Here is a 53419-nt window from a genome sequence, read left to right as displayed (position 1 = left end):
GGCCCAAGCCAGCACAAACAGCGCTCCGAGTCCGAGCACGAGGCCCGCCGGCGGGAAAAGGACCGCCGCCAGCAGCGGCAGATAGGACTTCCAGGTCTTTCTGGTAAAGGGTCGAAGATGGGCACTAACCTCCCCAGCCACCGCCGCGACGAGCGCACCGTGGAACACGGCGAGGGCCGCAAACAGGACAACCGCCAGCCAACCGGGTTCGACAATGTCGAAGTCAATGTTGTCTGGCCGCAACGGATCCACGGACGCTCCGAAGCCCAGAAGAAGCAGTACACCCAGTGCCGGACCCGACCATCGGCCGGCCGGTAGCCACCGGCGTATCAGCATGTATATGAATGCTGCTGCGAAGCCCGCCGGGAGGCCCGCGAATATCAACAAGGCCATCGTGCCCTCGACCGTGGGGATACCAACGATCGCCTGGGCCTCGGTAAGGCTTCCTTGCGCCGACGCCGGTGATGTGATGGCCAGGATGCGCATCGCAAGCCTTCCGCCGGGCCACGCAACCAGGAACGCCGACGCGACGGCGGCTACAGTGGCTACGTTCGCTCCCCAAAGGTAGCGACGGAACGCCGAAGCCGGAGTTTTCGATCCGGGCGCATGCCGGGCAAGAGCGGCCGGCGGTCGTACGGGACGGTCTCCAAAGGCCATGACCAGACCCGCACCGATAACCAGCAGCAACGTGCACGAAACCATGATCATCAGCGCCACGCCACCATCACCACCTACGAACCGTTGCAGTCATTGTGACCCGAAGACCAGACGTTTGCCAGGCTGGCGGGACGGCAGCTGCAGGCATGACCATCGGCGAAGGACGAGCAGCATCCCGGACCTGATGTCCCGCCACGGTGACCCCGGTGATCTGGTCTCCCGACGGACCAGATCGAGGTTGTCAGGAGAACCGTGCGCTCCCGCGCCACGATGCGGCTGGCGTGCCACCGGACCGGGGCCACGCTGAACGAAGCGGGCAGGGCGCCGGTCAAACGCGTGAGAAACCAACCGATACACCCTCAGACGGATGAATTCCACCCCGGATCCGGCTAACACCGGAGCAGGGGGCTGCCAGCGGCTGCGCCTGGATTCGCGTGGTGGCAACCCCCTAAAACGAAACACAACTTATTGGGCGCGTTCGCTGCGGGCCTAGCAACCCGGCCTATCACGGTGGGACGATGCGCTGAGGTGTACTACTGATGTGAGACACAGTTTGAAAGGATTGTGCCCATGTCTTCCCGTCCCAGTTATTCCGATGAGTTCAAGGCCGATGCCGTGAATCTCGTCATTTCCTCTGGCCGTTCGCCCGCCTCAGTTGCCCCCGAGCTGGGGATCTCCGTGACCGCCCTGAAGCGGTGGGTCCAGCTGTATCGGGAAGGAGAAGCCGGGGCCGGCGGCAAGCCTGATGATCCGGTGGATCCCGCAAAATACAAGGCGTTGGAGGCGCGGTTGCGGGAGCTGGAAAGGGAGAATGATTTCCTGAAAAAAGTTTCGGCGTTCTTCGCCAAAGAACAACGGTAGAGGACCTCTACCGGCTTGTTCAGGAGAAGAACGCCGAATTCCCTGTCACCTGGATGTGCGCCCAGCTGGGCATTCCGCGGGCCTCGTATTACCGCTGGCTGGACCACGAAGAATCACCGACGGCTGCCCGCCACCGGGAGCTGACCGGACTGGTCAAGGCGATGTTCGATTCTTCCGACGGGATCTTCGGCCATCGGATGGTCCACACCAAACTCGCCGCCACGGGTGTGGAGATTTCCGTGGGGACGGTCGCTGCCATCATGGCGGAGAACGGCTGGGCGGCCAAGCGGATGCGCGCCTTCAAACGCACGACCATCCCCTCGGACCCGGAGAAGGTTTTTGCCGATCTCATCGGTCGGGACTTCACCTCCGATGCCCCCGGCACGAATCTCGTCGGGGATATTACCTACCTGCGCACCGGCGAGGGCTGGTTGTATCTGGCCACCGTCATCGACCTGTGTACCCGCATGGTCGTGGGCTGGGCGATGGCCGACCACATGCGCGCCTCCCTCGTCACTGGCGCGCTGGCGATGGCCAGGGACCGAGGACACCTGGCCCCGGATGCCATTTTCCACAGCGACCGGGGCACCCAATACACCTCCCGGGAAATGGGCGCCTGGTGCACCGGCAACGGAGTCCGCCAGTCCATGGGGGCCACCGGGGTGTGCTGGGACAATGCCGTCGCAGAGTCGGCGTTCTCATCCCTGAAGAACGAGTTCTACCACCACCACAACTTCGCCACCCGGCAGGACGCCCGCCGGGCGACCATGCGCTACATCGAGGTGTTCTACAACCGCTGGCGGCCCCACACCAACAATGATGGGCTGCCGCCGGCAACAGCAATGGCCAACTTCAAGACCAAAAACCAGCCGCTACACGCGGCCGCCTAACCAAATAGAAACTAACCGGCTGTCTCACATCCTTGACACACCTCAGGGCGCCTCAAGGTAATCTTCGATCGCACGGAGGGCCTCGCTGTAGATACCAGCACAGCGTTCTCGTCGGGCAAGGGTTTGCTGGAAGCTGTAGCCGAGAATGGCGATCCCTGCTGCGAGGAGTGCAGCGATGAGGGTGGCCGTTCCATCCCAGGTGATTGGCTCCATCGACCACCCCGCAATTTGCTCCGGGGATGGTGTGGGCGCGGAGGGGATCATGCTCATATGTGCATATCCCTATATCCGTGGGGTGCCTCGGGCCCAAGCCACTTCCCGCGTCGCGCGCCTCCTGTGTGGCGCCAAAAGGTTTCGAAGTACAGATGGTCTGCAGCCAGGTCCAGTATGGCCAAGAGTCCAAGATTGGCAGTCCAACGCCGATCAGGGGGGTCCCCTGGATAGAAGAGGCAGAGGCTTCTGTCCGGCATGCGGTGTGGTGATTCTTCCCCCCTGTCGGCGTAGACCCGTGGGTAGTCTGCTGGCTTCAACCCGTACGTGTTGTATTTTGGCTGTGCTTCGAACCGGACGACAACGGGCACCGGACTTTCTCTCCCTCGTATCTCGAGACCATTATGCGTGTAGGTGAGAATGCCTTCTCCGAGGGTGGTCCTTATCGCGTTTCCGTACCGCCGCTTTGCTTCCCGTTGGAACGGAACCCGCCAAGACGGCGCGACCCCGTACCAACTTGGCATCAAAGTCCCCATGAGCGGACGTTAACGCGGTCGCGGTTGGCCGCCGGCCCGGTTCCTGACAGAAGTGCTGGAGCGCCGAATGCTTTGCTGTCTTTGATCTTCCGGGCAGTAATGCGCCGCGCTTCCTCCTCCATCACGAGTGTGGTGTCGGGGCGCGGAAGCATTGCTTTGTCATTGAAGAATTTTGAAAGTTCGTCCTGGGCCAGGATGGAATATCCATCCTGCTCTAGCCTGATCGCCAGCTCCAAGGTGTCCAGCGCGGTGCGCAATGTGCGGACGACTTCCATCCGTGGTTTGTTTGTGCGGATAGAGTGCGGTGCTACTCGAGCCGGGTCGGGCGTCTCTTCGAGACTGAGTTGCTCGACCGCGTGGCGCAGCCAAACTTGGATCCCGTCGAGAAGCCCGGTCCTTTCCGTAAGGCACCCTAGGGCGAGTGCCTTGATATTCCACGAGCACAGCGGCTTGTCGTGGGTGCGGTTCCAGTGCTTGAGCAGACGCACGACGCGGGCATACGTGGTGCCGGAGTTCTCGTTGGCGGCACCAACGAGGTCCGTATGAAGTTCCGGGTGGGACCGGTCCCAGCCGTCGTACCGGGGGATATGAAGGCCGGCGGCGGTGGCGTTGTCTCGGGCAATGATGACGTCCGCAGTGAAATCCGGCATGCCCGCTGAGACTGGCTCTCGAAAACGGACCAGAATCGATCGTTTGCGTCCTTGGACCTCCACGGCAAGGTCGCCATATTCGTCCTTTAGCCCGGCCCGAATGGCCTTTGCCGCTCGGGCCTTGAGTTCCTTGGATCCTTTGAGTCCGGGGCCATAGATGCCGTCCGGATCCGGGACGACCGCGCCCAGATCGACGTCGGTTAGGGGAGTGAGCGCGTCCCCGTGTGCGATGCTTCCATTTACGTAAATACGGCAGCCAGGGAACTCCGTGCGAAGTACGGCTGCGATGGCGGTGCGGCGTTTCCTGGCCTCGGCGAGTTCGTCGTCTGAGACCTGAATAGACAGTCGGGCGTTGTTCAGGGTGGTTTCAAGCGTCTGCGTCGCTTCGAGTGTTGGCATGGGGGTGGGTCCGTTCTCACCGTAAGGGCTCTGGGGGAGTTCCCTACGGTGACGGGAGGTTCCCGAGCGACGATTGTTCGTGCTCTACCTGAGACAGACGACGTAATGGAGAGATGAACCTTCTGACTTAGGCGCAGTCTCGGCATTCCGCTGATTCCGGGTCGAATAAGTGGGCAGCTTTGACCATAAAGCAGTTGCTGCATGTCTTCTCCTTGAGCCGGGTGCCGCACTTGCACCGGCCGCAATCAGGGCATTTTTGGACTCGGCACCCTTCGCACGGTTTTTCGAAAGAACGGAACTCACGACCGCAGTCGCTGTGTTCGCAGATGCGATAGACACCTTTCGGTCCTGCATTCCATTTTGGGAGTGAGAGCTTTAGCCACGAGGCGCCTTCGGTGACGGCGACGACGACGAGCATTCCGCCCATGTCGGCGGCCTGCGCATGCAGCTCCTCTCCGCGAATGCCGTCTCTATAGAAGAATGCTGTCGGTCCTTCAGTAACTCGCCGATTGTTTTGCAGTGCCGTACGGATGATTGTCGATTGAGACTGGTCGCTACCGCGACGGAGCGGGGGAAGTTCCCGCGACGCGGAGAAGGACACGAGCCCGTTACCGTCGAGAAGGGCAACATGGCCCGGTGTTTTCAGCATCCGTGCGGCACGAACGCAAGCTGCTGCGCGCGACGCATTTGAAGCGCTCCAGAGGGAAGCGACAGAAGTGCCCGACGGGCCACGCTCGGGGATATGTTCTTCAACGAGTGCCTTGGGCAAGAGTATCGCCGCTGCGAAAGCATCACATGCGGCGTCTTCAAGGGCGATACCGCCATCGGGCTGGGACATCGGAATGTCCATGAGCTCGAAGACACTCTGCTGGAGATGGTGGCCTAGTTCGTGGAGTGCTGTAAATGCCTGGCGACCCAGGCTCGCAGATTCAGCTACCGCCAGCACCGGCGGTTCGCTCTCTGCCAGGTAGGCGCCCGAAACACTGCAAACAGAAGAGCCGAGCTGATAGTCAGGGACTGAGCGAAGCTCAATCTGGGGCCACATTGCAAGAGCCCCCAAGGAATCGGTTCGCAACTCCTCCTCGAATTCTTCTCGGATTGTTTGCAGGTGAGAGAGCATCGCCGTCACTTGAGCTGTTACTAGGTGACGGGGGACCAGCCTATTCATCACGTATCGCCGCCGAGAAGTACATGTCCAGGCGTCCGTCCCAAGCGATTTCCGTTTGGCCCCCGGTTTGTCGCGCGGCTAGTGCCCATGCCTCGTAAGCCGCCGTTTGGTGGGCGACGGTGTCGCTAATCTGACGTTGCGCTGCAAGCCTGCGCAGATTCTTGCGCCAAATGGGCCGCTCAATGCAGGCGATGAGAGCAGCCGGAGGATTGGGGTTCTTTGAAACCAACTCTTGTGGCGTCAAGCCGATCGCTGGGGAAAGCCTCTCGGCCTCAGAGAATGTTAGTGCTGCAAGTCCTCGCCAAAGCCGCAGCGCTCGTTGGGGCGTCGTCTGGAGATTTTGTGCAATCCAATCGACCAGAAGAGGACGCAGCACCTCTGATAGCGAGCCCGTTCCTGTCGGGAGCCACTGCACGCCGGCAAGAGTATTGATCGTGTCTTCAAGCAATCCGCGGTAGACGTGTATTGGATCCGTGGCCGAAATTGGCTCAAATGTTTTCTTACGTGATGACCCATCCAGGGGTGGGGTCAGCGCAATACGTGCCCGCGCGGCCACATCTCCCGCGTACCGGTCAAGAACTGATGGAGGGACCGAAGTGCGCAGGCCCAACCACACAGTTATAGGCACCCCGAAAGGGCTGTCGGATTCGTTTATTGGCAGGGATTCAGGGTCGGCGTACCCGATATCGAACGAAACTGGCGCGACCATAAGCCTTTCGGACGTCGAAAGTATGACGATGAGCTGGGCAGTTCCCTCCCACTCGGCGCGCCATACCTGTCCTTCCGCCGGCTCTGGGACGACTCCATCCCAGGCACGACGCAGAGTCTGCGGCACGACTACGGAACCGGCGGCCTGTTCCAGAGTCGGATCATTCCTAGCCACGTCGTTTGTCATTGGAACCCTCTTTCAATCGATGCGGCGCGTCGTGGAAGGCAGACGACGTAACTCACCGAGCGCCTCCGGACATATCGGCGAGGCGCATAACAACCTCTGCACGTTGCTCATCGCTTTCGGTGGCCAGCCGGATCCGCTCCCTAAGTGATTCGACCATCGCCGTTGTAGCCCGCGGCCCGAGACCCGTAATGCGTCGCTGTTCGGCAATAGGTGCCCCGACATAAGGAAGCAACATCCGATCCGCTTCGGTGAGCGTCGCCCAGATCCGGTCAGCGTGCGCGCTGTTGAGAACCTGACTCTCCGGGTCAGCGGCGTCTCGGAAAATAGTGTCGGTTCCGTCTGGAAGTTCGATAAATACCGGCGGAGCAATCAGCACGAATCGTCTTTCCGCTACCCGCGCCAAGTCTTCGTCCCGCACCGATCCTTGGGCCGTGTCGATGACACAGTACGACACCGTAACCAAAGCATGAATGGTTCCGGCCGGCGTCTTTCCTGCGGTGTTCCACTGCGTGATGGTCAGGCCTCGTACTGATGCTGCAGCGTTCTGAAGCTGACCGATGTCGCCTTGCCACATTTCCACGGGCCCACCGTCCAGAGCCCACGCATCCACCGTCTTGAGAAGAATTGTGGGACGAACAAACCGGGAATCGGCGTCCAGCAGATGCGCCAGGCGCCGCCTCAGTTTTCCGCGTTCGGTCTTCTTGGCTTCATCCTTTAGGTGATTTCGAATGCTGGCCAGTATGAGTCGTTCAAGGGAAGCCTGGTCGGTGGCTACGGTATAGCACGCCAGCACGAATATCTGCCCCCTGCCCGTATCACGGGAGAACATGTCGGCCAACAGGTCATCGACCGCGTCATCGGACCAGTGACTGTGCCCTTCAGGCGGCGGGAATGAGGACGATCGTGAGACTTGAGCCCCGAGGCGGCGCAAAAGTTCCAACGTCTCCGGACCGGCCACGTCTCCGCGCAGACCAATTTCTTCAAACGCCCCCAAAGCAAACTCCTGGCCGATGGATGATAGCTTCCGTTATGTTCTCACGGTCAAGGCGCATGTACGCGTTGTGGGTCCGAAGCGTGCAGGCAGAACCAGCTCCACTGAGCCAGGGAAGGCTAAAATAATTTGAGGACAAATTTGTCCGCACATACTAACAACCTTACATAAGATCCGATATCGGCGCTCCGAGATCAGTCGAGAAGGGGTTGATCTGGGCCCTCGTGCGCCCGGCGTCTGCACGTAGGTTAAGCTCTGAGTTGCCAGGGGTTCAACCATGGCTTGACCTTTGTGAATCGCCCAGTTGCTCGGCAAGTCGGCTCTGTTAGTTCCAGACTCTGTAGCTTTGTCCGAGCGGCACCTCCGTAGCGCACAGCACGGCAAGCTCCGATCGGGCGGCTTCCTTCACGCGAAAGTAGCTGTGGTGGCGTGGTGAGGATTCCGGGGCTGACGATGAACTGGCCAAGCGAATTCCTTGCCGTGGCCTTCGTTGTCGGCGCCTCGGTGCACCTGCGGCCACCCCATACCGCGAGGCTGGACCCTACTCGTGGTGGCCTTGGTCTCGGCTCATCTGATCCTCGGCCGGTGGCGTCTCTCCCGGTGGTACTCCGCCGCCGGGCTCAAGCCCGGTGATCTTCCCGCTGAGCGGATCGGGGTTGGCCGAGGCTGCCGCGTCGGCCCGGTCGTCTGCCCTGTTGCCACGCACGTCCAGATGCTTCGCAGGGTCCGCCCGGAGGGGAGGGTCCGGGTTGGCCGGGTCTTTTTCGGGGTGATAGGTGCTCATGATTGGTGCCTTCCGTCACTCGGTGATGCAGGTTATTTCTAAACAGCCTGGAACCATGGACCCAGCTGCTACTTCCCAGGGAGATTCTGCTGGTTTCCAGCCGACGGGTCCGGGTCGTCCGTCATCGGGCACGCCCGGACGACGCTCACGGGCCGGGATTGCCGTTGCTAAGGCTTCAGGACCACTTTGATGCAGCCGTCTTCTTTTTTCTGGAAGATCTCGTAGGCGGCTGCGGCGCCGTCCAGGGAGACCTCGTGGGTTTTGAGGTCCATGACGCCGAGCGGGTCCGCGGGATCTTCCACGAGCGGGAGCAGTTCCTCCGTCCACCGTCGGACGTTGCACTGGCCCATCCGGAGTTGGATCTGCTTGTCAAACATTGTGAGCAGCGGCATGGGACTCGCCGTGCCCCCGTACACTCCGCTCAGAGAGACGGTCCCTCCCCGACGCACAGAATCTATTGCTGCATGGAGGACCGTCATCCGGTCGACGCCGGCAGTCTCCATGGCCTTCTTGGCCAGCGCATCGGGTAAGAGCCCCACCGCATGCTGTGCAAAGGCGCCGACGGGCGAATGATGCGCTTCCATACCAACAGCGTCGACCACCGCGTCAGGGCCCCTTCCGCCGGTCATCTCGCGCAGTTGGTCGCCGACGTCCTGAGTGAAGTCGATCGTTTCCACTCCGTGCCGCTCAGCCATGCGGCGTCGTTCCGGAACGGGTTCGACGGCGATGACCCGCTGTGCGAGGTGACGGCCGATGCGGCTGGCGAACTGCCCTACCGGTCCCAGCCCGAAGATGGCCAGTGTCCCGCCCTCGGGGACGGCCGCGTATTTCACTCCCTGCCAGGCAGTGGGGAGAATATCTGAGAGGTAGAGGTACCGTTCGTCGGGCAGTTCATGCCCGACCTTGATCGGTCCATAGTCTGCGTGGGGTACGCGCAGGAATTCTGCCTGGCCGCCGGGGACGGAACCGTAGAGCTCGGAGAATCCGAACAGGCTCGCTCCGCTGTTGTGAGCGTGGACCTGCGTGGTCTCGCACTGGGACTGCAGCCCCTGTTTGCACATCCAGCAATGGCCACAGGAAATGTTGAACGGAATGACCACGCGGTCCCCCGGCTCGAGGTGGGACACTGCGGAGCCGACCTCCTGAACAACTCCCATCGGTTCGTGCCCCAGGATGTCGCCGGCCTTCATATAGGGCCCGAGCACCTCGTACAAGTGCAGGTCCGAACCACAGATCGCCGATGAGGTGATCCTAACTATCGCGTCCGTGGGCTCCTGGATCACCGGGTCCGGAACTACCTCCACGCTGACCGACCGTTTTCCTTGCCAGGTAAGTGCCCTCATATTCGTTTCTTCCCTTCCAACCAAAAATGATAAGCATACTGATTAATTGATTATTGCTCGTCTGGACCTCAATGTGAAGGCGTCCCAAATGGCAGTTTGCGCGGCGTCAATGAGTTGAAGTCTTGACGCCGGGCAGCAAGAGCCTGGATGTGACGGCCCCTCAGCGTTTTAGCGCCCGGTGGGTTGCCTCCAGAGGTCTGGGCTATTCCCGGTCTTGCGTCAGGGTTGCCGGGGTTCTGGCTGCCGGGGCTTTCGGTGCGGAAGTTGATCATTTTATGCGTGCCGTCGCAGTGCGACTTGATTGCTGAGGCCCGGCACCTGCTGAGGGCCAAAGTCTTGCGTTGCCGTGCAACGGTTTCCCCGTCGGGCGTCACAATGTCGAAGTCGCCAGGGACCAGGATGGGCCGTCGGGGCAGAGGAAAAGGGAAGCGCTGCTGGCGTTTTGGGATGTGTCGTTCATAGGTGTTTCCAATCAGGGCTGGCGGAGGAGGTCCCGGCGTCAGGAGAAGAGGCTGCTCCCCGTCGGTCATGCCTTTGCGGGCACAGGTGGCAGCAGAGAGGAAATGTCGTTGTCCCAGGCGTCCATGAGGTGTGCGGCGAAACGGGTATCAATGCAGGAAGACCGCGCCCGCTTCGACGTGCTCGGCGAAATATTCGGCGGCCTCGGTCTCGAAACCCAGGCGCCGGAATCCGATACCGTACAGCTGGTTCGGTCGCGAAGACGTCATCTCGTACATTGCCAGTTGCCCGGCGATGGCTCCGCCGGAGGCGCCGGTTCCCATGCGTTTTTGTCTTGTCCGCGCCTCCCAAGGCTCATTCCACGTGGGTCCACGGATGAGTTGATGCAACGGCCGGAGTAAGGCAATAGGAAAGCCCGTGTCAGTGACACGGGCTTTCCTTTCAGCGGCCGGCGTTTAAACGCGGGACCTGCCTTGGACGAAGTGAATGATCAGGACGATCACGGCGACGACTAGAAGGATATGGATGAGACCGCCGCCGATGTTGGCAAGCAGGCCGAGCAGCCAGAGAACGGCGATAATGATGGCTATCCAAAGCAACATATGTATCTCCTTGGTTCGACGGCGGATGGAATACTGCGCCCCGTCCGCTCTTCATATGGTTTGCCCAGCCTACGTCCCCCGTCCTGGGAAGAGGCGTCCACGATGAAATTTGGCCACAGTGGGGCAGCCCACGGAGCGCAGGACCCAGCCCCCATTCCCCCGGAGCCTTGCCATGACTTTTTCCCTCCGCCCCGGCAACGCTGCTCAAAAGCCTTGAACGGGCGGCCACGCCACGCAAATGGACTTGACCAGGCGATGCCAAATAGCGAACACATCCCTCCCACCTGCGGCGGGTGAATCCGGATTTCCCGGAAGCCACAACCTGCCCTGTTGCTGAGCTGACCGGAACGGTATGTTGCTCGAATGGACGATACGTATCAGGTCATCGTGGTTGGCGGAGGATTTGCGGGCATGACCGCGGCCAAGGAGCTCGGCCGTAAGGGCATCCGGGTGCTGCTGATCGATGCGAATAACTATCATCAGTTCCAGCCCCTCCTCTACCAGGTGGCGGCGTCGCAGATTGGCGTGTCGGCGGTCGCCCTGCCTCTGCGCGCGGTGTTCCGCGGCATCAAGGGCGTGCGCGTCCTCACGGCAGAGGTTACTGCGATCGATTCAGACACCCGCACCGTCACCACGGCCGACGGGTCCCGTTACGAGGGGCGGGTCCTCGTCATTGCCGCCGGCGCCGTCCCCAACTTCTTCGACACCCCAGGCGCTGAAGAGCATACCTATCCGCTTTATTCGGTGGCTGATGCAACCCGGCTGGGCGCTTCCCTCACCCAAATTTTGGACGAGGAGGACCGTGAGAATGCGGGTGGCGTGGACGTCGTTGTCGTTGGTGGTGGCCCCACTGGAGTGGAAACCGCTGGTGCCCTGGCGGAGAACGTCAAGTACGTAGTGCCGAAGTATTTTTCACCCGCCCTTGCCGACCGCTGCCGGGTGCACCTGGTTGATATGGTGCCGAACGTTCTGATGCCGTTCTCCGCCAAGTCACAGAATTATGCCCGGGCCCGGCTGGAGAAACTCGGGGTGCAGCTGCACATGGGCCAGGCGGTGACCGGCGTCCGTCCCGACAGCGTCACGCTCGCAGACGGCACCGTCATTCCAGCCCGGATCGTTGTGTGGGCGGCGGGCCTTAAGGCCGGAAGAATTATCGCCGAGTCCGCCCTGCCACAGGGCAAAGGGGGACGCGTTGACGTGCTCACGGATCTGACCGCCCCCGGTGCCGAGGGCGTGTACGTGCTGGGCGATGCAGCCAACATCACCGATGCCAGGGGCGACAGACTCCCCCAGCTCGGCTCGGTTGCCCAACAGTCCGGAAAATGGGCCGCACGAAACATCTACGCGGACCTCACCGGCGGCACACGCCAGCCATTCGCCTACCGGGACAAGGGTTACATGGCGATGATCGGCCGCGGAGCGGCAGTCGCCGAACTCGGCCGTAAACGTGTCCAGCTACAGGGCCCCCTGGCGTTCATCTCCTGGCTGGGCGTTCACCTCGCCCTGCTGCCCGGGACCCAGCAAAAAGCCCTCGCCCTCTCTTCCTGGGCCACCGGCTACGTCACACACAGCCCGACCCAGGTGATTGTCGGCAGAGCCGACTAGCGCAGCAGCCGGGTAGGGGGAGTCTCAGCCCGGAGTTATGGTGCGGGCCTGGTTGATGGGTCTCGTTCGCCGCCGACTGGCGCCTTAAGGGGACCCCGGGGCGGTCCCTTCCTGCAGCTTGACCCGGGCGTCTGGGAGCCCTATCAGCGTCGCAGGGTCCCCGTCTTCGGCTTCCAGATCCACGTGGATCATCCGGCGCCGGCGCTGTGTGGCCATGACGGCGTAGCGGGTACCTGCCAATTTCAGAATTTGCCCTTCGTGGACTTCCCGGAGTTTATAGTCGACGAAAGTTCGCCGGTGGGTAGATCTTTTGTTCAGGGTCCCTCCTCAGACTTTCTTTTGCCCGGCAGGCCGTGCCCGCCTAAATGGCAGGTACCAGACCGGCCCACGCTTGGGCGTGGGCTTTATCAGTGTTGTCCGAGGCTTCCCCCGGCCGGAGGGAGAGTGCCTTCCCGATCGTCTACGCCTCTCTCGCGGTCGGCTGCGCTCAAGGTGTCGCTCGCGGCTGTGCCGTCAGAATCACCGTCGATATCCACCAGGCCGTTGGTCTGGTCGAAAGGCTTCTCCGGGGAACGGCCACGAGTCGTCTCGTCGACCGGGCGGCTTTGGTCCTGGCCGATCCCCTCACCTGGAAAGACGCTGCCCGCGGTCCCGGTCGGTGGCACGGTCATGGGTGGCGTAGTTGTCGAGGCCTGAGGCGCCGGTTCGCCGGCGTCGTCATTGTGCGCAGCTGCCGCGGCGACACCGGCGGCTGCCGCGGCGGCGAGTCCGACCCCCGCAACGACTTTCCCCGAGACCCCGGCCTTGCCGTCGTCCCCGCGCGACCCCGCAGCCGCGTCGATGCCCGGCGTATCCGCCGAGACGTTTCCGCTGACAGTTCCGCGCCAGGCCCCGCTCGCATAGCCCTCGTCTTCGATGAAGGTCTTGAACCGGTTGAGGTCATTCTCGGCCTGCTTCGCCACGATATTCACCCTGTCCCCGACCTTTTCCACGATGCCTTCGGCCTCATATTCGAGAAAAAGATTGACGGACGTCTGCCCGCCGCCGAGGTCTTCAAACGTTACTGCTCCGGCGTTGGTCGCTCCCTCGGTTGCGGCCCACGCCACTTTCCGGTCCGGTACCTGTTCGAGGATTCTGGCCTGCCACTGCCTGCGGATCCCGGCGATTTCCGCAACCCACTCCAGCCGGTCGTCGCTGAGCTGTTTGACGCTCTTCACCCCACCCATGAAGCGGGGAAAGTCTTCGAACTGCGTCCACTGGTTATAGGCCACGCTCACCGGAACGTTGACCAGAATCCGCTTTTCCACCCGGGTGCTCATGATGTCTCCTTTGACGTATCGGCAACTGACGAACTAATCATCAGTGTGCTTACTATATCTGTGGAGCTGTTCGGTCGTCGAGTATCAGGGCGTATGCCTCGACGCGCCGGTCCGGGAGGGTAGTGGGCGATTCAAGGTGAACGGCCCCTGAGGGAAGGATCCCGGCGCCGCCGAATTTTTCCATGACCTTCCATTGCGCGAGGACGTCCTCCCCTGAATGGCCAGGCGCCAGCTGCGGCCAGAACCTGAATCCTCCGGCTTCATTGAGAGCAGCCCGCCCGAACATCGTGCAGCCTCCCAGCCAGGCCACCCGATAGGGCTTCCATTGGCCCGGCTTGAGCTGGAGGTCTGTGCTGAGGTGGGCCAGGTTCGCAGCGCTGTGCAGCGGCCACCGGTCGAAGGCAGCTGTACCGGGCCGGATCTTCTCGGGCTGCACCGGACCGTCCCAGGGCTGGAAACCCGCCGTCTGCCCGGGCCGCCTGTCCGAGAGGTACGACAATCCCTGGGGTGCCATGCCAACGAATCCGCATTTCAGCTGGTCCAGGGCTTCGCGCAAGGTGTCCAGGGCTCCGGGTTCCAGCCAGACGTCGTCGTCCAGGAAGAGACACATGTCTGCTGTGGCGTGATCGAGGAGAAATTGGCGATGTTCCGCCATTCCGCGCCGGGGCAGATGACGCAGGAGGGTCACTTGCCGGCCTTGAGCCTGAAGAACCCGCACCATCGCTGCCGCAGCAGGCTGCTGCCAGCCGGCCTCGCTCAGGGACTGGTCGCTGACAAAAATCCGAAAGACGGGATTCTCCTGGGCTGCCAGGCCTGCCAGCGTCACGGCCAGCTCGGCCGGGCGGTCGCAGGTGGGAATCAGTACATCAACAGCTGCGGGGCCCGGATCCTCTGGGGGCCGTCCCCATCTCACGGATGTTCTGCTGGTCATGACCGCCCTCCCGTATGCCCGGACCCCGGAGCCTTGACGCTGCTGGTCCCGGCTTTCTCTGCTGCCGGCTGTGTGCAGTGTATGTGGGAACGCCGGCCGGTTCCGGTGTTGGAGGTACCGAGTAAGGGTTGCGGGTCGGCTCCCGGTTTATCGAACAGGGTAACCCGCCCTCGACTTCACGGACCAGAGAGACCGGCCACAGCACCTCATACGACGACGAATCGTTCCCAGCCTGCGGGGCGGCTGCCGGTTCTCTGCCAGAAGGGAGTGTGGCCGGTCATTCCTGTCACGGGGGGTTGTTCAGGGCGGGGCTGTAGGCGATAAATCCTTCCCGGAGCCGGATCGAATTGGCCCCGATGATGTGGATATCTGCCCACAGCACCAGGAACGAGCCGCGGTGCCGCCATCTGAGCAGCTGCGCGACGGGCCAGGGCCGGGCGAGGCCGGTTCGTTCGTAGCCAAGGAACGAGGAGGCGCTGTGCGGGCTGACGATCAGGCCCAGGAGTCTGGCATCGGCAAGCAACTGGCGGGGTGGTCCGTCGATAGTAAAGCGGGCATCGGCGACGCGCCCGAGGCGGGTGCCGCCCGCGTCGTGCACGGGTGTGCCCAGGAGGTCACCGAGGATCATGCTGGCCTCCGGGGATGCGGGCGATGATTTTGTCGCGGATCCATCGCTCGACCCAGCCCGCGTCAAGCCCTTCTGCCCGGATCCCGAGGCGGACGACGACACCGACGTCGGCCACGTCGTGCCAGGGAATGCGGATGAGCCGCGATGCCGGGGGCCGTCCGCCGAAAATCCTCGTTCCGAGCACGGGGCCGGTGAGCATTGCGGTGAGTGTGGGCGCCGGGGTCCCCACCGGTATCGGCAGGTCGGGGGGAGGTCCGCTGAGTTCGACGTCATCGACGGTGGTGACGGGTAGACCGTCAACATCCAGTACCTGCCGGTCCAGCAGGTGCAGTTGCGCGTCGAGAGTCCTGCCTCCGGTCCGGGCAGCCGGTTTTGGCAGCGGGGTTGTTGTCATGATCCTGCTCCCGTCATGATCATCAGCGGTATAGCGGCGAGGGATGCGGCGAGAATGATGACCAGATAGATCATCGCCAGCACATTCACGGGGCGGCCGTTGACGTGTTTGCCCATGTACTGGGGGTCGTTGGCCACGATCAGAATGGGTAGGTACGTCAGGGGCAGCGCGATCGCCGAGAACACCACCGAGTATTCCGTGACCAGCACCGGATCGACCCCCGTCGCCAGGATGGCGGCACCGATCACGAGGCAGATGATCATGGACAAATGGAAGCGTGCGGCCCGGGCCGGGCGGCGGAACTTCCCCCAGGACCATCCGAAGAACTGCGCCAGGGTGTAGCCGCTGGACAAGGTGGTTTCCAGGGCGGCCCCGAAGGTCGCGGCAACGATGCCAATCAGAACGAAGGCCAGGCCGATTTTGCCGGCACCCTCGGCGACAGGCAGGATGACCTGGGACAGGGAGGTCACGGCGATCCCGGCCGGGAGCAGGACGACCGCGGCGCAGGCGGCAATGGCCAAGGAGAGCAGGCCGCCCAGGGGAAAGCCGACCAGGACGTTGATTCTGGATTGAACAAGGTCCTTGATGGACCATCCTTCCTCCACCGCTCCGGAGGAGAAAAAGAACACCTCGTAGGGGGTCATGGCCGCTCCGAACAGCGCTATCGCGTAATACCAGTAGGAGGAGACGGTTTCCGCCCCGGGGACGGCCGGGGCCAGGGCCTGGGCGCCCAGGGCGCCCCAGTCGGGCTTCAATAGAAACAGTGCCACTGCAAAAACAATGAGGGTTAGACCCAGCAGCCCGGTGACGTTTTCCATGATGGAGAACTTGACCCGCCAGATGACAAGCCACACGGCGAGTGCAGCAGCAGGCACCCACAGCAGGTACTCCACGCTGCTGATCAGCTGCAGCGCAAGGGCGATGCCGCCGAGTTCCGCCGTGACGGTCATCAGATTAATCAGGAATGACGCCGCCAGATTGGCTAGGCCGGCACGGGCCCCCAGCCGTTCCCGGATTACTTCGAAAGTCGCCCGCCCGGAAGCGGCGGCCACTCGGCCGGACATGTTCGCGAAGACACATATGCCTATGACGCCGACTACGACGACCCAGACCAGTGAGAGCCCGAAGCGTGAACCCACGACGGAGTTCGTGACGAGATCGCCGATGTCGACAAATCCGCCGATGGCGGTCAGAACGCCCAGCGCCACGCCGAGAAGGCGCTTCATGTTCCCCCCAGTCGGGTGTTCAGGGCCGACAGCTGGTCGGCTGCCGACCCCAGCAGCGCCTCGCCGTCCTGAAGCGAGGGGTTTCCGTCCTCGCTGGAGATGGCTTCTCTTGCCGTGGTTATTCCCGAAATGCTTCCGTCCAGGACGTTCAGAGCCTCTCCGCGAATGTCACGGTCCTTCTGCACGCTCGGAGACAGCCGGAGGACCGCGTTCCTTGCGGTTTGGAGTTCTTTGAGAGCGTCGTCCAGGGTGGTGGATGTCGCTGCCTTCGTCATTTTTGCCGCACCCTCAAGCCCCAGTGCGAGCCGGGCTGTGGCAACCGCGGAGGAACTGTCCTGAACTGCCGTGGACACGCTCGCCTGCACGCTGCCAGGCCCGCCGGTGCAACCCGTAAGAACGGCCGAGGCCGCCAACCAGATGGCGAGGAGCCCCGAGCCGGAAGAAGCACGCTCGGGTCCCCGTGGCCAAGACACCATATCCGCCTCCCACCCGGGGATCCACGCGCCGGCAACCGGAGCGAGTTCCCGGTATTGAGCTAGGTATAGCACTCCCGGCGACGAAATTGCAGGGCTATGAAGAATGGTCGCGAAGAGGATCCCGGTACCGGCGCGCCGGAATGTGACCCCCACGACGGATGCCCCCATCGACGCCGAAATGCTGGACGAGTACGCGGTCGACCGCCGGCTGTTGATCGCACGCTGGGGTCCGGTCCGTCCCGGTCCAAGAACTTCAGGATCGGATTCAGGTTGATCAACGCCCGCCGCGAATCGATTCTGGACAAGCCCTCATTCCGCCGGGCGGTGTATCAAGCGCCGCGCCCTGATCCCCGTGGAGGGATCCTACGGGTAGCAGAAGGACTGGAATAAGATCCCGAATTGCCTCTACTTCGAGAAGGATGATGTGCATCATTCCACCAGGGATGATGGGCCCGGGTGGCTGGACGTGGAAACAACGGGCAGGGACAGCGCCGTCATAACGCAGCGCTGGCACCGTTGAACATCACCCGCGCCGCTGTCACCGCACTCGAAGCGATTGCTCCCCGTCCGCTAAATCAGGAGCGGCTCGCCGGTAAGGTCCATGTCCCAAGTCAAACGCTCGGGAGGGTGCTCGCCCGGCTGGAAGGTGAGGGTTTCGTGGCCGGGACCCGGAACCCGGATGACAGGCGCCAGCGTTACGTGCAGCTGACCCCTTGGGCAGGACAGCACTCGCCGCCGCGCGGCAGGCCGAAAGTGACGCTTTCCCGTCGGCCCTGGATGCGGACGACTGGCACATCCTCCAAGAGCAGCTCGGCAAGTTCGTCGACGCGTTGAAGCTCCCACCGCAGTCCCGGCGCCTCCAGCACGACAACGCGCCGGCATCAGGGCACGACCAGCAAGACCCGGCGCAGCCCTGAGAGAACGGCCGCCCGCATTGGGTCAACTGGCAGCAGCGCACAAAAAACGGCAGGTACGTGGTCAGGCGGGGTCCGGGTAACTGGCGAGGATGTAATCCGTTGCGGCTTGCCCTGCCATCCGGCGCCGGGTGTTTTTCAGGTTGATCCCGCAGCGCTCCATGGCGGACCGGAAGGTGATGTCCTCCACCGGGGTGATGTTGTGCAGCAGGCACCAGCTTGTGTATAGACCGTAGAGGCAGTCCGGTCCCAAGGGAGGGCGCGTTTCATCAGGGACCGTGGCTTCCAGGAGGAATTGTTCGAAATGCGAGATGGCCATCAACGGCTCTTTCCGCGGGTGCATTACGCTGCCACCGTGCTGCTACAGCGGCCCTCTGCGGCCGTGCACCCGGCAGCAAGGGATCCCCTCCCCATCCCGAAAGGGACGACGGGAACTGATCCGAATCTACGGTCTCCGCACCCTAATGTCCACGGAACGCTGCTGATTCAGTTCCCCCGGTGTTCGCTGCACGAACCCGGGCCGCCACTGGACACATGATGGGCTATTTCTGTTTCCCGAGATGACTTTCCGGCCGGTAACCCCGGGCGCGCCTGCCCCGGCCCGCCACCAACACGCGCAAGATGACAAGCTGCCCTGTGCCACAGCGGCCCGTGGGAAAAGTCATGCCCGTACACAGCTCCCGGCCTGCTCCGGGCACCGATGTCAGTCGGGGATCTCCAGCTGGAAACCACACCTACAGCGCAGCAGCTTGGTGGGTATGGACACCTCAGGGAATTCCTCGAAAGATTTACCCGTCGCGGACGGAGCGCAGATGCTGACTTGATCGGACTGGGCCGTCCTCATGGGCCGCCCGCAGTGAAAGTACAGTCCTCCACACTGCATCAAGCCAACCCCTTGGTCAGGACGGCTTAGAACCAAAGCCAGTTGGCTTATGGTGGCCGGGTGGGAGTAGAAGAAAACGCACTCTTCGCAGGTGTAGGCAACGTGCACCAGTGACGCCTTTGGGGGAGCCAAGGCCTGGACTGATTCAACGGCCAAATGTGCGTCGGAATCGCATGTGGTGCACCACAGCCGATGGCCGTGAGGCACCCGCGCGCCAGATGGTTTGCCTGAGCGGGAAACGGTCGACATGACAAACTCCTTTGTCCCTGAGAACCGCGTCCAGGATCTGCCGGCCGTGGCCTCACAGTGGTGTCCGTGCGGCTCACATTATCCCCAGAGCCCGGCACAGACAAGAATCTGGTCTGCTTGTTCCAGATGGTCATTTTTCGGCAATCCCAGGCACTTCGGAGACGCCCTTACGTGTCAGCCCCGGTGCAGCGTGGATGGTGCGGATCCGCTCCAACACGCCCGTGGTCGATTGTTCCGGTACATAGTCGAGAATGGCCACCCTTCCCCCGTAGTCCTCAACGACGGATGTTTCCGCCAACATCTCGGGGCTGTAGTCGCCGCCTTTGGCGTAGATATCGGGCTGGATCTTCTGGATGAGGGGAATGGGTGTGGCTGTGTCGAAGACGGTGACGTAGTCGACGCAGCTGAGCGCGGCAACCACGGCGGCTCTGTCTGTGATGGTGTTGATGGGGCGTCCCGGGCCCTTGAGCCGCTGGACGGAATCGTCGCTGTTGAGCGCTACCACCAGGACGTCGCCCAGCTGTTTGGCCTGGTTGAGATACCGGGTGTGGCCCCGGTGCAGGACATCGAAGCATCCGTTGGTGAGAACGATCTGTTGGCCTTCGACGCGGTGCCGGTTGATGTGTGCCGCGAGCTCGTCGGCGTCGACGGCGGTATCTGTGAAGCCGGCCAGATGGCGGCTGAGATCCTCTGTGCTGCACACGGAAGTTCCGGGGCGGTGGACGGCAATATCCGCGGCGGCCTGGGCGAGGTCCACGCTGGTGGTCAGGGGCAGCGACGCGGTCCGGGCCAGTGTTAACGCCGCAACGAAGGTGTCACCGGCGCCCGAGGCCTGCTTTTCCTGGACGGGGCGCGCCCACGTCCGGTGGACTTCCCCGGTTCCGGGCAGCAGTACCGTCCCTTCCCGGTCAAGGGTGACGATCACGGTCTCCGCCCCGGCTGCTGCGAGCAACTCCGCACGGTGATCGACAAATACGGCGGCCCGGGTGGATCCGCCGTCGAGTTTCAGGCCGAGCATATCGGCCGCTTCCCGGGCGTTGGGGGTGGCAAGATCCGGTTTCAGCTTCGCCCAGGTATGGGGTTGGTGGGCGTCCACGACCACCAACATTCCCGTTCGCAACGGAAGCAACTCGCACAGTTTCCTGCGAACTGCGCCGCTGAGGGCTCCGGCGCCATAGTCACAGACCACCACGGCTTCCTGGCCTTGGAGCAGTTGTGGGATGGACCTTGCCAGCGCCTCCAGGGCCTCTGCCGGGATCCCGCGTTGAACATCGTCCACCCGCAGCAGCACCTGGCCGCCGCTGCTGATGCGGGTTTTGGTGGTGGTGGTCCCGCCGGGCATTTGATGGACGTGGGCCGTGTCCACTCCTGCATCGTGCAACCGGCGCAACAGCTCGGCTGCGGCTTCATCGCACCCGGCGATTCCGGCGAGTCTTACCTGTGCCCCCAGGGCGGCGAGGTTCATGGCCGTGTTGGCTGCGCCGCCGGGTTCGAACTGCCGCTGGTTGATTTCCACCACGGGGGCCGGAGCTTCCCGGCAGAGCCTCTCAATCGGTCCGGACCACCAACCGTCCAGCATGACATCGCCGATGACCGTTACCGAGGTCCGCATCGAGGCCAACCGTTGAGGCAGCCACTCGGTCAGGCCTTGCTGATCAGGGAGCGGAGGTCCCTGGAAGGCGTCGCGGTCCTGCTGTGGGGGCCGTTTCACTGCTTCACTGCCTTCGCGCTGTTGCCGATGGCTTGGTGCCAGGGTGGCGCCAGACGGTCCACCGAAGCGAAGACCGTAGTGCGGACGATCGCTGACATGTGTGCTTCCCTCCCGTTTCGGGGTTCCAAGCAGTAAGTGCCGACGGGAGGCCTGCCGGCGCCCTTGCCGGTAGTTCAGACCTCCCTAAATAGGCCGTACCCCGGTCCGGTGGCATTTACACCCCGTGCCCGGGGTCAGTTCACGTTCCCGGGACGGGACGGGAGGCATCGCGGAGCCCCCGCGGACGCCGTGCGCCCGGATGGTAGCCAAAGGACGCCGCCGGGCCTTAGGGTGGCCCCACCACATGGGTGTCGGGGGGACAGGACTGCTTGGTGGAGGACCTCAAAGCGGAGTTCGGCGGCGCCGGTATCCGGGGCTGGGGGGTGGGCCCGGTACTGGAGAAGTTCCCCGACGTCTCGCGGATCGCCATCCTGCGGGGAGGGGGACTGGGCGACCTTCTGTTTGCCCTGCCCGCGGCGGCCTCGCTGGCGGAAGCCTACCCCGGCGCCGCCGTCACCCTGCTGGGCACCCCGCTCCACGCCGAACTCCTGGCCAACACCCTGGGGCCAGCGAGCGACGTCCGGGTCCTGCCCTACGCGGAGGGTGTCAGGCCCGGCAGAGAAGACCCCGCGGCGATCGAGGCTTTCTTCGTGTCCATGCGGCAGGAGGAATTCGATCTGGCTGTGCAGCTGCACGGCGGCGGACGGTTTTCCAATCCGTTCCTTCTGCGTCTGGGGGCCCGCCACACGGTGGGCTCGAAGACGGCAGACGCCGCGCCTCTGGAGCGCAGCGTTCCCTACCTTTATTATCAGCACGAGCCGCTCCGCGGTTTGGAGGTGGCAGGGCTCGCCGGCGCTTCCCCGTTCCGGCTCGAAGCCAGGCTCGGGCCGCTGGAGCGGCACACGGTCGAGGTCGCGGAACTGCTTCACAGACAGCACGTCAGCCCGGCAACCCCTCTTGTGCTCATCCATCCGGGGGCCACGGATCCCCGCCGCCGCTGGCCGGCGGAACGGTTTGGTGAAGTCGCCGCGGCGTGCGCGGCCGACGGCTGCCGCGTGCTGGTCGTGGGATCCCCGGATGAGCGGCAGTTGGCGGCCGGGGTGGTGGAGGCGGCTGCCTCGGACCGGGTCACTTCCTGGGCAGGGGAACTCAGCCTCGGAGCCCTGGCCGCACTGTTGGACAGGTGCGATGTGTTGGTGGGCAATGACAGCGGCCCCCGGCATCTGGCCCAGGCCTTGGGCACTCCGACGGTGGGCCTGTACTGGGTGGGCAACCTCATCAACGCCGGTCCGCTGGGCCGCAGCCTGCACCGCATCCACCTGTCGTGGGTGACGCGTTGCCCGGAATGCGGTGCCGACATCACGCAGATTGGCTGGACAGCCGCCCGCTGCGTCCATGATTCGTCCCTCCTGACGGGAATCGGCGCGGCGGACGTCTACCGGGACGTGCGGCTGTTCACGGCCAGGACTCCTCCTGCGCATGGCAGATGAGCAGCTCGCGGACCTCACATCCCCGGGGCTGTGAGAGTGCGAACATGACCGCCTGCGCCACCCTGGCCGGGTCGTTCAGGCGCGAGTCATCGTGGGGCTTGTACTGCTCGGCGCGGTCATCGAAAAACCGGGTCTTCATCCCGCCGGGGATCAGGGTGGTCACCCCGATCTCTGCGCCGGTCTCGGCGGCCAGCGCCTGGCTGAATCCGATGACACCGAATTTGGACGCACAATAGGCCGACGCCTCCGGTACGGCGTGTTTGCCCAAGGTCGAAGCAACCGTGACCACGCGCCCGCCGGAGGCCTTGAGATATGGTAGGGCGGCCCGCACGAGAGAGACCGTTCCGAGAAGATTGACGAAGATGACCTGTTCCCAGTCGTCGGCGGGGACGTCTTCGAGCTTCCCGCACCGGTCAATTCCGGCCGCGGTGACCACCGCGTCCAAACCGCCGAGTGCCTCGGCGGCCTGCGTCACCGCGGCCGTCACCGCCGCCCGGTCCGCGACGTCGACTTCAATGGCTTTCGCCGCTGTCACATTCCGGACGTCGCGGTCGAGCACTAAAGGCGTCCCGCCGGCGTCGAGCACGGCGTCGACGACGGCGGCGCCGAGCCCGGATCCCCCTCCGCTAACCACGACCCGGCCGGTGCCGGGCAGGGATGACGTGATTTTCTTCATGATGTTCCTTTCTTTTGCCGGACCATGGCGGGCCGGATGGTGGTGTCTGGACCAAGTCGCGGCGGTCCGCGGCCCTCGTTCAGCCCACCCGGGCGAGCGCGGCCGCAAGCAGGGTGGTGGAGCGGGCGGGGTGGTAGGGCACGGCCACGCAACGGCCGCCCCAGCTCTGCACGAGTGGGGTTTCGGGCAGTTGGCTGAGGTCGTAGTCCCCGCCCTTGACCCAGATGTCCGGGCGGAACCGTTCGAGAGTCTTTTCCGGCGTGTCCTCGTCGAAAACCAGGACGGCGTCGACGCATTCGAGGGAGAGCAGCAGTTCGGAACGGTCCTGTTGGCCGATGATGGGCCGGGCGGGCCCCTTGATGCGGCGGGCCGAGGCGTCGGAATTCAGGCAGACGATGAGGCAGTCCCCCAGGCTTCTGGCTGCTGCGAGAGTGCGGGTGTGCCCGGCGTGCAGCAGATCGAAGCATCCTCCCGTGGCCACGACGGTGCCGCCGAGTGCCCGGACCCGGCGGACCACGTCCAGCGCGTCGGTGGTTTCATCCGGGAACGGCCGCGGTGGGGGGACCGGCGGCAGGGCGGCGACGCCGCCGCCTGCCAGGAACGAAGCGGCTTCCCGGACGGCCTGGCGGCAGGAGTCCTCGAGGCTTTCCCCGGTCATGAGGTGGACGGCAAGGCTGGCTGCCAGCCGGTCGCCCGCGCCGCAGGAATCAGCGACGGTGGTTGGTGGCGCCGGCAGCTGCACAGGCGTCGTCGAGGAGGCGTGCACCAGGGTTGCTCCCTCATCGCCTTGGGTGACCAGGACCGCGTTGCTCTGCCAATGCCGGAGCAGTGTGGAGGCCACTGCGGCCGGGCCGGCGGACGGCGCCTGCCCATCCGGGGCCACGGCTGCTGCAGCGGTGCGGGCTTCGAAATGGTTCGGCGTGACGACGGCGACGCCGGGTACCGGATCGGCCCCGGCCGGGTGCGGGTCCCAGATGACGGGAACGCTTCGGGCCAGTCGTCCGATCATGGCGCGCAGGCCAGGGTGCGAGGTCAGGCCCCGGCCGTAGTCCGCGACCACCAGTGCCCGGGCCTCCTCCACGGCCTGCAGCATCTCCGCCGTTACTCCGGGCTCGGGCCGGCCGCGGCAACCTTCATCGAATCGGGCCACCGGGTGGCCGCCGGCCCGGAGCCGGGTCTTGACCGGCGTCGGGGCCCCGGACGGTCCTGCGACCACGGTGATGCCGTGCAGCTCCTCACGGAGGCGCCGGCCGGGAGCGTCGCTGCCGAGCGCCGTCACCAGGCACACCTGGTGGCCGTCGTTGGCGAGCATCCGGGCCACGAGTCCCGCGCCGCCGGCTCTTGCTGAGACGGTTGCGATATCCACCACGGGCACGGGCGCGTCCGGGCAGAGCCGGGTGGCCGTCCCGTCAAGATCAACGTCCAGGAGCACGTCACCGACCACCACGATCTTCATGGCCGCGCCCCTTTCCGGTCCTGCCGGCCCATGCGATGTATTTCGGCGTCGAAGGCCCGGCAGATGGCGTGCACGGCAATCAGATGGCACTCCTGGGCGTTGGCTGCCGGTCCCGGGATGGCAACTGTTTCGTCGCAGCGCAGGGACAGCGGGTTGGGCCCGTGGCCGGTGAGGGCCCAGGTGGTGACGCCCATCCTGGAGGCGGTTTCGGCGGCCCGCAGCAGATTCGGGCTCTTGCCGCTTGTGGACAGCAGCAGCAGGACGTCGCGGGGGCGCCCGTGCGCCCGGACCTGCCGGGCGTAAAGTTCCTCGAAGCCGTAGTCATTGGCGATGGCAGTCAGTGCCGAAGTGTCGGCGTGCAGCGAGATGGCGGAGAACGGGGCCCGTTCGCCGTCGAAACGCCCCACCAGTTCGGCCGTCAGATGTTGGGCCTCGGCCGCGGAGCCGCCGTTTCCTGCGGCGAGGAGGCGGTTCCCGGCCAGGAGCCGCCGGGCCAGCTCCTTGCCCCAGGCTGCCAATCTAGGGGATTGGCTGCGCAAGGATTCCAGGGACGGCAGCACATTGAGCAGGTGGGCCTCGACGGCCGCGGCCGGGTCCGTAAACGCCCGGCCGTCGGCCGGTTCGGCACCGGGGACACTTGCCACGGAGGTCCGCGGCAGGGACGGAGGCCGGTGGTGTGCGCGGGTGAGGGAGGACTCGGCGGTCACAGCGCTGCTCCTTCCGCGGGATGAAGCTGGCCGCGGGTGCCGGTTCTTTGGCCTGCCGCGTTTTCGGTGAGGGTTTGCAGATAGGCCTTTTCGGTTTCGGCGGCCACGCGGTCCCAGCTGTATCGGGCCCGCGCCCGCTGCTGGCCGGCACGGCCCAGTTCCTGGCGCAGCGCTGGGTCGGCCAGCAGCCGGGCCAGCGCTCCGGCGGTGGCTTGCGGGTCCCGGGGCGGGACGTGCAGTCCGGTTCGATGGTCCACCACAGTGTCCCGCAGGCCGCCCACGGCCGCGGCGACCACCGGGACGCCGCAGGCCATCGCTTCGAGGGGGACGATGCCGAAGGGTTCGTACCATGGGGTGCACACGACGGCGTCGGCGCTGCGGAAGATGCCCGGCATGGCCTCGCGGGGTACCTGCCCGCGGAAAGTGACCTGCTGCCGGACCCCCAGCTCTGAGGCGACGGCCAGCAGGCGGCGGGCTTCATCGTCCGCCTCCATCCCGGTGGCGTCGCCGCCGCCGACGATCAGGAGTTCGACGTCGGGAAACCCGGCCTCCCGGAGCAGCGGCAGGGCCCGGATCACCACGTCCACGCCCTTGCGGGGTACGAGGCGTCCGACGGAGAGGATCCGGTGGGTTCGTCCGCGTGTGTCGGCCGGTCCGGACCCGGGAAAGAGCTCCAGGTCGACCCCGCAGGGGGCTATCGAGATCTTCGCCGGAGGGATCCCCATCGCCTTTAGCTCGAAGACCTCGTCGGAGCAGGTGGCGATGATCCGGTCCGCTCCGTGCCCGACGGAGGGCTCCAGCCATTGCCTCGCGACCGGGCTGGTGTCCGCGGCGCCCTGATGGCGGCGTTTCACGGTGCCCAGGGCGTGGAAAGTTTGGACCACCGGGATGTGCTCCCGGCCGGCGCGCATCCTCCGGGACGCGTCGAGGGCTGCCAGGCCCGACATCCAGAAGTGCCCGTGGACAAGGTCCGGTGGCCGTCTTTCCCAATCGCGGGCCAGCCCGCCGGCCAGCTCTCCCATGAACGGAAGGAGGTCGTCCTTGGGGACGTGGCGCGCAGGGCCGGCCTGGAGGTGGACCACTTCCAGGCGCGGGAAGATCCGGACCCTGCCCGGGAGGTCGGCCGCGTCCCGCCTGGTGTACACGGTGACGTGATGCCCCCGCCGCGCCAGCGCAGCGGAAAGGGCCGCCACGTGGACGTTCTGCCCGCCGGCGTCGACTCCGCCGAGGGCCGCCAGCGGGCTGGCGTGCTCGGAAACCATCGAAATTTTCACTGGCTCTTCCTTTCGTGAGTTGGAACGACGAGTCGCCCGTTCCGGAAGCGAGGCCCGGTCAGCTCCTCCAGCAGGGCATCCCAGGCGGCCAGGAACGCGGGCAACCCGTAGCGTTCCAGGGCCACCTCCCGGGCGATCCCGCCACGCCGGCGGGCTTCCTCCGGGTCCCCGGTGAGTAGCCGGGCGGCATGAACAAGGTCCTCCACGCTGGTTGAAATGGCCCCCGCTTCCGGCGGCACCGCGCGGATCGCCTCCGTGGTTGCCAGGACCACCACGGGCATGCCAAGGTGCATCGCCTCGAGCAGGGCAAGGCCCAGGGAGGTCCAGCGAAAGGGGTGGAGATACACCCGGCAGCGGGACATTTCCCGGTGCAGCTCGCCCGGCGGCAGGTCCCCCTGAACCGAGAGCGTTGGGGGACCCAGCCCTACGGCGTCGGACAGCCCGTTGCCACCCATGCCGAAAACGCGCAGCGGCGCTGCAGCGGCGAAGCGGGCCAGAAGGTCCGTTCCGGCGACCCTGCCCCGCCGGACCGGCTCATTGACGACGACGGCTAGGTCCGGGATCTCGCCGGTGTAAGCGTGGCCGGGGTCAGGGACCCCGTGCTCGATCACGAGGGTCGGTGCGGAGCCGTTGTCCCAGAACAGCTCATTGAAATGCGTCACGTGGACCACGGGGATGAACTGCTGGTCGGCCAGCGGGTGGACCGAGTTGGGTACCTCCCCTTTGGGAGTGTTGTGTTCCAGATAGACAGCCGGCAGGTCCTTGCCGGGCCGGCGGCCAAGCACCCGGGCCACCTCCGCCAGTTCCTCCGGGCGTTGCAGGACGACGGCGTCCACGCTGTCCGGAGCCAGGGCGTCGAGCCGGATTTCACGGACGGAGGCCGGCCAGGGACGGCCTCCACGGCCCAGCCCCCAGGGCCCCCGCCCGGGCAGTACAGGCAGGAGGTACTCATGGGAGCCGCGGACGAACGCATCAGTCCACGCCCCATGCACGTGCCAGAGAAGTATCTTCATGGATGCCGCACCCTTCGACGGGTGGACAGCGAGGAGACCCCGCCGATCAGTCGTTCCACCGCATCCAGAAGTTGTTCGGGCGCCACAGATGACAGGCACGGATGCCCCGGAACCGGGCATTCGGTGGCACGGCTCAGTCTGCAGGGGGCATTCTGGTCGCCGAGGATCTCCAGCGGCACGCCGTAGGGTGCCCAGCGGATGGCGGGCACCACCGGGGAGAACAGGCACGCCACTGGCGTTCCGACCGCCGCGGCGAGATGGGCCGGCCCGGTGTTCCCGCTGACCACGGCCTCGGCCCCGGCGAGCACCCCGGCCAGGGTCTTCAGGTCCGTGCGTCCACCCAGATCCAGTGCCGAGGGCCCCGCGACCGTGGCAGTCAATCTCGTTTCGTTCGGGCCGCCGGTGACCACAACGCGGTGACCAGCACCTTGGAGCAGTTCCACGGCCGCCGCATGGTGCAGCGGAGGCCAGGCCCGGGAGGGTGCGGCCGCCCCGGGATGGACCACGACGTACGGTTCCTCTCCTACCAGGGGGCGAACGTCCGGATAGTCCTGCACCCGAAGCCTGCCGTCATCTCCGGAAGGTAGCCGGTAGCCGGCTGCCGCTGCGATACCCAGGCCCCGCTCCGCCTCCGGCTGGTCTTCGGAAAAGTCCTCACCCGGCCGCAGCCTTACGTCCATGAGGCTCCCGGCATAGTCCGTCGATGCCCCCGCGATACGCTCCACACCCGCCAGCCGCAGCAGCAGAGCCAGCGGCAGCGGCGACTGATGGAACGAGGTCAGGATGACGGCCTCGTCGACCCGGGAGTCCCTGACGAATGCGGTGAGGACTTCGAGATGGCTCTTTTCGACCTTGGGGGCCGGTTTCACGATCCACGGGCATCTCCAGTTGAAGACCTCCGCGACGCCCGGCAGGAGGGCGGCGGCCTGCGCACCGTCCGGGCCACACACCACGAGGACATCGTTGGGAGCGCCGCCGTCGGGCCGCCTCCCGAAAGCCACAGCGCGGATCGCCGGACCTGCCAGCAGGACATCGCCGACTCCGTCGAGCCGGGCAACCAGGACCCGGCCCATCAGACGTTCCCCCGGGCCGGCGCATTCAACAGCAGGTCCACCGCAGTCCAAAGGTCAGAAGCCACCGCGGGAGCAGCTTCCACTTCCGCCGGGAGGGTCAGGGGGGTGGGAACCATGATGCCGCGGACTCCCGCCGCGCGGGCAGCTTCAAGATCGCTGCCGATGTCACCGACGTAGGCCGCCTCGCCGGGCACAATCCCCAGCCGCAGGCAGGCCCGGTTGATCAGCCCCGGCGCCGGCTTTCGGCAGGAACAGCCGTCCTCGGGCAGGTGCGGACAAATGTCCCACACATCGAAGGGGCCCAGCAGCCCCTCAACCCGGGCGTTCACAGCCGCCACCTGCGCGACGGACAGAATCCCGCGGCCTATTCCGGACTGGTTGCTCAGGACACCTGTGGCAATGCCCTGGGCCCTGAGGCGTTCCAGGACCTCTCCGGCAAGAGGCATGGGGTCCACGCGGGAAGGATCGCCGTTGTAGGGCACGTCGCGGATGAGGGTGCCGTCGCGGTCGAACAGGACAGCCCTCAGCGGTGGTGGTCCGGCGAAAGGTTTCATAACTGAATCGTTCCCCGTTGATGCGTCGGCTAAACGCGGCCGCCGGTGCGTCCGGGGACTAAACTCCGAAATCATGCGAACCAGGAAGGGCTGCCGCGATGGACGGATTTCGGGACGATGGAAGACCGGTGCTGGTGGTTCTCCGGGCGCTCCAGCTCGGCGATCTTCTGGTGGCCGTGCCGGCCCTGCATGCGCTGCGGCGCGCCTACCCCACGTACCGGCTGCTCTACGCAGCGCAGGGCTGGCTCGAGGACGTCGTCGCTCTGGTGGGCGGTTTCGAACTGCTGCCGACCCATGGCCTGGACGAACCTCTGGACCTGAGACCCGGGACGGTGGATGTTGCCGTCAACCTTCACGGCCGGGGGCCCGAAAGCCAGTCCCGGGTCGAGGCCCTCCAGGCCAACAAAACCATCTCCCACCTTTCCGGTCGGACGCCGGGACCGCCGTGGATCGACGGCATCCACGAGCGGGAGCGCTGGTCACGGCTGCTTCGGTGGCATGGCATCAACGCCGACCCGCTGGAGGTTTTCCTAAACACTCCAGGCGTACCGACACACCAGCCCGGGGCGACAGTCGTCCACGTGGGCGCTGCCTACGGCAGCAGGCTGTGGCCTGCGGAGCGCTTCGCTGAAGTCGCGGCGGTGCTGAAGGAATCCGGTCACAACATCGTCTTCACGGGCGGCCCGGCCGAGAGACAACGCGCTCTTGGCGTAGCACACAGGGCGGGATGCGGGGCCCGTTTGGTCCTTGCAGGCAGGCAAACGCTCGGGCAATTTGCTGCCCTGATGGCGCAGGCGCGTCTCGTGGTTTCCGCCGACACGGGGGCGGCCCACCTGGCCTCTGCGTTCGGCCGGCCCTCGGTTGTGTTGTTCGGCCCGGCGCCGCCGGAGGAATGGGGGCCCCCGCCGGGTCCCCATATCGCACTGACAAAGGCTGGGCTGCGCCGGGGCGATGCGTTCGCCGCCGACCCGGATCCTGCGCTGCTGGGGGTCTCTGTTCAGGACGTGCTGGAAGCCGTCCGCGACCTTGGGCTGTTATGACCTTCCGCCTCCGAGAGCCGCTGCTGGAGAGTCACTAGCACCCGCGCCAGCCGTCGTGAGATCTGCATCTGCGACACCCCGAACCGTTTACCCAATTCAGTCTGGGTTTCCTCGCAGAAGTAGCGGCGGTACAGCAGCTCCCGTTCCGGACCGGAGAGTTCGCCCATGGCCTGGCTTAGGCAGAGGAGCTCCTCCATCTGCTCAAACGCGGGATCCTGGACTGCCAAATCCTCGGCCGGCGACGGAGCGTCGCAGTGCGGATCGGCGGCATCGAGTGAATCGGGCCGCATGCTGGATCCGGCCGCCGCCGCCTCCCGGACGGCCCTAACGGGAACATCCAACTCCCGGGCCAGTTCCGCCGGACTCGGAGTCCGGCCCAGGGCTTGGGCCATTTCCTGCTCTGCACGCAGCAGTTCGGCACGAAGGTTCTGCACCCCCCGCGGCGGCCGGACGACCCAGCACCTGTCACGCAGATAGCGCTTGAGCTCCCCGGTGATGGTGGGGGTGGCGAAGCCAGGGAAACTGGTTCCCCTGGCTTCGTCGAACGCCCTGGCCGCCTTGACGAGGCCCAAATAGGCCACCTGGACCAGGTCTTCCCTTTCGCGGCCCCTGCCGGCGAAGCGCCCCGCCAGCGACTCTGCCAAATCCAGGTAGTCGACGACCAGCCGGTTCTCGAACGCTTCCCGGATTTGTCCGTTCGAGGACGAATACTTTCGGGAGTCGACCATGTCAGCATTTCCTTTGACCATGGGTTCCGATAAGCCCGTGGCAGGACTTAGAAGCAGGAAATCATAAGCCTGCTTATAATTCAATACTTCTTCGTTCCCGGGAAAGACAGCGCACACCTCGGGACGCCCTGTCCTTGCGTCATGCCGGCTTCAGTCAACGCAAAAACAAGGGGTGTCCAGGTGCTGCATGGAACCGGAACGGAAACCCGCGGCACGCCTGCCTTCGGGAGCAAGGCCACACGCCGCAGCCCCGGGAAGACCAGGACCATCGACGCTTCATGCCCGGACGGGCGCGCCACGACGCGGGGACGCCGCCAAAGGGCTTATCGGTCAGAGACTAAGGACGCGTCCAACGGTGATCCGGCGCTGGCACCCTTGCGCACCCGGGGGGCCGGGAGTTTACTCTTCGTGTCCCTGATCCCCGCTCATCTGGTCCTCCGCGGGCGGGGTCTCCCCCGGGAGCGCGCCCCCTTCAGGTTCCAGCCCAGCGGTGTTCCCCTCCAGCGGATCCGGGTTCGAAGACGACGCCGAATCCTCGGCCTTCCCGCGCTGGACCCAGGCTGCCGCCGATGACGCCTCGTCCGGAGCGTCCGGTCCGCCACCAGAATGTTGGGAGCTCATCAACTTCAGCCTTCCGCGCCTATTGGCTATGGACTATTGGTAAGCATGCTGATATTCCTGAAGTTGTCAAGACCGCACCAGAACCACGTGATGACAGCGAAGGAGCAAGCTGATGGGAATCGGAGAGAACGTCCGTGGAGCGGCCGAGAACGCCCTCAAGGATCTGGCCGGCCTCTCAGAGCCAAACGACGACGCTCATGTGCCGGAGCCCGGCGAACCTTATGAAGACATCAAGGTCCACTCCTCCATTAGCGAAGGATCCAACGCTGGGGACCCGAGGGCTGCGGTCGACAGCAGGGACCGGCCGGGCACACCGGTGGAGGAGCCAGGCCGCGGGACTGCCGGGAATATCGTTCCCTAATCCCGGTGCGTCGGGCAGGGAAGCGGTATCGGGCGGGGCGAACCGTTCGGGTCTTCCGCGCGGTGTCCCGGGACCGGGCGGCTTGCCGGATCCGGACCAGAAGGGCCTTCGCGCTGACCCCTCGGAGGGGGATAGAGATCCGAGCGCGTCCATGGGCCGCGGCTGACAGGCGGCAGCCACTGCGACCGGATCATCAGCTGGGAGTGCCTGTACGTTGGCGTGGATAGCTCCAACCACCGGCGCCGAACCTTGTGTCCGGTAGACATCGATGGGTCTGGCTCCCAAGTGAAGGTTGGGACTGCACATCCAGAGCGTGGCCTGGGCCGGTACAGGCCGGGGTAGCTACCGAGGTCGCAGGTTACGCGACAGTTCGGACTCGGGCTGCTATTGACGGCCGTCTTCGCAGCTGGTCGAGTGCAAAGCTGTGAGTTACAGACTCTGTCCTTCTGTTGGAGTGCGGCCGCCGGTAGCCGTGATTACATCAACCTATGTTGACGGAAGGTCCATTATCGGTGACTCAGAATGTGATCTGATAGGGGGTTTAGGCCTTGATCCGGCCCGGGTTTGCATGCGACCATCAAGCGTGACAGCAGTGACAGTCGCCCGCGGCGGGCTGAAAGCCCACCAGGATTCCATCCGGCTTTCCGACGCTGACCTGGTTCGTGACTTGAGAGATCTGCTCGGCGCAAAGCTCGTCGCCCACATCGGCTCCGTGAAGGAAACCCGCGCCGTCCGGCAGTGGGCCGATGCAGAGCGCAAACCCTCCGCCGACGTGATTCAGAGGCTCCGCACGGCGTACCACGTGGCTGCCCTGCTGGCCGAGGGTGATTCCCGGGCCGTCGTGCAGGCCTGGTTCCAGGGGATGAATCCGCAGCTTGATGATGTCCCCCCTGCCCGACTGCTCCGCGAAGGTCAGCTGGACGACGCGGGCCCGCTGGTCCTGGCCGCCGCCCGCGCTTTCGCGGAGGCGAGCTGACCGGCGGTTCCTGCACAACTGACCGCGGCCGAGGCCGCGGGAAGAGTCGGCCGTGTCGGATTCCGCCCGGACCCTTGGGCTTTGGAGCGGCTGGGCATGGGCCCCCGACGGCCGCCTACGCCGCAGTGATCCGCACCGGCAGGGACTCGAACCCGCGGAGCACGTTGTGCAGGATCGGCACCGGGGCGCCGTCGGGTTCGATGGCGGCCACCCGCTGTAGCAGTTGTTGCAGCACGATTTCCATTTCGAGCCGGGCGATCGGCTGCCCCACGCACTGGTGCAGGCCCATCCCGAAGGCGACGTGGCCGGAGGCGTTGCGGTCGAGGTCGAACTCGTCGGCGTTGTCGCCCCATTTGCGCGGGTCCCGGTTCGCGGCTCCGAGGAACACCAGCACCTTCGCGCCGGCGGGCAGGTGCACGCCGCCCAGGACCGTGTCTACGGCTACGGTCCGGTGGAACTTCTGGAACGGCGATTCCAGGCGGAGCGCCTCGTCCACGGCGAACTTGGACATCTTCGGGTTCTCCCGCAATTTGGCCCAGGCTTCCGGGTAGCGGGCCAGCACCGAGAGCATGTTGCCGATGCCGAAAATGGTGGTGTCCACGCCCGCGGACAGCAGAGCCCGGACCAGCAGGGTGGCCTGCTGCTCAGTGATCAGGCCGTCCTTCACGCGTTCCCAGATCTGGGCGCCGAAGCCGGTGTCGTCCAGGTTCTCGCGCTGGCAGTTGCGCATGACCGCGGCGGCGTGCTCGTCACCCTGGGCGAAGGCCTGCTTGAAGATGTAGTTCTCCGGGCCGAATGCGTTGAACACCATGTTGCCGTACGGCAGCAGGTGTTCACGGCCGACGTCGGGAATCCCTACCGCGTCCGGGAAGACACGCAGGGGGTATTTCTCGGCGAGGTCCGTGATGGCGTCGAAACGTTCGCGGCGCGCCAACTGCTCCGTCAGTTCCACAGCCGGCGGTGTGAACGGCTCCCGGAGGGCGCGGACGGTACCGGGGTTGATGACGCCGGTCAGTGCGCGGCGCATCACGGTGTGGATGGGCGGATCCGATTCGAGGATGCTGGGCGGGCGCCAGCCCGAGTCTTTCCGGATGTCCCGGGGGCCAAGACCGCCGGAGGAGATGTAGGTTTCGAAGTCGGTGAGGACCTCGTAGACCTCCTGGTAGCCGGCCACGGCGTAGCTGCCGGTGCTCTCCAGGTAGGAGACGGCGCCGGCATCGCGGAGCCGCCCCAGGAAGGGGTACGGGTCGAGGAGGTTCGCGGTGTCGAAGGGGTCCTCGCCCAACACATTGGCTTCATGGGTGGTAACAGTCATTGGAAATGCTCCTGGGAACGAAACTTGGCTGGGGCGGACCGGCCAGCGGCGGGACGGAAGGATTGGGCTGGAGCCGGGGGTAAGGGACGGGGCTAAAGATCCAGGACGAGGCGCGGGCAGCCGGCAGCGGCGCGGGAGACGCAGACCAGCATGATCTCGCCGGCTTCGCGGTCTTCCTCGGTCAGGACGGCGTCGCGGTGCTCGGGCTCGCCGGAGATGATCTGGGTTTCGCAGGTGCCGCACAACCCGCCGCGGCAGGAGGACAGGACGCGCACGCCCACCTCTTCCACGGCTTCGAGGATCGTCTTGTCGTTCGGCACGGTCACCGTGGTCCCGGTGCGTGCCAGCTCCACCTCGAAGGGCGCGTTGGCGGCGGCGGCACCCAGCGTCGATGCGACGAAACGTTCGGTGTGCAGGGCACCGGGGGGCCAGCCCATGCAGCGTTCTTCCACGGCGCCGAGGAGCCCGCCGGGCCCGCAGGCGTACACCAGCATGTGTGCCCGGGGCATGCCGAGGATCTGGTCAAGGTCCAGCCGGCCAACCTCGTCCTCGGCCATGATGTGGACACGGTCCGCGCCGTACCGGTCCTCCAGCTGCCGGGCGAAAGCCATCGTTTTCCGGCTCCGGCCGCCGTAGATCAGCGTCCATTCCTTGCCGGCAGCCTCGGCCGCCTCAAGCATCGGGATCAGCGGGGTGATGCCGATGCCGCCGGCGATGAAAAGGTAGCGGCGCGACTCGCGCAGAGGGAAGTTGTTGCGCGGCCCGGAGATGGTGAGCGGCGTGCCGGCCAGCAGGGCGTGGACCGCCTTTGATCCGCCGCGGGAATCGGGCACATGCAGCACGCCGATCCGCAGGCGGTCCAGTTCCTCCGGGGAGGAACACAGCGAGTACTGGCGTACCAAGCCATCGCCCACATGGACGTCGATGTGCGCGCCGGCCTGCCAGGGCTGGAACGGCTGGCCGTCCACGCGCCGCAGGACCAGGGAGACCACCTGGTCCGCCACAATATCCACCTGGTCGACGACGGCGTCGATGGTGGCTCCTGCAGATGCAGTCATCAGGGTCTTCACTTCCTTTGGAAAGGCTCGCCTGCCAGGCAGGCCCCGGCCGGAGATCCGGCCTCAATATCGTCTTACTTGAGGTTAGGTGTTCCACAACACATCAGGCGGGCACGTTTCCATCCAACGGAAAGACTCGCCGGGCGAAAAGCGGCGGAACCGGTACTACCGCGGCAAATGCTCCACACCCAGCCGCCGGGCGATCCCCCGCGCGGCGATGTTGAGCACCGGAACCACGCTGCCCACCGGAACGGGACGGCCCCTGGTGACGATGCCCAGCGCCGCCACCAGCTGGTTGTTGGGCAGGAAGACCGGGACGGCCAGGCCGTAGTTGTCCGGCCCCGCTTCTTCCTCAGTGGTGGCGTAACCGGAGTTCCGGACCCGCTCGATCTCGGCGGCCAGCACCGCCGGACTGGTGATGGTCCGCGGCGTGTGCGGCTCCAGCCGCCGGGCAGCGGCGGAAAACAGGTCCTTGGCCCCGTAGGCCAGCATGATCTTGCCCGCGGCGCTGGCGTGGAGCGGCAGGCGCGCGCCCACCCGCCGGAACGGCTGGCCCGCGCCGGTGCCGGACATCCGCTCCACCAGCAGGACCTCCTCCCCGTCCAGGATGAACAGGTTCACCACGTTGTGCGTGACGAAGAGGACGTCCTGCATGAAGGGGGCAGCCACCTCGGCAATGTTCTGCTGCGCGGGGGCCAGCAGGCCAAGGCGCCAGATCCGCTGCCCCACCCGGTATTCGCCGTGGAGCTTTTCCAGGCCGCCCCAGGCCACCAGTTCGCCGGCAAGCCGGTGCGCGGTGGCCACCGGAAGGTTGGCACGGCGGGCCATGGCGCTGAGGCTCTGGACGGAGTGTTCGGAATCGAAGGTGCCCAGCAGGGCCAGTGCGCGGGACGTCACGCTCGCTGCGTGCCGGGCGGCAGCACCGCCGTCGGCAGCCGGAAGCGTCCGGGGCCGCACCGTCGACGCCGGCCGGCGGACGGTGGGTCCGTTCGGGGCAGCGTTTGCCATGCATCACCCCTTCTGAGCTGAACATTTGAGGACCGCGGCCGTTGACGCCGTCCCGTTTGTGCAATTTTAAGGCCCGGCGCCGGTGCCTCCTACTGTGCGGAAGATGAGGTCCCGGTGTCGTGCGTTTAAGGGGGTGCTCAGCTGGCCACGGAAGCGAGGGCCGAGCCTCGGTAGGCACCCAGGCCGCCATCCACCCGGATGTCCGAGCCGTTCACCCACGCCGACTCGGGGCGGAGCAGGAAGTCGATGACGGGGGCGATGTCGTCCGGGTCGCCGAAGCGGCCCAGCAGGGCGCCTGCGCCCTCGACCTTGTCGCGTCCGTGGTCCTTCTTGAAGTCCTCCAGAATGGGCGTGGCTACGGGTCCCGGGCTGACGCTGTTGACGCGGATGCGCTGCGGAAGCAGTTCGGCGGCAAGGTGTTCGGTGAGGAGCCGGACGCACTGCTTGGAGAAGAGGTAGGACTCGCCGGTGATGCCGCCGTCGCCGGCAACAGCATCCAGCGCGGCAGCCTGGTCCTGGGCGAGTGCGAAAGCGGAGCACCGGTCCTTCACATCACGCCACTGCACGGCAACGCTGGAGGCCAGGTTCACGACGGCGGTCCCCTCGCCGAGCAGCGGGGCCAAAGCCCTGACCAGTCCGCGGACCCCGAAGACGTTGACGGAGAGCACCGTCCGCCAGGGTGCGGTGCCGGGGACGCCGGCGATGTTGGCCAGGCCCGCGATGCCGTGCGGAGCGGCGGCGGAGACTGCCGCTGCGGCGGCGTCGATACCGGCCTGGCTGGAAAGGTCCGCCTGCACGAAGGTGCCGCTGAACTGCGTGGGAGCGTTGCGGTCGATGCCGATCAGCGGCACCCCGCGTCCGGAGAGGATCTGCGCCGTCCGGGCGCCGATGCCGGAGGAAACCCCGGTGAGGACGATGGGCAGCTGCTCTTGGGACATGGGGACTCCTCATTGGTGCGTGATGTGCTTCACTCCATAGTGGCAAGTCTGCTCCGCCCATCACGACGGGCTTTCCGTTGGATGGAAAGGTCCGGGCGGATTGTGACGGGTGCCAAGACACTGGGATAAGTATTCCCTCCCGGCCGAAAGGACAGACCATGACGGCAGCCCATTACGAGATCCTGGACCCGGCGACGCTCGAACTCGTGGGACACGCTCCGGAAAACACGGAGCACGATGTTGAGCTGGCGGTTGCGGCCGCCCACGCCGCCGCACCAGGCTGGGCCGCGGACCGCGAAGCACGCCGCAGCGCCCTGCGTGCCGCCGCTGCCCTGATCCGCCGCGACCTCGATGCCCTGGCCACCCTGCTCTCCCGGGAGCAGGGCAAGCCCAAGGCAGATGCCGCCGGCGAATTCACCGTGGCAGCAGGCCTCTTTGAGTACTACGCGGACCTGGCCTGGGACGAAACCGAACATCTGAAACCCCGCGCCGACCGTACCCTTGAAGTCCAGTACCGGCCGGTGGGCATCGTCGGCACCATCACGCCGTGGAACTTTCCCATCTCCCTGCTCTGCGTGAAACTCGCCCCTGCCCTGCTGGCCGGCTGCACCGTGATCGCCAAGCCCTCCCCCTCCACGCCGTTGTCCACCCTCGCCCTGGTCACCCTGCTCAACGAGGTCCTCCCCGCCGGCGTGATGCAGGCCCGGACCGGTTCGCGGAGGATAGTGAACGTTGCGCTGAGCACCTCCCCCGGCATCCGCAAGATCTCCTTCACCGGCTCCACTGAAGTGGGCATCTCCATCGCACAGCAGGCCGCCCCCACGGTCAAGCGCGTCACCATGGAGCTCGGCGGCAACGATCCTGCCATCGTGCTGGACGACGCGGACATCGCCGTCACCGCCCGCGGGATCGTGGGCAGCGCCTTCCGCAACGCCGGCCAGGTGTGCATGGCGGTCAAGCGCGTGTATGTCCCGCGCAGCCGCAGCACGGAACTGGCCGAGGCCATCGCCGCTGAGGCATCCCGCCATGTGCTGGGCCACGGCATCGCAGAGGGCACCACCATGGGCCCCATGCACAACGAATCCCAGCTCAAGCTGGTCCACGGCCTGATTGACTCCGCCGTGGGCGCCGGCGCCCGCATCATCACCGGCGGCACCCCCGGCTGCGACCTGCCCGGCTATTTCCTCTCCCCTACCGTGGTGATCGGCGCCGAACCGGGAATGGACCTGGTGGAGCAGGAACAGTTCGGCGCGGCACTGCCCATCGTCGCCTACGACGATCTCGATGCAACCATCGCCGGTCTCAACGCCGGGGAATTCGGTCTGGGCGCATCCGTCTGGAGCCCCGACCGGGACCGTGCCTATGCCACCGCCTCACGGATCGAGGCCGGAACAGTCTGGGTCAACCAGCACACCCTGGTGGAACCGGACGCCCCGTTCGGCGGCTGGAAGGCCTCCGGCGTCGGCCGTGAACGCGGCCGCTGGGGCCTGGAGGAATACCTGGAAACCCGCGTCATCAATGGCCGCCCCCACTCCTGATCCCGCACCAACCCTGCAGAAGGACTTCCCGTGAGCGTCGAACTGATCACCCTTGGCACCGCCGCCGGCCCGGCCATCCGCGGACCGGAAAACGGCATCTCCAGCGCACTGGTCGTGGGCGACGCCTTCTACATGGTGGACTTCGGCCTGGGCTGCTCCCGCGCCGCCCACGAGGCAGGACTCCGCGGCAAGGACTTCGCGGCGGGCTTTATCACCCACCTGCACTCGGACCATGTGGTGGAGCTGCCCGGCTTCCTGCTGTGGAACTGGGGCAACCCGGTGGAGGGCTTCACCGGGCCGGTCTCGGTGGTGGGCCCGGGCAAGGACGCCACCCGCGCCGGCGGCGCACGGCTGTCCGGCACCAGCGAGCTGGTGTCCCACGCGCTGGAGGCCTTCTCCTACGACATCGACATCCGCGTCCATGACGAGGCACGACCGGACCTGGCCTCCCTCCTGCACACCCTGGACCTCACCACACCCCCGCACGGGACACCGGAGGCTGCACACCCGTTTGACGTCTACGAGGATGACCGGGTCAAGGTCACCGGCATCCTGGTGGAGCACCCGCCCGTCCGGCCCGCGCTGGCGTTCCGCTTCGACACGGAGGCCGGATCGGTGGTGTTCTCCGGCGACACCGCCGAATGTGATGCCATGGCCGTGCTCGCCAGCGGCGCGGACGTCCTGGTCCATGAAGCGGTAAACCTCGACTTCTACGCGGACAAGGGTTTCGCGCCGGAGTTCCTGAACCACCAGCGGATCGCGCACACCCCGCCCGAGGGCGCCGGCCGCGTAGCCGCAGCCGCCGGCGTGGGGCGCCTGGTGCTCTCCCACCTGGCCGGCCGCGCCGAGCCGCAGTGGTGGCGCAGCCGTGCCGCCTCCACCTTTGACGGCCCCGTAGACGTGGCCGCCAGCGGCCAGCGCTTCCGCATCGGCAGCCCGGTCCTGGCATCCGCATAAGAAATCCGGCCGAAGGAACCCGGGCACTCCAGCAAGGACAGCTCTTGGCACTGCCCTCACCCACCACAGCGCTTGATGACAGACGGACCACGACGGACGGGGCCTGGCTTGCCGTGCTGGCCGCGGGCACCGCGGCAGCCATGCATATCTGGAAGCTGCCTGCCGCCCTGGCCGGCATCCAGGCGGACCTGGGCACCACACTGGTACAGGCCGGGCTGCTGCTGGGCATCATCCAGGTGGCCAGCGTGGTGGGTGGCCTGGCCACCGCCGTGGGCGGAGAGATGGCCGGCCTGCGCCGCCTCCTGGTCGCCGGACTGATCCTGCTCAGCGCCGCCTCCGCGCTCGGCGCGGCCGCCCCCAGCACGGAACTGCTGATGGCGGCACGCACCCTGGAGGGCATCGGCTTCCTGCTGGCCGTCGTCGTCGCCCCTGCCCTCATCCGCAAAGTGGCCGCGCCCCGGCGGCTGAACGTTGCGCTGGCGGGCTGGGCCATGTTCCAGGGCATGGCCACGCTGATCGGCCTGTCCGCGGGTGCCCTCTTCCTGCAGGCCGCCGGCTGGCGCGAGTGGTGGCTGGTGATGGCCGTTGTCACGCTGCTCCCGGTGCCGCTGCTGCTCCGGTTGGTGCCCAGGGACGTGCTCCCGTCCGACGCCGGACTCCGGCCTGCGCTGCGCCGGGTGGGCCGCACGGTTGCCACCCGCAGGCCATGGATCACCGGGGTGGTCTTCGCCTGCTACACGGCGCAGTGGATGGCCGTGCTCGGATTCCTGCCGTCCATCTACCGGTCAGCGGGCCTGGACGGCCCGTGGCCCGGCATCCTCAGCGCCATCGTGGGCGGGGTCAACGCCATCGGAGCACTCAGCGCAGGCCCGCTCATCCAGCGCGGCCTGTCCGAGCGGAAAATCATCTTCTGGACCTTCCTGGCGATGTCCGCCGCGTCCGTCGCCACGTTCGCCGTCGGCTGGGAAAACATCCAGAACGGCATCCTTGCCCAGTTTGTCCTCATCGCCGTGTTTTCCGCCGTCGGCGGCCTCATCCCTGCCGCGGTGACCAGCTACTCGGTGCGCATCGCCCCCGCGGACGGGTCTGTCACGGCGGTGCTGGGTCTGACACAGCAGATCTTCAACGTGGGGAATTTCCTCGGGCCCATGCTGTTCGCCCTGCTCGCCACCCGCACCGGCGGCTGGGGCACCGCCTGGTGGCTGACGTGCGGGTTGAGCGTCCTGGGAATGGCCCTGCTGGCGTTCCTGGGAGCAGCCGACGGCGTGACCGCCGGGGGTGCACGGAGCCCGGGAAAGCGGCTTTCCATCCAACGGAAAGCTAAAATGTAAGGTCGATCACACGCACCTAGAGTCAAGGAAATGCCGCTGCAATCCAGCAAGGGCTCCCTCATCAACGATTGGGCATACTGTGTCTGCAACTCCACTTTCCGGCGTGGCGCCGGGCTCCGCGAACTCCCGCGATCCCCGGACCTGGTCCCCGGCTAAACGTAACCGCTACGGCTGGTTCATCACATGCAGCCTGCTCTTCCTGATGATGCTCAGCTGGGCGGACAAGGCAGTCCTGGGCATTGCCGCCGTGCCGCTGATGAAGCAGCTGGGCATCACCCCCGAGCAGTTCGGCCTGGTGGGCAGCGCCATGTTCCTGACCTTCGGCGTGGCCCAGATCGTGGCAGCACCCATCGCCAACAAGGTCTCCAGCAAATGGATCCTACTGGTCCTGTGCCTGCTGTGGTCCCTGGCGCAGGCCCCCATCCTGCTGTTCGCGTCGCTGCCCGCCCTCTGGGCCAGCCGCCTCCTTCTGGGCGCAGGCGAGGGCCCGCTGGCGCCGGTGCTGATGCACGGCATCTACAAGTGGTTCCCGGAGAAGAAGGGCGCCACCCCGGCCGCCCTGGCGTCCTCCGGCGTGACGCTGGGCATTGTGGCGTTCGCCCCCGTCCTGGCCTGGGTGATCGGGCAGTTCGGCTGGCAGACCGCCTTCGCAGTGCTGGCCGTCGTGGGGCTGGTCTGGACCGTCTTCTGGTTCATCGTGGGCAAGGAAGGCCCCTACACCAGCCGGCAGGCAGAGCAGGACATCGACGGCATCGCCCCGGAAGAAGCTCCTGTGGTGGTGGAGACCAAGGTCCGCTACTGGCGCACCATCCTCTCCCCCAGCTGGATCTTCGCGGTCCTGGCCTCCTTCTTCGGCTACTGGACCTTCACCCTGGCCATGTCCTGGGGACCGGCGTACTTCCAGAACGTCCTGGGCTTCAGCGGGCAGCAGGCCGGCACCATGATCGCCCTGCCCGCCGCCTGGGGCACCATCGCCACCGTGGGCCTGAGCGCACTCACCCAGCGCCTGCACCTGAAGGGCGTCCCCACACGCAAGGCCCGCGGCTGGGTACTCGGCAGTGCCGGAACCTTCGCCGGCGCCTGCCTGGTGGGGGCAACCATGACCACCTCCCCGGTCCTGTCCATCGTTCTCATGGTCTTCGGCTTCGGCACCGCACCCGCGCTCTTCGCCATCACCTACCTCGTGGTGGCAGAACTGACCACCATCGGCCAGCGCGGCGCCAACCTCTCCATCGCCAACGCTGTCCTCACCACCGGCGGCGTGTTCGCGCCGGCAGTCTCGGGCTTCCTGATCGGCGGCGCGGCCACCCCTGCTGACGGTTACCGCGCGGCATTCGCCCTGGCCGGGGGCCTGATGCTGACCTTCGGCGTCCTGGCCCTGGTGTTCGTCAACCAGCAGCGCGACCGCGGCAGGCTTGGCCTTGACGCAGCCGTTGTCCCCGCGCCGGCTGCAACCACCCCGATTGACTCCGCCCTGACCGCCGGAGCGGATCCTGCCTCCCTTGGGGCAGTCACCAGGGCCTGAGCCCAGCCCGGACGGCAGGTAGGCGTCAGGAGCCAGCGGCCGTCTTCGACGGCCGCTGGCTCCTGACAATCGGCATGTACTTGAAGACCGCATTGCAGCCCGAACCTCAAATACACCAGAATCTTCCCCGGCAAACTGCGGCCTCCGCACCATCGCCTGAGCTGAAGAACACACGACTGACCCTGGAAGGAACCACCCATGGAGGATCTTAAGTCCCGTAGCGGCGGCGGACGCACCGGCTTCTCGGGACGGATCCTGCGTGGCGGCACCGAACCCGACCCCCGGTTCACGTTGGCAAATGAACGCACGTTCCTGGCGTGGATCCGCACCTCGCTGGCATTGCTCGCCGGCGGCGTCGCCGTGGAAGCCTTCATGGCCGACCTCTTCGGCCCCGAACTGCGCAAAACGCTCGCCGTCCTGCTGCTCGTGCTCGCACTCCTCGTAGGCGGCGGCTCATTCTTCCGCTGGCTCAACGTCGAGCGCTCCATGCGCCGCAAAGTCCCGCTTCCGTTACCTTGGACTGCCCCCATCCTGGCGATCGGCGCGGCCCTCGTCACCGCCATCATGGTGGTCTTCGTCCTCGCCCGTCCCCTCTGATCCGTGCCTTCCCGACGTTACACGCCAACCCATGGCGACCCCGGACTCCAGCCGGAACGCACGGACATGGCCTGGGGGCGCACTACCCTGTCCATGGCGGTCGCGGCCGCCGTCTTCCTTCGCTGGATGCCACACCACGGCTGGTTCGTCGGCACCCTCGTAGCGGCCTCTGCCGTCACGGCCCTGGGTATCAATTTCACCCGCAAGCGGCGATTCCACCGCGCCATCCACGGCATCAACCAGGATGCCATCACACCGGACATAGCTTCAACCGCTGCCGCCGCAGCGAGCCTCGTCGTCCTCGCCGGTCTCGGAATCTTCACCGTCTTGCTCATCTAAGTTGGCACACCATGATGCCTCTGACCGGGGATGCGACAATTATCGTGAGACATCTGAGGCCCTTCCACAAATGCCGGGTCTGACACCCCTATCCCTGCCCGACGCCACAGCGATGGAAGAATTCGTCTTCCATCACGATCTCGTGCAGAAATGGGCGACGACGCTAAATGCACGAAGTATCCTCGACTTGGACTGGGTCGACGGCGCAGCCACGTTCTGGAACCAGCTCACGCGGGACGTGATCTCCGGAAACAGCGGCAAGCCCGGACCGTGGATGAACGGTCCCCGCGAGCAAAACCTCAAAGACGGCCCTCCCGCGCGGGGCCACCTCTAGAGGGATCAGATTCCCGTACCCGCGCGCTATCCAGGAACAGACGCGCAAAAGCCCTGAACTAATTCTCCGTCAAAGGCTCCGAAGAAACCGACGAGGACCACTCCGTCGGGCCTCGCTGAAGCCGAGCAGACGGTCCCGGCAACTCCGCGGACCATAGCCATTTCGCTAGCCAGGCGTCCGCCTGAATAGCAGTGAACCCAAGCGACCACTTGTCCTAACTATGCGCCGGTTCCACTGTTGGTCTGGCTCAACTTGGCCGATAGCCGCGATTACGTCAACCTAAGTGGACGAAGATGCGTTATCGCCGCTTCCCGAGTCAGCACGCCGGACACCGCTTGCCAGATGTGCGGCGGGCTGCGAGGACAGCCAGGAGCATGTGGGTGCAAAGGCCGTGCCTCCAGAGACATGGCAGGCTGAGCGCAGCGCTAATATACCGGTGAACCCAGTTTGCGTTGTGGGACTATCGTGTGGCGATGTGGTCCGATCCGCGCATACGCACTGCGACGAGGATGCCGGAGAGTGCGGTGAGGGCGCCGACGACGGCGACTGCCGCCGGGATGCCGAAGGCGTCCGCGAGGATGCCGGCGAGCAGTGCTCCGACGGCGAATCCGCCGTCGCGCCAGAGCCGGTAGATGCCTACGGAGCGTGCCCGCCATTGCGGGTGGGCGACGTCGCCGATGGCGGCCAGCAGGGTGGGGTAGACCATGGCGGTTCCCAGGCCCAGGAGGATGGCGGCGGCAAGCCAGATCCCGAAACCGGTTCCGAAGGCGACCATGCCCAGTGCTACGGCCTGGACGAGCATGCCGCCGACGATCAGCCATTTCCGCCCGTATTTATCCGACATCGCGCCGGTGACGAGCTGGCCGGCTCCCCAGACGGCGGGGTAGACGGCGGCGAGGATCCCGATCTTTTCGATGTTCAGTCCCGCTGCGGCGAACAGGAGCGGGAACAGGCCCCAGGCGAGGCCGTCGTTGAGGTTGTTCACCATGCCGGCCTGGCTGACCGAGGACAGTGACTTGTCCCGGAAGCTGGTGAGGGTAAAGATTTCCCGGTTGCTCAGTTCCCCGTGGGCGTCGGCGTGGGCGGACGTGTGGTTGGCGGCCTCGAGCCTGGCATGGCCCCGGGTTTCTTTCACCGCAAAGACCGACAGGCCCAGGCCCAGCGCGATGTAGGCGGCGCCGAGCAGGAAGGGTCCGGGCCGCAGCCCGTAGCTGGCGGCGATGTAGCCGGTGGCCAGCGCGGTCCCGGCGACGCCGAGGTAGCCGGCGGCCTCGTTCAGGCCCATGGCCAGGCCGCGCCGGGACGGGCCGACGAGGTCCATCTTCATGACCACGGTGGTGGACCAGGTCAGGCCCTGGCTGATGCCGAGGATGACGTTGGCGGCGACGATCCAGGCCCAGGAAGGGCCGAAGATCAGCAGAAGCGGGACGGGGATGGCGATGAGCCAGCCGGTCACGAGGACGGGTTTGCGGCCGTAGCGGTCCGAGAGGGTGCCGGCGAAGTAGTTGGTGCCGGCCTTGGCGAGCCCGAAGGCGAGGATGTAGGTCAGGGCGGATGTGTAGAGGTCCAGGTGGAAGACCTGGTCCGCCAGCAGCGGCAGGACGGTGCGTTCCTGGCCGAGGGTGCCGCCGACGAGGGCGTTGACGGCGACCAGGAGCATGAACTGGGCGATGTTCTGGCGCAGGCCCAGGGTGAGCGCGGGCCGTGCGGCGGTGCCGGTCTTTGCGCTGGTGTCGCGGTTGCTCATTTGGCAGCCTCCAGGTCCGTGCCGGTTTCCACGGCGCGGCCGGCGGCGGCCGCCCAGTCGGCGGGTCCGCCGTTGAAGACGGCGATGCCGGTGCGGCCGGATGAGGCGAGAATGCTCGCCCCGCCCATCGCGCGTTCACCGTGACCGCACATCACGACGACCGGGCCTTCGGGTGCGCCGGCGAGATTCTCGGCGAGGTAGCCGAGTTCGATGTTCACGGCACCGGGGACGTGGCCTGCCTCGTATTCGCCGGTCTGGCGGACGTCGAGCACGGCGGCCCCTGCCTGCAGCCGTTCCATCATTTGCCCGGACCCGATCAGGGGTACGGTGTCGGCTCCGGAGTGTTCCCGGGTCCAGGCGGGGTAGCCGCCGTCCAGTTCCCCGGCGAGGGTGTCGAAGCCGACCTTGGCCGCGGCTGTGGCGATGTCGGCGGGGTCCTGTTCCGGGCCGCGGACGATGACGACGGGCCGGTCCGGGGTGGCGAGCCATCCGAGCCAGGTGGCGAAGACCGGGCGGAACGGGATCGAGAGCGAGCCGGGGATGTGCCCGGCGGCGTAGTCTGCGGGCTGGCGGGCGTCGATGACCTGCGCGCCCTGACCGGCAAGAGTGCTTACCTGAGCTCCGGTGAGCGGGGTGAGGCGGGGCTGCCCGCGGAGGACGGCGGGGCCGCGCTTGTTGATGTCCCCCAGGCGGAGGAAATACTCGGGGAAGGTTCCCAAGGTGCCCAGGAGCGCGTCGACGAAGGCGTCCTCGCCGTCGACCTGCAGCAGCGGGTTGGTGGTCCGTTCGGCGCCGATGGTGGTGACCCGGTCACCGCTGCCGCCGGCGGAGCAGAAGGAACCGGCCCCGTGGGTGGGCCAGACCGGGGTGGTGTCGGGGAATTCCATCAGCCGCTGCAGGGACTGGTACTGTGCCCGGGCCAGGGGCACTGTCATGTCCGGGCTGACCAGGTCGGTGCGCCCGGCGGTGCCGACCATCAGGGAACCTCCGGTGAAGATCCCGGCCAGGTCCCCGCCCTCGAACAGGACATAGGACAGGTGCTCCGGGGAGTGCCCGGGGGTGTGCAGTGCCTGCAGGGTGAAACGGCCCATCTCCACGCTCTGCCCGTCGCTGAGCCCGGTGTGGGCGAAGCCGCGGGGGCCGACCTCGGGGGCCAGTACGGTGGCGCCCTCAATATCGGCGAGTTCGGCGACGCCGGAGATGAAGTCTGCGTGCAGGTGGGTTTCCACCGCGTAGGCGATGCTCAATCCGCGCGAGGAGGCTTCGGCGCGCACCTGGCGCAGGTCCCGCTCGGGGTCCATGACGAGGGCGCGGTCCTCGCCAAGGTCTAGGAGGTAGGTGGAGTTGCCCAGTCCCTCGTCTACGACGGGGATCAGATTCAAGGGGCCCATGACTCTCAGTCCTTCCACGCCGGAGGTGAATTCCGGCGCCAGAGTGGTATTCCAGATAAACATGGAATAGTATTTGTTCCAGTATTACATGGATCTTTGGAGGAGCAAGTGGGCGACAAGGCCAGGAAATCGGAACTCTTCGAGGAGTTCGCCAGGGTGGGCAAGGCTCTGGGCAACGGCAAGCGGCTGGAGCTGCTGGACCTGCTCAGCCAGGGTGAGCGCAGCGTGGAAACCCTCGCCGCCGCCGCTGGACTGGGGCTCAGCACGGCCTCGGCCCACCTGCAGGCCCTGCGCCAGGCAGGACTGGTAACCACCCGGCGGGACGGTAACCGGATCCACTATGACATCGCCGGCCCCGACATCCTCCGGCTCTACAGCCTGCTCCGTTCCGTCGCGCAGGAGCACGTGGCGGACGTCGAAACCAAACGCGTCGCCTACCTGGGACTGGAGGGCGCGCGGGCCGACGACGAGGAAGTCACCCGTGAAGACCTCCTCTCGCGCGCCGGCGCCGGAACCGTGACGGTCCTGGACGTGCGCCCCGACGAGGAATATCACGCCGCCCACATCCCCGGGGCCGTCTCGATCCCGCTCGAGGAGCTCCGCGACAGGCTCGCCGAGCTGCCCAAGGACCGGGAGATTGTCGCCTACTGCCGCGGCGCCTACTGCGTCCTGGCCTACGAAGCGGTAGACCTGCTGCGCTCCACCGGCCGGAGGGCCAGACGGCTGAACGAGGGAATGCTCGAATGGCGGCTCCGCGGCCTGCCCGTGGAAGCCGCCGCCTAGACACATCACTGCCCTGCCGCCGCGATGAAGGTACAAGCGCCGTTCACAGGGGCCCGGAACCAAGAAAGCTCGTCACAAGGATGGAGGTCTTCCCATGATGTATGGATGGAACGGCGGCTGGGGAGTCTGGGGGTGGGTGCTGATGGCACTGATGATGCTGATCTTCTGGGGCGGTGTCGTGACCGTGGTGATCCTGCTGTTCCGCCGCGGCCGGGGCTCGGAACCACCGTGGCCCACCGGCCCCTACGCCCCGTCGCACGACGAGGCCGAACGAATCCTCAACGAACGATTCGCCCGCGGGGAAATCGACGAAACTGAATTCACTGCGCGCCGGACAGCACTCAGGCGCAAGGAATGACACCGCGTTCCCGAAGCCAGCTGCTGATCGGGATTCTCGCCGCACTTGCCCTCACGGCACTTTCTCTTGCCGCCGTCGCGATCCTGGCCGTCCCGCGTACAGGCGGCGGCTTCGCCCGGGATGCCGGCTGCGCGGTTCCCGGCCTGGCCGGCACCGTCGTCAACGTCGCCGCAACCGACATGGGCGGTCCCATGATGGGCCGCCCCGGAAGGATGGGAGGAATGCGGTTGACCGCGGATCATGCCACCGTCCCCCACGGCACCGTGAGTTTCCTGGTCACCAACGCAGGACGCTACACCCATGAGATGGTGATCCTGCCGCTGCCCGGCACCCAGATCGCCGGGACCCGGCCCGTTGGAGGCGACGGGAAGATCGACGAGGCAGGCAGCCTCGGCGAAGCCTCCGCCACCTGCGCCGAAGGCACCGGGGAGGGCATTCTTCCCCGCAGTTCCGGCTGGGTCACCGTGGACCTCCCGGCGGGACGCTACGAACTGGTCTGCAACTTCGCCGGCCACTACACCGCCGGCATGTACACCCAGCTCACCGTCACCTGACACACCTGCAGTTACCGCGAGGCTCAGAAGACGAACACCTTTCCGGCCGGCAGGGTCCAGCATGGATGGCGGATCCGCTCGTTGGCAAGATCCGGCGGATGCTTACTCGGTTGGGCACTTCCGAGGCATGGTGGACGGCCGGTTCGGGGTTACGGCCATCGCCCTGCCACGATGGGTTGTGACTATCGCAAAAACCATCCTTTTGTTCATCGTGGCCGCGGCGGCCGAAATTGGTGGTGCCTGGCTGGTCTGGCAGGCCGTTCGCGAAGGCAAGGACTGGTGGTGGGCCGGACTGGGCGTTCTGGCCTTGGGTATCTACGGGTTCGTCGCGACCCTGCAGCCGGACGCGCATTTCGGCCGCATCCTCGCAGCCTACGGCGGTGTGTTTGTGGCGGGCTCGCTGGCCTGGGGCATGATCTTTGACGGCTTCCGCCCGGACCGCTGGGATGTCGCCGGATCCCTGATGTGCCTGCTCGGCGTCGCCGTCATCATGTTTGCCCCGCGCAGCGCGGGCTGAGGCAACAGCGCAGGAAGGCACCGTGCTTCAGCGCCGGTGTCCGGTGGGACGTCAGTCGTGGGCGGGTTCGCCGGTGACTTTGTGGTCGGCGTGGTTCAGGCCCTCCATGACGAGGCGGGTCAGGTGTCCGTCGGCGATGCTGTACACCACGCGGCGGCTTACTTTTTGTGTGGTGACGAGGCCGCTGAAGCGCAGCTTGGCCAGGTGCTGGCTGACCGATGTCCGGGATGCCCCGGTCCGCTCCACCAGGGACGTCACGTCCGAGGCTTCCTGGGCCAGGAGCCAGAGGATATGCAGCCGGGTGGGGTCCGAGAGCATCCGGAACGTGGCCGTGGCGGTGTCGAGCCGGTGGGAGTCCGGAGCTTCGTCGTGGTGGAGGCTGGGGCCCTGGATGCGTTCTGCGTTTTCCACCGGCTCAGCCTTTCGTGGTTGCCGGCGCGGGGCCGGTCCTGGATGTTGCGGGCCAGAATCTTAGGGCCGCCACGGTACTGATTGTAGCGACCGCCGCGAGGACGGCGGCCGCGGCGGGCTGGCCGGCGGCGGCGCCGATCCACCCTGCGGCCGGGTAGGTGATGATGAAGCACGCGTGGGAGAGGGAGAACTGGGCGGTAAAGATATAGGACCGGGTGCTGTCCGTCGCGGCGCGGCGCAGCAGCCGGGCCGAGGGGGTGTTAATCATCGACGTTCCGGCTCCGAGCACCACCCACAGTCCCAGCAGAACAAGCCAGGGTCCGGATACTGCCAGGAGCATGAAGGCCCCGGCCAGGCCGAGGGAGAGCAACATTGCGCCTGCCCTCATCAAGGTGCGGTCTGAGGCCCGGTCCAGAATCCGGGGGGCCGTCAGGGCGATGACCATTGACCCTGCACCGAAACAGGCCAGCGCTATGGCGACGTCGGCATTGGACCCGCCGAAGAGCTCCCGGGCATAGACCACGGTGTTGACCAGCACCAGGGCCGTGGCGGCCGCCACCACCAGGTTCAAGGCCATCAGCCCCCGCAGTTCCGGCGTCCTGGCAAAGATCCGGGCACCCAGAGTGGTGCGGTGCCACAACGTCCCCTCCAGCGGTGCCGCATGCGCCGCCGGCAGCCTGGTGGTCACCACCAGCGCCGCGGAGAACAGGAACCCGGCCACGGTTCCCAAAAACAGCTCGTGGAAGGACAGCACCGTCAGCAGTGCTGCCGCCAGGGCGGGACTGACCAGGGATTCCAGGTCGTAGGCCAAACGCGAGAGCGACAGGGCCCGTGTGTAGTGCCGCTCATCGGGCAGCACGACCGGGATCAGGGCCTGGAAGGCGGGCGTGAAGGTCGCCGAGGCGCTCTGCAGCACGAAGACCAGCACATAGATCTGCCAGGCCTGGTCCACCATCGGCAGCATCAACGCGATGCCTGCACGGATCAGGTCCGCACCGACCAGCACTGCCTTCTTGGGCAGCCGCTCCACCAGGGCAGCCATCAGGGGTGCGACGAAGACATAGGCCAGCATTTTGATCGTCAGCGCTGTGCCGAGAACGGCTCCGGCTTCTCCGCCGGCCAGGTCAAAGGCCAGCAGGCCCAGCGCCACCGTGAGAAGACCGGTGCCAAGCAGCGCAACGATCTGCGCCGAAAAAAGCTTCCGGTAGGCAGGAACAGCCAGGACTTCAAGCAACGGGACTCCTCAGATAAACGCCAACACTCAACAAGTGCTCACGTGTGCACATATCAGCCTAGCCCATTACTCGCCCGCGGACCGTCCCCAACGCCGGCGCCCCCGCGCTCGGGGACCCACCAGGAACCGGGTCGCCCGTTCAGGCCCGGGGGTTGGAGTATCAGAACAGTACATAATTCTCTGAATACATTCCTGCGTGTACTTTTGAGGAATGGAAACCCTCACGCACGCCCCGGTGCTGGCACGCTTCGGCTACGCCGTCTCGGACCCGACCAGGGCCATGATCCTGCTGGCACTGGCCGATGCGCCCGCCTATCCGTCCGATCTGGCCGATTCCCTCGGCGTCTCACGGCAGAGCATGTCGAACCATCTGACGTGCCTTCGCGGCTGCGGACTGGTGGTGGCCGTCCCGGACGGCCGGCGGACCCGGTACGAGCTCGCCGACGCCCGGCTGGGCCACGCGATCGGTGACCTGATCGGCGTCGTCCTGGCCGTGGACCCGGCCTGCTGCGCCCCCGACGGGACGTGCCTGAAATGACTGCCCTCCAGCTCGAACCCAGTCCCGTCCGCCGCGCCGTACTCAGCCGGCGTATCCGGCTCTTCGCCGCCGCCACCATCAGCTACAACGTCATCGAAGCCGTTGCCGCCCTCTGGGCCGGCGGCGTCGCCGACTCCTCCGCGCTCATCGGCTTCGGCCTGGACTCCGTGATCGAGGTCGCCTCCGCCGTCGCCCTGTCCTGGCAGTTCTCCGCCAAAGACCAGGAACGGCGCGAACACCTGACCCTGCGGCTCATCGCGGTCTCCTTTTTCGCCCTCGCCGCGTTCGTCACCGTCGATTCCGTCACGTCCCTTGCCGGCGGCGGTGAGGCGCAGCACTCCACGCCCGGCATCGTCATCGCGGCGCTGAGCCTGGCGATCATGCCGGTTTTGTCCTGGCTGCAGCGCCGTGCCGGTCGGGAGCTCGGCTCCCGGACGGCGGTGGCGGACTCCAAACAGACTCTGCTGTGCACCTACCTTTCCGCCGTCCTGCTGGTCGGGCTGGTGTTGAACAGTGCGCTGGGCTGGTGGTGGGCGGATGCCGGTGCGGCGCTGGTGATCGCCGTGATTGCCGTCCGCGAGGGCGTCAATGCCTGGAAAGGCGACGTCTGCTGCACCGTCCCGCACACCGCGGCCCCGCACACCACCACCCTGACCGACGTCGAAGCGGGCGACTGCTGCTCAACCCCTGAACCCGCCACGGCTGAGGAACGCAGCGGTATGGCTTACCCAGGCTCCTCAGCGGCGGCGTTGAAGATCCCCGAGGTGGACGCATCGTCCGGCAGCTGCGCGGGCTGTGGTTCCGCTCCCGGATCGACGGCCGTCACCCTCGGCCCGGGTTTGGGCCGCGGGAACGCCTGAGCCATGGACTTCGAACTGCGCACCATCCCGGGCTGCCCGAACAGTGGCCCGGCACTGAAACTGTTCCGTGAGGCCCTGACCGCAGAAGGAAAGGACGCGGAACCTCTGACCGTCCGTGAGGTAGCCTCCGAGAAAGAAGCCCAGGAACTCCGGTTCTATGGCTCTCCCTCATTCATCGCGGAAGGACGCGACCTCTTTCCGGCGGAATCCGCACCGGCCCTGAGCTGCCGCCTCTACCGCACCGGAAAAGGCTTGGTAGGCCTTCCCTCCGCCGAGGCCCTGGCCACCGCGCTCCGTGGCCTCGACTCCCACGAATGACCTGTCAGCCTCATCCCACCGCACCCCACACCTTGGAGACATGCCCATGAGCGGCCATGACCACGACCACGGCGCCACCGCAACCAGCCACCGCGGCAAACTAATCGTCGTTTTCGCCATCACCTTCACGGTGATGATCGCGGAAATCATCGGCTCGGTCCTCACCGGGAGCCTGGCGCTCCTGGCCGACGCCGGCCACATGTTCACCGACTCCACCGGACTGCTGATCGCACTCATCGCCGCGTCGCTGGCGCTGAAACCGGCCACACTGAAACGGACTTGGGGGTACAAGCGCGCCGAAATCATCGCCGCGGCGGGCCAGGCCGCGCTGCTGCTCGGCGTCGGCGGCTTCGTCATCATCGAAGGACTCCGGCGGCTGATCGAGCCCCCGGAAATCGGTGGAGGAACGATGTTGTGGTTCGGCATCATCGGCCTGGCCGGGAACGCCGTCGGCCTGATCGTCCTCGCCTCCGGCCGGAACCACAACTTCAACATGAAGGCCGCGTTCCTGGAAGTACTCAATGATGCGCTGGGCTCGGTGGCCGTGATCGTCGCGGCGATCATCATCGCCCTCACGGGCTGGGTCCAGGCCGATGCCGTCGTCTCGCTGTTCATCGGGGCACTGATCATTCCCCGCACGCTCAAGCTGCTCCGGGACACCGTCAACGTGCTGATGGAAAACGCCCCGCAGGGCCTGGACATGGCCCTGGTCCGCGAACACATCCTGGCCCTCCCGCACGTCATTGACGTCCATGACCTGCACGCCTCCCTCGTCGCCTCCGGGACACCTGTCCTCTCGGCGCACGTCACGGTCGAGGACGGCTGCATGACGGACGGGCATGCCGCGACCATCCTGGCGGACCTGCAGCGCTGCGTCGCCGAACACTTCGACGTCAGCGTCGAACACTCCACCTTCCAGATCGAACCCGCCGCCCACCGCGACCAGGAAAGCATCCCGCACTGATGACACAGACCACCA

Annotated in this window: 61 protein-coding genes and 2 pseudogenes (2 of these 63 only partly in view); 25 read left to right on the top strand and 38 right to left on the bottom strand. The window is 66.0% G+C overall.

Annotated elements, in window-relative coordinates; genetic code table 11:
* Window positions 1-717, bottom strand: the 5' portion of a protein-coding gene (locus AC1MFL_RS20940) for a hypothetical protein (protein ID WP_479815884.1). The gene continues 132 nt to the left of window position 1, outside the view; only the first 717 of its 849 coding nucleotides appear in the window; its start codon is at window positions 715-717; the stop codon falls past the left edge of the window.
* 510 nt (window positions 718-1227) lie between these two features.
* Between AC1MFL_RS20940 and AC1MFL_RS20935 the strand changes: the two genes are divergently transcribed.
* Both AC1MFL_RS20935 and AC1MFL_RS20930 read left to right on the top strand, forming a co-directional pair.
* The gene (locus AC1MFL_RS20935; RefSeq protein WP_479815882.1) at window positions 1228-1518 is read left to right on the top strand and encodes a transposase; all 291 of its coding nucleotides are present in this window, start codon (window positions 1228-1230) and stop codon (window positions 1516-1518) included.
* Between the two features lie 38 nt (window positions 1519-1556).
* Window positions 1557-2408: pseudogene (locus tag AC1MFL_RS20930) on the top strand (IS3 family transposase); the annotation flags it as partial.
* Window positions 2409-2450: 42 nt separating this feature from the next.
* On the opposite strand, the gene AC1MFL_RS20925 reads toward AC1MFL_RS20930, so the two are convergent.
* From AC1MFL_RS20925 to AC1MFL_RS20875, 11 genes are all read right to left on the bottom strand, one after another.
* The gene (locus tag AC1MFL_RS20925) at window positions 2451-2678 is read right to left on the bottom strand and encodes a hypothetical protein (protein ID WP_479815880.1); all 228 of its coding nucleotides are present in this window, start codon (window positions 2676-2678) and stop codon (window positions 2451-2453) included.
* The gene (locus tag AC1MFL_RS20920; RefSeq protein ID WP_479815939.1) at window positions 2675-3142 is read right to left on the bottom strand and encodes a type II CBASS E2 protein; all 468 of its coding nucleotides are present in this window, start codon (window positions 3140-3142) and stop codon (window positions 2675-2677) included. The genes AC1MFL_RS20925 and AC1MFL_RS20920 overlap by 4 nt, the downstream gene beginning before the upstream one ends.
* Window positions 3142-4203 carry a nucleotidyltransferase family protein gene (locus tag AC1MFL_RS20915; protein ID WP_479815878.1) on the bottom strand — a complete coding sequence of 354 codons (1062 nt, stop codon included), beginning with the start codon at window positions 4201-4203 and terminating at the stop codon, window positions 3142-3144. The genes AC1MFL_RS20920 and AC1MFL_RS20915 overlap by 1 nt, the downstream gene beginning before the upstream one ends.
* 127 nt (window positions 4204-4330) lie before the next feature.
* A complete protein-coding gene (locus AC1MFL_RS20910) occupies window positions 4331-5323 on the bottom strand; it encodes an ImmA/IrrE family metallo-endopeptidase (protein ID WP_479815937.1) in 993 nt (330 codons plus the stop codon).
* A 40-nt stretch (window positions 5324-5363) separates the two neighbouring features.
* Window positions 5364-6266, bottom strand: coding sequence for a hypothetical protein (locus AC1MFL_RS20905; RefSeq protein ID WP_479815876.1), 903 nt, complete (start codon window positions 6264-6266; stop codon window positions 5364-5366).
* Window positions 6267-6318: 52 nt separating this feature from the next.
* Window positions 6319-7260: a hypothetical protein gene (locus AC1MFL_RS20900; protein ID WP_479815874.1), complete on the bottom strand. Its 942-nt coding sequence runs from the start codon at window positions 7258-7260 to the stop codon at window positions 6319-6321.
* Window positions 7261-7798: 538 nt separating this feature from the next.
* Window positions 7799-8041, bottom strand: a complete 243-nt coding sequence (locus tag AC1MFL_RS20895; protein WP_479815872.1) for a DUF6480 family protein — start codon at window positions 8039-8041, stop codon at window positions 7799-7801.
* 167 nt (window positions 8042-8208) lie between these two features.
* Window positions 8209-9384 (bottom strand): zinc-dependent alcohol dehydrogenase, encoded by a 1176-nt coding sequence (locus tag AC1MFL_RS20890; protein ID WP_479815870.1) that lies wholly within the window; start codon window positions 9382-9384, stop codon window positions 8209-8211.
* 68 nt (window positions 9385-9452) lie between these two features.
* Complete coding sequence (locus AC1MFL_RS20885) at window positions 9453-9914, bottom strand: CDGSH iron-sulfur domain-containing protein (RefSeq protein ID WP_479815868.1); 462 nt, start codon at window positions 9912-9914, stop codon at window positions 9453-9455.
* Window positions 9915-9992: 78 nt separating this feature from the next.
* Window positions 9993-10166, bottom strand: coding sequence for an iron-containing redox enzyme family protein (locus tag AC1MFL_RS20880; protein ID WP_479815866.1), 174 nt, complete (start codon window positions 10164-10166; stop codon window positions 9993-9995).
* A gap of 132 nt (window positions 10167-10298) precedes the next feature.
* Entirely contained in the window at window positions 10299-10445 is a 147-nt protein-coding gene (locus AC1MFL_RS20875) for a lmo0937 family membrane protein (RefSeq protein WP_188572086.1), read from the bottom strand.
* Window positions 10446-10808: 363 nt separating this feature from the next.
* On the opposite strand from AC1MFL_RS20875, the gene AC1MFL_RS20870 reads away from it, so the two are divergent.
* Complete coding sequence (locus AC1MFL_RS20870) at window positions 10809-12050, top strand: NAD(P)/FAD-dependent oxidoreductase (protein WP_479815863.1); 1242 nt, start codon at window positions 10809-10811, stop codon at window positions 12048-12050.
* Between the two features lie 84 nt (window positions 12051-12134).
* On the opposite strand, the gene AC1MFL_RS20865 is transcribed toward AC1MFL_RS20870, so the two are convergent.
* The 7 genes from AC1MFL_RS20865 to AC1MFL_RS20835 all read right to left on the bottom strand — a co-directional run bounded on the left by AC1MFL_RS20865 (window position 12135) and on the right by AC1MFL_RS20835 (window position 16823).
* Window positions 12135-12290, bottom strand: coding sequence for a hypothetical protein (locus tag AC1MFL_RS20865; protein WP_479815861.1), 156 nt, complete (start codon window positions 12288-12290; stop codon window positions 12135-12137).
* Between the two features lie 167 nt (window positions 12291-12457).
* Window positions 12458-13369 (bottom strand): SRPBCC family protein, encoded by a 912-nt coding sequence (locus AC1MFL_RS20860; protein ID WP_479815859.1) that lies wholly within the window; start codon window positions 13367-13369, stop codon window positions 12458-12460.
* A gap of 52 nt (window positions 13370-13421) precedes the next feature.
* Window positions 13422-14300: a glycosyltransferase family 2 protein gene (locus tag AC1MFL_RS20855; RefSeq protein ID WP_479815858.1), complete on the bottom strand. Its 879-nt coding sequence runs from the start codon at window positions 14298-14300 to the stop codon at window positions 13422-13424.
* 286 nt (window positions 14301-14586) lie between these two features.
* Window positions 14587-14928 carry a PRC-barrel domain-containing protein gene (locus AC1MFL_RS20850; RefSeq protein WP_479815856.1) on the bottom strand — a complete coding sequence of 114 codons (342 nt, stop codon included), beginning with the start codon at window positions 14926-14928 and terminating at the stop codon, window positions 14587-14589.
* Window positions 14915-15322 (bottom strand): hypothetical protein, encoded by a 408-nt coding sequence (locus tag AC1MFL_RS20845; protein WP_479815854.1) that lies wholly within the window; start codon window positions 15320-15322, stop codon window positions 14915-14917. Before AC1MFL_RS20845 ends, AC1MFL_RS20850 begins: the two co-directional genes overlap by 14 nt.
* On the bottom strand, window positions 15319-16548 hold the full coding sequence (locus AC1MFL_RS20840; protein WP_479815852.1) for an Nramp family divalent metal transporter: 1230 nt from the start codon (window positions 16546-16548) through the stop codon (window positions 15319-15321). The genes AC1MFL_RS20845 and AC1MFL_RS20840 overlap by 4 nt, the downstream gene beginning before the upstream one ends.
* Window positions 16545-16823 carry a hypothetical protein gene (locus AC1MFL_RS20835; protein ID WP_479815850.1) on the bottom strand — a complete coding sequence of 93 codons (279 nt, stop codon included), beginning with the start codon at window positions 16821-16823 and terminating at the stop codon, window positions 16545-16547. The genes AC1MFL_RS20840 and AC1MFL_RS20835 overlap by 4 nt, the downstream gene beginning before the upstream one ends.
* A gap of 657 nt (window positions 16824-17480) precedes the next feature.
* On the opposite strand from AC1MFL_RS20835, the pseudogene AC1MFL_RS20830 reads away from it, so the two are divergent.
* Both AC1MFL_RS20830 and AC1MFL_RS20825 read left to right on the top strand, forming a co-directional pair.
* A pseudogene (locus tag AC1MFL_RS20830) lies at window positions 17481-17657 on the top strand (hypothetical protein); the annotation flags it as partial.
* An 80-nt stretch (window positions 17658-17737) separates the two neighbouring features.
* Window positions 17738-17941: a hypothetical protein gene (locus AC1MFL_RS20825; RefSeq protein ID WP_479815942.1), complete on the top strand. Its 204-nt coding sequence runs from the start codon at window positions 17738-17740 to the stop codon at window positions 17939-17941.
* Window positions 17942-18002: 61 nt separating this feature from the next.
* Here AC1MFL_RS20825 and AC1MFL_RS20820 read toward each other — a convergent pair whose 3' ends face one another.
* Together AC1MFL_RS20820 and rfaE2 are read right to left on the bottom strand one after the other, a co-directional pair.
* Window positions 18003-18257 carry a hypothetical protein gene (locus AC1MFL_RS20820; protein WP_479815848.1) on the bottom strand — a complete coding sequence of 85 codons (255 nt, stop codon included), beginning with the start codon at window positions 18255-18257 and terminating at the stop codon, window positions 18003-18005.
* Window positions 18258-19200: 943 nt separating this feature from the next.
* The gene (rfaE2, locus tag AC1MFL_RS20815) at window positions 19201-20682 is read right to left on the bottom strand and encodes a D-glycero-beta-D-manno-heptose 1-phosphate adenylyltransferase (RefSeq protein ID WP_479815935.1); all 1482 of its coding nucleotides are present in this window, start codon (window positions 20680-20682) and stop codon (window positions 19201-19203) included.
* Window positions 20683-21152: 470 nt separating this feature from the next.
* On the opposite strand from rfaE2, the gene AC1MFL_RS20810 reads away from it, so the two are divergent.
* Window positions 21153-22310: a glycosyltransferase family 9 protein gene (locus AC1MFL_RS20810; protein WP_479815846.1), complete on the top strand. Its 1158-nt coding sequence runs from the start codon at window positions 21153-21155 to the stop codon at window positions 22308-22310.
* On the opposite strand, the gene AC1MFL_RS20805 is transcribed toward AC1MFL_RS20810, so the two are convergent.
* The 7 genes from AC1MFL_RS20805 to AC1MFL_RS20775 all read right to left on the bottom strand — a co-directional run bounded on the left by AC1MFL_RS20805 (window position 22276) and on the right by AC1MFL_RS20775 (window position 29063).
* Window positions 22276-22986: an SDR family oxidoreductase gene (locus tag AC1MFL_RS20805; protein WP_479815844.1), complete on the bottom strand. Its 711-nt coding sequence runs from the start codon at window positions 22984-22986 to the stop codon at window positions 22276-22278. The genes AC1MFL_RS20810 and AC1MFL_RS20805 overlap by 35 nt on opposite strands.
* A 79-nt stretch (window positions 22987-23065) precedes the next feature.
* On the bottom strand, window positions 23066-24442 hold the full coding sequence (locus AC1MFL_RS20800) for a PfkB family carbohydrate kinase (RefSeq protein ID WP_479815842.1): 1377 nt from the start codon (window positions 24440-24442) through the stop codon (window positions 23066-23068).
* Window positions 24439-25149 carry a D-sedoheptulose-7-phosphate isomerase gene (locus AC1MFL_RS20795; protein ID WP_479815841.1) on the bottom strand — a complete coding sequence of 237 codons (711 nt, stop codon included), beginning with the start codon at window positions 25147-25149 and terminating at the stop codon, window positions 24439-24441. Before AC1MFL_RS20795 ends, AC1MFL_RS20800 begins: the two co-directional genes overlap by 4 nt.
* On the bottom strand, window positions 25146-26423 hold the full coding sequence (locus AC1MFL_RS20790; RefSeq protein WP_479815839.1) for a glycosyltransferase: 1278 nt from the start codon (window positions 26421-26423) through the stop codon (window positions 25146-25148). Before AC1MFL_RS20790 ends, AC1MFL_RS20795 begins: the two co-directional genes overlap by 4 nt.
* Complete coding sequence (locus AC1MFL_RS20785; protein WP_479815837.1) at window positions 26420-27436, bottom strand: glycosyltransferase; 1017 nt, start codon at window positions 27434-27436, stop codon at window positions 26420-26422. The genes AC1MFL_RS20790 and AC1MFL_RS20785 overlap by 4 nt, the downstream gene beginning before the upstream one ends.
* On the bottom strand, window positions 27433-28509 hold the full coding sequence (locus AC1MFL_RS20780; RefSeq protein ID WP_479815835.1) for a glycosyltransferase family 9 protein: 1077 nt from the start codon (window positions 28507-28509) through the stop codon (window positions 27433-27435). The genes AC1MFL_RS20785 and AC1MFL_RS20780 overlap by 4 nt, the downstream gene beginning before the upstream one ends.
* Window positions 28509-29063 (bottom strand): D-glycero-alpha-D-manno-heptose-1,7-bisphosphate 7-phosphatase, encoded by a 555-nt coding sequence (locus AC1MFL_RS20775; protein ID WP_479815833.1) that lies wholly within the window; start codon window positions 29061-29063, stop codon window positions 28509-28511. Before AC1MFL_RS20775 ends, AC1MFL_RS20780 begins: the two co-directional genes overlap by 1 nt.
* A 98-nt stretch (window positions 29064-29161) precedes the next feature.
* Between AC1MFL_RS20775 and AC1MFL_RS20770 the strand changes: the two genes are divergently transcribed.
* The gene (locus AC1MFL_RS20770) at window positions 29162-30103 is read left to right on the top strand and encodes a glycosyltransferase family 9 protein (RefSeq protein WP_479815831.1); all 942 of its coding nucleotides are present in this window, start codon (window positions 29162-29164) and stop codon (window positions 30101-30103) included.
* On the opposite strand, the gene AC1MFL_RS20765 is transcribed toward AC1MFL_RS20770, so the two are convergent.
* Window positions 30061-30831: a sigma-70 family RNA polymerase sigma factor gene (locus AC1MFL_RS20765; protein WP_479815829.1), complete on the bottom strand. Its 771-nt coding sequence runs from the start codon at window positions 30829-30831 to the stop codon at window positions 30061-30063. The two genes, AC1MFL_RS20770 and AC1MFL_RS20765, sit on opposite strands and share 43 nt — an antisense overlap.
* Before the next feature lie 399 nt (window positions 30832-31230).
* Window positions 31231-31452: a DUF6480 family protein gene (locus AC1MFL_RS20760; protein WP_479815827.1), complete on the bottom strand. Its 222-nt coding sequence runs from the start codon at window positions 31450-31452 to the stop codon at window positions 31231-31233.
* 112 nt (window positions 31453-31564) lie between these two features.
* Between AC1MFL_RS20760 and AC1MFL_RS20755 the strand changes: the two genes are divergently transcribed.
* Complete coding sequence (locus tag AC1MFL_RS20755; RefSeq protein WP_479815825.1) at window positions 31565-31813, top strand: hypothetical protein; 249 nt, start codon at window positions 31565-31567, stop codon at window positions 31811-31813.
* Between the two features lie 592 nt (window positions 31814-32405).
* Window positions 32406-32789, top strand: a complete 384-nt coding sequence (locus tag AC1MFL_RS20750; RefSeq protein WP_479815823.1) for a hypothetical protein — start codon at window positions 32406-32408, stop codon at window positions 32787-32789.
* A 115-nt stretch (window positions 32790-32904) separates the two neighbouring features.
* Here the strand turns inward: AC1MFL_RS20750 and AC1MFL_RS20745 are convergent, their stop codons facing one another.
* The 4 genes from AC1MFL_RS20745 to AC1MFL_RS20730 form a co-directional block, all read right to left on the bottom strand.
* On the bottom strand, window positions 32905-34104 hold the full coding sequence (locus tag AC1MFL_RS20745) for a cytochrome P450 (protein ID WP_479815821.1): 1200 nt from the start codon (window positions 34102-34104) through the stop codon (window positions 32905-32907).
* A 92-nt stretch (window positions 34105-34196) separates the two neighbouring features.
* Window positions 34197-35162, bottom strand: coding sequence for a PDR/VanB family oxidoreductase (locus AC1MFL_RS20740; RefSeq protein WP_301227372.1), 966 nt, complete (start codon window positions 35160-35162; stop codon window positions 34197-34199).
* A 165-nt stretch (window positions 35163-35327) separates the two neighbouring features.
* Complete coding sequence (locus tag AC1MFL_RS20735; protein ID WP_301227374.1) at window positions 35328-36170, bottom strand: IclR family transcriptional regulator; 843 nt, start codon at window positions 36168-36170, stop codon at window positions 35328-35330.
* Between the two features lie 137 nt (window positions 36171-36307).
* On the bottom strand, window positions 36308-37108 hold the full coding sequence (locus AC1MFL_RS20730; protein WP_301227376.1) for an SDR family oxidoreductase: 801 nt from the start codon (window positions 37106-37108) through the stop codon (window positions 36308-36310).
* A 158-nt stretch (window positions 37109-37266) separates the two neighbouring features.
* Here AC1MFL_RS20730 and AC1MFL_RS20725 point away from each other — a divergent pair, with 158 nt between their 5' ends.
* From AC1MFL_RS20725 to AC1MFL_RS20695, 7 genes are all read left to right on the top strand, one after another.
* The gene (locus AC1MFL_RS20725; protein ID WP_479815817.1) at window positions 37267-38646 is read left to right on the top strand and encodes an aldehyde dehydrogenase family protein; all 1380 of its coding nucleotides are present in this window, start codon (window positions 37267-37269) and stop codon (window positions 38644-38646) included.
* Window positions 38647-38676: 30 nt separating this feature from the next.
* Entirely contained in the window at window positions 38677-39603 is a 927-nt protein-coding gene (locus AC1MFL_RS20720) for an MBL fold metallo-hydrolase (RefSeq protein ID WP_301227380.1), read from the top strand.
* A gap of 44 nt (window positions 39604-39647) precedes the next feature.
* Window positions 39648-40934, top strand: coding sequence for an MFS transporter (locus tag AC1MFL_RS20715; protein WP_479815815.1), 1287 nt, complete (start codon window positions 39648-39650; stop codon window positions 40932-40934).
* A gap of 79 nt (window positions 40935-41013) precedes the next feature.
* Window positions 41014-42459, top strand: coding sequence for an MFS transporter (locus tag AC1MFL_RS20710; RefSeq protein ID WP_301227384.1), 1446 nt, complete (start codon window positions 41014-41016; stop codon window positions 42457-42459).
* 198 nt (window positions 42460-42657) lie between these two features.
* Window positions 42658-43056, top strand: a complete 399-nt coding sequence (locus tag AC1MFL_RS20705; protein ID WP_301227386.1) for a YidH family protein — start codon at window positions 42658-42660, stop codon at window positions 43054-43056.
* A gap of 3 nt (window positions 43057-43059) precedes the next feature.
* Complete coding sequence (locus AC1MFL_RS20700; protein ID WP_301227388.1) at window positions 43060-43395, top strand: DUF202 domain-containing protein; 336 nt, start codon at window positions 43060-43062, stop codon at window positions 43393-43395.
* A 112-nt stretch (window positions 43396-43507) separates the two neighbouring features.
* Complete coding sequence (locus tag AC1MFL_RS20695) at window positions 43508-43729, top strand: hypothetical protein (RefSeq protein ID WP_479815812.1); 222 nt, start codon at window positions 43508-43510, stop codon at window positions 43727-43729.
* 460 nt (window positions 43730-44189) lie between these two features.
* Here the strand turns inward: AC1MFL_RS20695 and AC1MFL_RS20690 are convergent, their stop codons facing one another.
* Together AC1MFL_RS20690 and AC1MFL_RS20685 are read right to left on the bottom strand one after the other, a co-directional pair.
* A complete protein-coding gene (locus AC1MFL_RS20690) occupies window positions 44190-45476 on the bottom strand; it encodes an MFS transporter (protein ID WP_479815810.1) in 1287 nt (428 codons plus the stop codon).
* Entirely contained in the window at window positions 45473-46867 is a 1395-nt protein-coding gene (locus AC1MFL_RS20685) for a rhodanese-like domain-containing protein (protein WP_479815933.1), read from the bottom strand. Before AC1MFL_RS20685 ends, AC1MFL_RS20690 begins: the two co-directional genes overlap by 4 nt.
* A gap of 108 nt (window positions 46868-46975) precedes the next feature.
* Here AC1MFL_RS20685 and AC1MFL_RS20680 point away from each other — a divergent pair, with 108 nt between their 5' ends.
* The 4 genes from AC1MFL_RS20680 (at window position 46976) to AC1MFL_RS20665 (ending at window position 49079) form a co-directional block, all read left to right on the top strand.
* Window positions 46976-47650: an ArsR/SmtB family transcription factor gene (locus AC1MFL_RS20680; protein ID WP_479815932.1), complete on the top strand. Its 675-nt coding sequence runs from the start codon at window positions 46976-46978 to the stop codon at window positions 47648-47650.
* Window positions 47651-47744: 94 nt separating this feature from the next.
* On the top strand, window positions 47745-48008 hold the full coding sequence (locus AC1MFL_RS20675) for an SHOCT domain-containing protein (RefSeq protein WP_479815808.1): 264 nt from the start codon (window positions 47745-47747) through the stop codon (window positions 48006-48008).
* A complete protein-coding gene (locus tag AC1MFL_RS20670; protein ID WP_479815806.1) occupies window positions 48005-48562 on the top strand; it encodes a sulfocyanin-like copper-binding protein in 558 nt (185 codons plus the stop codon). Before AC1MFL_RS20675 ends, AC1MFL_RS20670 begins: the two co-directional genes overlap by 4 nt.
* A 178-nt stretch (window positions 48563-48740) precedes the next feature.
* Window positions 48741-49079, top strand: a complete 339-nt coding sequence (locus AC1MFL_RS20665) for a YnfA family protein (protein WP_479815804.1) — start codon at window positions 48741-48743, stop codon at window positions 49077-49079.
* A gap of 51 nt (window positions 49080-49130) precedes the next feature.
* Here AC1MFL_RS20665 and AC1MFL_RS20660 read toward each other — a convergent pair whose 3' ends face one another.
* Window positions 49131-49490: an ArsR/SmtB family transcription factor gene (locus AC1MFL_RS20660; RefSeq protein WP_479815802.1), complete on the bottom strand. Its 360-nt coding sequence runs from the start codon at window positions 49488-49490 to the stop codon at window positions 49131-49133.
* 4 nt (window positions 49491-49494) lie between these two features.
* The gene (locus AC1MFL_RS20655) at window positions 49495-50724 is read right to left on the bottom strand and encodes an MFS transporter (RefSeq protein ID WP_479815800.1); all 1230 of its coding nucleotides are present in this window, start codon (window positions 50722-50724) and stop codon (window positions 49495-49497) included.
* A 211-nt stretch (window positions 50725-50935) separates the two neighbouring features.
* On the opposite strand from AC1MFL_RS20655, the gene AC1MFL_RS20650 reads away from it, so the two are divergent.
* The 5 genes in view from AC1MFL_RS20650 to AC1MFL_RS20630 are tightly spaced (at most 46 nt apart) and all read left to right on the top strand, a layout consistent with a single transcriptional unit that may run on beyond the window.
* The gene (locus AC1MFL_RS20650) at window positions 50936-51262 is read left to right on the top strand and encodes an ArsR/SmtB family transcription factor (protein ID WP_479815798.1); all 327 of its coding nucleotides are present in this window, start codon (window positions 50936-50938) and stop codon (window positions 51260-51262) included.
* On the top strand, window positions 51259-52122 hold the full coding sequence (locus AC1MFL_RS20645) for a cation diffusion facilitator family transporter (protein WP_479815796.1): 864 nt from the start codon (window positions 51259-51261) through the stop codon (window positions 52120-52122). The genes AC1MFL_RS20650 and AC1MFL_RS20645 overlap by 4 nt, the downstream gene beginning before the upstream one ends.
* A 3-nt stretch (window positions 52123-52125) precedes the next feature.
* On the top strand, window positions 52126-52440 hold the full coding sequence (locus AC1MFL_RS20640) for a hypothetical protein (protein ID WP_479815794.1): 315 nt from the start codon (window positions 52126-52128) through the stop codon (window positions 52438-52440).
* A gap of 46 nt (window positions 52441-52486) precedes the next feature.
* Window positions 52487-53404, top strand: coding sequence for a cation diffusion facilitator family transporter (locus AC1MFL_RS20635; protein ID WP_479815792.1), 918 nt, complete (start codon window positions 52487-52489; stop codon window positions 53402-53404).
* Window positions 53404-53419, top strand: partial view of a DsbA family protein gene (locus tag AC1MFL_RS20630; protein WP_479815790.1) — the start only. 680 nt of this gene lie beyond the right edge of the window; 16 of the gene's 696 nt are visible here — the first part of the coding sequence; it begins with the start codon at window positions 53404-53406; the stop codon falls past the right edge of the window. Before AC1MFL_RS20635 ends, AC1MFL_RS20630 begins: the two co-directional genes overlap by 1 nt.

Source organism: Arthrobacter sp. BG3, from assembly GCF_056680185.1.
Note: the sequence above shows the minus strand (reverse complement) of the source record. Positions and strands in the feature narration are given on the sequence as shown.

What these genes read in the sequence shown, in the direction of transcription:
- AC1MFL_RS20935 (WP_479815882.1), top strand. Translation starts at nt 1,228, where the DNA reads ATGTCTTCCCGTCCCAGTTATTCCGATGAGTTCAAGGCCGATGCCGTG.
- AC1MFL_RS20925 (WP_479815880.1), bottom strand. Translation starts at nt 2,678, where the DNA reads ATGAGCATGATCCCCTCCGCGCCCACACCATCCCCGGAGCAAATTGCG.
- AC1MFL_RS20920 (WP_479815939.1), bottom strand. Translation starts at nt 3,142, where the DNA reads ATGCCAAGTTGGTACGGGGTCGCGCCGTCTTGGCGGGTTCCGTTCCAA.
- AC1MFL_RS20915 (WP_479815878.1), bottom strand. Translation starts at nt 4,203, where the DNA reads ATGCCAACACTCGAAGCGACGCAGACGCTTGAAACCACCCTGAACAAC.
- AC1MFL_RS20910 (WP_479815937.1), bottom strand. Translation starts at nt 5,323, where the DNA reads ATGCTCTCTCACCTGCAAACAATCCGAGAAGAATTCGAGGAGGAGTTG.
- AC1MFL_RS20905 (WP_479815876.1), bottom strand. Translation starts at nt 6,266, where the DNA reads ATGACAAACGACGTGGCTAGGAATGATCCGACTCTGGAACAGGCCGCC.
- AC1MFL_RS20895 (WP_479815872.1), bottom strand. Translation starts at nt 8,041, where the DNA reads ATGAGCACCTATCACCCCGAAAAAGACCCGGCCAACCCGGACCCTCCC.
- AC1MFL_RS20890 (WP_479815870.1), bottom strand. Translation starts at nt 9,384, where the DNA reads ATGAGGGCACTTACCTGGCAAGGAAAACGGTCGGTCAGCGTGGAGGTA.
- AC1MFL_RS20885 (WP_479815868.1), bottom strand. Translation starts at nt 9,914, where the DNA reads ATGACCGACGGGGAGCAGCCTCTTCTCCTGACGCCGGGACCTCCTCCG.
- AC1MFL_RS20880 (WP_479815866.1), bottom strand. Translation starts at nt 10,166, where the DNA reads ATGGGAACCGGCGCCTCCGGCGGAGCCATCGCCGGGCAACTGGCAATG.
- AC1MFL_RS20875 (WP_188572086.1), bottom strand. Translation starts at nt 10,445, where the DNA reads ATGTTGCTTTGGATAGCCATCATTATCGCCGTTCTCTGGCTGCTCGGC.
- AC1MFL_RS20870 (WP_479815863.1), top strand. Translation starts at nt 10,809, where the DNA reads ATGGACGATACGTATCAGGTCATCGTGGTTGGCGGAGGATTTGCGGGC.
- AC1MFL_RS20860 (WP_479815859.1), bottom strand. Translation starts at nt 13,369, where the DNA reads ATGAGCACCCGGGTGGAAAAGCGGATTCTGGTCAACGTTCCGGTGAGC.
- AC1MFL_RS20855 (WP_479815858.1), bottom strand. Translation starts at nt 14,300, where the DNA reads ATGACCAGCAGAACATCCGTGAGATGGGGACGGCCCCCAGAGGATCCG.
- AC1MFL_RS20850 (WP_479815856.1), bottom strand. Translation starts at nt 14,928, where the DNA reads ATGATCCTCGGTGACCTCCTGGGCACACCCGTGCACGACGCGGGCGGC.
- AC1MFL_RS20845 (WP_479815854.1), bottom strand. Translation starts at nt 15,322, where the DNA reads ATGACAACAACCCCGCTGCCAAAACCGGCTGCCCGGACCGGAGGCAGG.
- AC1MFL_RS20840 (WP_479815852.1), bottom strand. Translation starts at nt 16,548, where the DNA reads ATGAAGCGCCTTCTCGGCGTGGCGCTGGGCGTTCTGACCGCCATCGGC.
- AC1MFL_RS20835 (WP_479815850.1), bottom strand. Translation starts at nt 16,823, where the DNA reads ATGACGAAGGCAGCGACATCCACCACCCTGGACGACGCTCTCAAAGAA.
- AC1MFL_RS20820 (WP_479815848.1), bottom strand. Translation starts at nt 18,257, where the DNA reads ATGGCCATCTCGCATTTCGAACAATTCCTCCTGGAAGCCACGGTCCCT.
- rfaE2 (WP_479815935.1), bottom strand. Translation starts at nt 20,682, where the DNA reads ATGCGGACCTCGGTAACGGTCATCGGCGATGTCATGCTGGACGGTTGG.
- AC1MFL_RS20805 (WP_479815844.1), bottom strand. Translation starts at nt 22,986, where the DNA reads ATGAAGAAAATCACGTCATCCCTGCCCGGCACCGGCCGGGTCGTGGTT.
- AC1MFL_RS20800 (WP_479815842.1), bottom strand. Translation starts at nt 24,442, where the DNA reads ATGAAGATCGTGGTGGTCGGTGACGTGCTCCTGGACGTTGATCTTGAC.
- AC1MFL_RS20785 (WP_479815837.1), bottom strand. Translation starts at nt 27,436, where the DNA reads ATGAAGATACTTCTCTGGCACGTGCATGGGGCGTGGACTGATGCGTTC.
- AC1MFL_RS20780 (WP_479815835.1), bottom strand. Translation starts at nt 28,509, where the DNA reads ATGGGCCGGGTCCTGGTTGCCCGGCTCGACGGAGTCGGCGATGTCCTG.
- AC1MFL_RS20775 (WP_479815833.1), bottom strand. Translation starts at nt 29,063, where the DNA reads ATGAAACCTTTCGCCGGACCACCACCGCTGAGGGCTGTCCTGTTCGAC.
- AC1MFL_RS20770 (WP_479815831.1), top strand. Translation starts at nt 29,162, where the DNA reads ATGGACGGATTTCGGGACGATGGAAGACCGGTGCTGGTGGTTCTCCGG.
- AC1MFL_RS20765 (WP_479815829.1), bottom strand. Translation starts at nt 30,831, where the DNA reads ATGGTCGACTCCCGAAAGTATTCGTCCTCGAACGGACAAATCCGGGAA.
- AC1MFL_RS20760 (WP_479815827.1), bottom strand. Translation starts at nt 31,452, where the DNA reads ATGAGCTCCCAACATTCTGGTGGCGGACCGGACGCTCCGGACGAGGCG.
- AC1MFL_RS20755 (WP_479815825.1), top strand. Translation starts at nt 31,565, where the DNA reads ATGGGAATCGGAGAGAACGTCCGTGGAGCGGCCGAGAACGCCCTCAAG.
- AC1MFL_RS20745 (WP_479815821.1), bottom strand. Translation starts at nt 34,104, where the DNA reads ATGACTGTTACCACCCATGAAGCCAATGTGTTGGGCGAGGACCCCTTC.
- AC1MFL_RS20740 (WP_301227372.1), bottom strand. Translation starts at nt 35,162, where the DNA reads ATGACTGCATCTGCAGGAGCCACCATCGACGCCGTCGTCGACCAGGTG.
- AC1MFL_RS20735 (WP_301227374.1), bottom strand. Translation starts at nt 36,170, where the DNA reads ATGGCAAACGCTGCCCCGAACGGACCCACCGTCCGCCGGCCGGCGTCG.
- AC1MFL_RS20730 (WP_301227376.1), bottom strand. Translation starts at nt 37,108, where the DNA reads ATGTCCCAAGAGCAGCTGCCCATCGTCCTCACCGGGGTTTCCTCCGGC.
- AC1MFL_RS20725 (WP_479815817.1), top strand. Translation starts at nt 37,267, where the DNA reads ATGACGGCAGCCCATTACGAGATCCTGGACCCGGCGACGCTCGAACTC.
- AC1MFL_RS20705 (WP_301227386.1), top strand. Translation starts at nt 42,658, where the DNA reads ATGGAGGATCTTAAGTCCCGTAGCGGCGGCGGACGCACCGGCTTCTCG.
- AC1MFL_RS20695 (WP_479815812.1), top strand. Translation starts at nt 43,508, where the DNA reads ATGGAAGAATTCGTCTTCCATCACGATCTCGTGCAGAAATGGGCGACG.
- AC1MFL_RS20690 (WP_479815810.1), bottom strand. Translation starts at nt 45,476, where the DNA reads ATGAGCAACCGCGACACCAGCGCAAAGACCGGCACCGCCGCACGGCCC.
- AC1MFL_RS20685 (WP_479815933.1), bottom strand. Translation starts at nt 46,867, where the DNA reads ATGGGCCCCTTGAATCTGATCCCCGTCGTAGACGAGGGACTGGGCAAC.
- AC1MFL_RS20675 (WP_479815808.1), top strand. Translation starts at nt 47,745, where the DNA reads ATGATGTATGGATGGAACGGCGGCTGGGGAGTCTGGGGGTGGGTGCTG.
- AC1MFL_RS20670 (WP_479815806.1), top strand. Translation starts at nt 48,005, where the DNA reads ATGACACCGCGTTCCCGAAGCCAGCTGCTGATCGGGATTCTCGCCGCA.
- AC1MFL_RS20650 (WP_479815798.1), top strand. Translation starts at nt 50,936, where the DNA reads ATGGAAACCCTCACGCACGCCCCGGTGCTGGCACGCTTCGGCTACGCC.
- AC1MFL_RS20645 (WP_479815796.1), top strand. Translation starts at nt 51,259, where the DNA reads ATGACTGCCCTCCAGCTCGAACCCAGTCCCGTCCGCCGCGCCGTACTC.
- AC1MFL_RS20640 (WP_479815794.1), top strand. Translation starts at nt 52,126, where the DNA reads ATGGACTTCGAACTGCGCACCATCCCGGGCTGCCCGAACAGTGGCCCG.
- AC1MFL_RS20635 (WP_479815792.1), top strand. Translation starts at nt 52,487, where the DNA reads ATGAGCGGCCATGACCACGACCACGGCGCCACCGCAACCAGCCACCGC.